The sequence below is a fragment of the Streptomyces sp. NPDC058773 genome, assembly GCF_042746015.1.
In the GTDB taxonomy this organism is placed as follows: domain Bacteria; phylum Actinomycetota; class Actinomycetes; order Streptomycetales; family Streptomycetaceae; genus Streptomyces.
The window spans coordinates 57,462-115,132 of sequence record NZ_JBHYPE010000010.1 but is presented as its reverse complement, the minus strand read 5'-3'; the positions used below and the strand labels follow the sequence as shown (position 1 = coordinate 115,132).

At 68.4% G+C, this 57,671-nt stretch carries 42 protein-coding genes and 1 pseudogene (2 of these 43 cut by a window edge); 10 read left to right on the top strand and 33 right to left on the bottom strand.

Going from position 1 to position 57,671, the window contains the following annotated elements:
• The 12 genes from pabB to ACFW5B_RS11950 all read right to left on the bottom strand — a co-directional run.
• Nucleotides 1-1,880: the 5' portion of an aminodeoxychorismate synthase component I gene (gene pabB / locus ACFW5B_RS12005; protein ID WP_386437296.1), read on the bottom strand. 241 nt of this gene lie to the left of the window's left edge; 1,880 of the gene's 2,121 nt are visible here — the first part of the coding sequence; the start codon lies at nucleotides 1,878-1,880; its stop codon lies off the left edge, out of view.
• A 91-nt stretch (nucleotides 1,881-1,971) separates the two neighbouring features.
• Nucleotides 1,972-2,994, bottom strand: a complete 1,023-nt coding sequence (locus tag ACFW5B_RS12000) for a diiron oxygenase (RefSeq protein ID WP_386437141.1) — start codon at nucleotides 2,992-2,994, stop codon at nucleotides 1,972-1,974.
• Between the two features lie 60 nt (nucleotides 2,995-3,054).
• Nucleotides 3,055-3,897, bottom strand: coding sequence for an arylamine N-acetyltransferase (locus tag ACFW5B_RS11995; RefSeq protein WP_386437138.1), 843 nt, complete (start codon nucleotides 3,895-3,897; stop codon nucleotides 3,055-3,057).
• A gap of 77 nt (nucleotides 3,898-3,974) precedes the next feature.
• Nucleotides 3,975-4,907, bottom strand: a complete 933-nt coding sequence (locus ACFW5B_RS11990) for a 4-hydroxybenzoate octaprenyltransferase (RefSeq protein WP_386437135.1) — start codon at nucleotides 4,905-4,907, stop codon at nucleotides 3,975-3,977.
• Nucleotides 4,901-6,070 carry a cytochrome P450 gene (locus ACFW5B_RS11985; RefSeq protein ID WP_386437132.1) on the bottom strand — a complete coding sequence of 390 codons (1,170 nt, stop codon included), beginning with the start codon at nucleotides 6,068-6,070 and terminating at the stop codon, nucleotides 4,901-4,903. Before ACFW5B_RS11985 ends, ACFW5B_RS11990 begins: the two co-directional genes overlap by 7 nt.
• A gap of 174 nt (nucleotides 6,071-6,244) precedes the next feature.
• The gene (locus ACFW5B_RS11980) at nucleotides 6,245-7,123 is read right to left on the bottom strand and encodes an SAM-dependent methyltransferase (protein ID WP_386437129.1); all 879 of its coding nucleotides are present in this window, start codon (nucleotides 7,121-7,123) and stop codon (nucleotides 6,245-6,247) included.
• A gap of 46 nt (nucleotides 7,124-7,169) precedes the next feature.
• Nucleotides 7,170-8,207, bottom strand: a complete 1,038-nt coding sequence (locus ACFW5B_RS11975) for a polyprenyl synthetase family protein (RefSeq protein WP_386437126.1) — start codon at nucleotides 8,205-8,207, stop codon at nucleotides 7,170-7,172.
• 349 nt (nucleotides 8,208-8,556) lie between these two features.
• Complete coding sequence (locus tag ACFW5B_RS11970) at nucleotides 8,557-9,861, bottom strand: 3-deoxy-7-phosphoheptulonate synthase (RefSeq protein WP_386437123.1); 1,305 nt, start codon at nucleotides 9,859-9,861, stop codon at nucleotides 8,557-8,559.
• Nucleotides 9,862-9,936: 75 nt separating this feature from the next.
• On the bottom strand, nucleotides 9,937-11,514 hold the full coding sequence (locus ACFW5B_RS11965) for a class I adenylate-forming enzyme family protein (protein ID WP_386437119.1): 1,578 nt from the start codon (nucleotides 11,512-11,514) through the stop codon (nucleotides 9,937-9,939).
• Between the two features lie 78 nt (nucleotides 11,515-11,592).
• Entirely contained in the window at nucleotides 11,593-12,351 is a 759-nt protein-coding gene (locus ACFW5B_RS11960) for an SDR family oxidoreductase (RefSeq protein ID WP_386437116.1), read from the bottom strand.
• Nucleotides 12,352-12,367: 16 nt separating this feature from the next.
• Complete coding sequence (locus ACFW5B_RS11955; protein WP_386437113.1) at nucleotides 12,368-16,672, bottom strand: amino acid adenylation domain-containing protein; 4,305 nt, start codon at nucleotides 16,670-16,672, stop codon at nucleotides 12,368-12,370.
• Between the two features lie 52 nt (nucleotides 16,673-16,724).
• Entirely contained in the window at nucleotides 16,725-17,534 is an 810-nt protein-coding gene (locus tag ACFW5B_RS11950; protein ID WP_386437110.1) for a 2OG-Fe(II) oxygenase, read from the bottom strand.
• A gap of 746 nt (nucleotides 17,535-18,280) precedes the next feature.
• Here ACFW5B_RS11950 and ACFW5B_RS11945 point away from each other — a divergent pair.
• The 3 genes from ACFW5B_RS11945 to ACFW5B_RS11935 all read left to right on the top strand — a co-directional run bounded on the left by ACFW5B_RS11945 (nucleotide 18,281) and on the right by ACFW5B_RS11935 (nucleotide 24,637).
• On the top strand, nucleotides 18,281-20,854 hold the full coding sequence (locus ACFW5B_RS11945; protein WP_386437108.1) for an AAA family ATPase: 2,574 nt from the start codon (nucleotides 18,281-18,283) through the stop codon (nucleotides 20,852-20,854).
• A gap of 3 nt (nucleotides 20,855-20,857) precedes the next feature.
• Nucleotides 20,858-23,638 carry an AAA family ATPase gene (locus ACFW5B_RS11940; protein ID WP_386437105.1) on the top strand — a complete coding sequence of 927 codons (2,781 nt, stop codon included), beginning with the start codon at nucleotides 20,858-20,860 and terminating at the stop codon, nucleotides 23,636-23,638.
• A gap of 312 nt (nucleotides 23,639-23,950) precedes the next feature.
• The gene (locus tag ACFW5B_RS11935; RefSeq protein WP_386437103.1) at nucleotides 23,951-24,637 is read left to right on the top strand and encodes a LuxR C-terminal-related transcriptional regulator; all 687 of its coding nucleotides are present in this window, start codon (nucleotides 23,951-23,953) and stop codon (nucleotides 24,635-24,637) included.
• Between the two features lie 157 nt (nucleotides 24,638-24,794).
• On the opposite strand, the gene ACFW5B_RS11930 is transcribed toward ACFW5B_RS11935, so the two are convergent.
• The 9 genes from ACFW5B_RS11930 to ACFW5B_RS11890 all read right to left on the bottom strand — a co-directional run bounded on the left by ACFW5B_RS11930 (nucleotide 24,795) and on the right by ACFW5B_RS11890 (nucleotide 37,680).
• Nucleotides 24,795-27,650, bottom strand: coding sequence for an ATP-binding protein (locus ACFW5B_RS11930; RefSeq protein WP_386437100.1), 2,856 nt, complete (start codon nucleotides 27,648-27,650; stop codon nucleotides 24,795-24,797).
• Between the two features lie 448 nt (nucleotides 27,651-28,098).
• Nucleotides 28,099-28,689 carry a hypothetical protein gene (locus ACFW5B_RS11925; protein WP_386437097.1) on the bottom strand — a complete coding sequence of 197 codons (591 nt, stop codon included), beginning with the start codon at nucleotides 28,687-28,689 and terminating at the stop codon, nucleotides 28,099-28,101.
• A 251-nt stretch (nucleotides 28,690-28,940) separates the two neighbouring features.
• Nucleotides 28,941-29,177 carry a hypothetical protein gene (locus ACFW5B_RS11920; protein ID WP_386437095.1) on the bottom strand — a complete coding sequence of 79 codons (237 nt, stop codon included), beginning with the start codon at nucleotides 29,175-29,177 and terminating at the stop codon, nucleotides 28,941-28,943.
• A 112-nt stretch (nucleotides 29,178-29,289) separates the two neighbouring features.
• Nucleotides 29,290-29,883 carry a LuxR C-terminal-related transcriptional regulator gene (locus ACFW5B_RS11915; protein WP_386437092.1) on the bottom strand — a complete coding sequence of 198 codons (594 nt, stop codon included), beginning with the start codon at nucleotides 29,881-29,883 and terminating at the stop codon, nucleotides 29,290-29,292.
• Between the two features lie 964 nt (nucleotides 29,884-30,847).
• The gene (locus ACFW5B_RS11910) at nucleotides 30,848-32,668 is read right to left on the bottom strand and encodes an ABC transporter ATP-binding protein (protein WP_386437089.1); all 1,821 of its coding nucleotides are present in this window, start codon (nucleotides 32,666-32,668) and stop codon (nucleotides 30,848-30,850) included.
• 62 nt (nucleotides 32,669-32,730) lie between these two features.
• On the bottom strand, nucleotides 32,731-33,174 hold the full coding sequence (locus ACFW5B_RS11905; protein ID WP_386437086.1) for a lasso peptide biosynthesis B2 protein: 444 nt from the start codon (nucleotides 33,172-33,174) through the stop codon (nucleotides 32,731-32,733).
• The gene (locus ACFW5B_RS11900; protein ID WP_386437083.1) at nucleotides 33,171-33,440 is read right to left on the bottom strand and encodes a lasso peptide biosynthesis PqqD family chaperone; all 270 of its coding nucleotides are present in this window, start codon (nucleotides 33,438-33,440) and stop codon (nucleotides 33,171-33,173) included. Before ACFW5B_RS11900 ends, ACFW5B_RS11905 begins: the two co-directional genes overlap by 4 nt.
• Nucleotides 33,440-35,266, bottom strand: coding sequence for an asparagine synthase-related protein (locus tag ACFW5B_RS11895; protein ID WP_386437080.1), 1,827 nt, complete (start codon nucleotides 35,264-35,266; stop codon nucleotides 33,440-33,442). Before ACFW5B_RS11895 ends, ACFW5B_RS11900 begins: the two co-directional genes overlap by 1 nt.
• A gap of 968 nt (nucleotides 35,267-36,234) precedes the next feature.
• Nucleotides 36,235-37,680, bottom strand: a complete 1,446-nt coding sequence (locus ACFW5B_RS11890; RefSeq protein ID WP_386437077.1) for a glyceraldehyde-3-phosphate dehydrogenase — start codon at nucleotides 37,678-37,680, stop codon at nucleotides 36,235-36,237.
• A gap of 633 nt (nucleotides 37,681-38,313) precedes the next feature.
• On the opposite strand from ACFW5B_RS11890, the gene ACFW5B_RS11885 reads away from it, so the two are divergent.
• The 4 genes from ACFW5B_RS11885 (at nucleotide 38,314) to ACFW5B_RS11870 (ending at nucleotide 42,047) form a co-directional block, all read left to right on the top strand.
• Complete coding sequence (locus tag ACFW5B_RS11885; RefSeq protein ID WP_386437074.1) at nucleotides 38,314-38,439, top strand: hypothetical protein; 126 nt, start codon at nucleotides 38,314-38,316, stop codon at nucleotides 38,437-38,439.
• Nucleotides 38,440-38,989: 550 nt separating this feature from the next.
• The gene (locus tag ACFW5B_RS11880; protein WP_386437071.1) at nucleotides 38,990-39,382 is read left to right on the top strand and encodes an ATP-binding protein; all 393 of its coding nucleotides are present in this window, start codon (nucleotides 38,990-38,992) and stop codon (nucleotides 39,380-39,382) included.
• 383 nt (nucleotides 39,383-39,765) lie between these two features.
• Complete coding sequence (locus ACFW5B_RS11875; protein WP_386437068.1) at nucleotides 39,766-40,125, top strand: ATP-binding protein; 360 nt, start codon at nucleotides 39,766-39,768, stop codon at nucleotides 40,123-40,125.
• Between the two features lie 314 nt (nucleotides 40,126-40,439).
• On the top strand, nucleotides 40,440-42,047 hold the full coding sequence (locus ACFW5B_RS11870; protein WP_386437065.1) for a PP2C family protein-serine/threonine phosphatase: 1,608 nt from the start codon (nucleotides 40,440-40,442) through the stop codon (nucleotides 42,045-42,047).
• A 1,357-nt stretch (nucleotides 42,048-43,404) separates the two neighbouring features.
• On the opposite strand, the gene ACFW5B_RS11865 is transcribed toward ACFW5B_RS11870, so the two are convergent.
• The gene (locus ACFW5B_RS11865; protein WP_386437063.1) at nucleotides 43,405-44,022 is read right to left on the bottom strand and encodes a CDP-alcohol phosphatidyltransferase family protein; all 618 of its coding nucleotides are present in this window, start codon (nucleotides 44,020-44,022) and stop codon (nucleotides 43,405-43,407) included.
• Between the two features lie 539 nt (nucleotides 44,023-44,561).
• Here ACFW5B_RS11865 and ACFW5B_RS11860 point away from each other — a divergent pair.
• Nucleotides 44,562-45,089, top strand: coding sequence for an RICIN domain-containing protein (locus ACFW5B_RS11860; RefSeq protein ID WP_386437060.1), 528 nt, complete (start codon nucleotides 44,562-44,564; stop codon nucleotides 45,087-45,089).
• A gap of 472 nt (nucleotides 45,090-45,561) precedes the next feature.
• Here ACFW5B_RS11860 and ACFW5B_RS11855 read toward each other — a convergent pair.
• The 8 genes and pseudogenes from ACFW5B_RS11855 to ACFW5B_RS11820 form a co-directional block, all read right to left on the bottom strand.
• A pseudogene (locus ACFW5B_RS11855) lies at nucleotides 45,562-46,127 on the bottom strand (nucleotidyl transferase AbiEii/AbiGii toxin family protein); the annotation flags it as partial.
• Nucleotides 46,124-46,492 (bottom strand): hypothetical protein, encoded by a 369-nt coding sequence (locus ACFW5B_RS11850; RefSeq protein WP_386437057.1) that lies wholly within the window; start codon nucleotides 46,490-46,492, stop codon nucleotides 46,124-46,126. The pseudogene ACFW5B_RS11855 and the gene ACFW5B_RS11850, both read right to left, overlap by 4 nt.
• Nucleotides 46,493-46,850: 358 nt before the next feature.
• Nucleotides 46,851-47,213, bottom strand: coding sequence for a hypothetical protein (locus tag ACFW5B_RS11845; protein WP_386437054.1), 363 nt, complete (start codon nucleotides 47,211-47,213; stop codon nucleotides 46,851-46,853).
• Between the two features lie 171 nt (nucleotides 47,214-47,384).
• A complete protein-coding gene (locus tag ACFW5B_RS11840; RefSeq protein ID WP_386437051.1) occupies nucleotides 47,385-48,215 on the bottom strand; it encodes a serine hydrolase domain-containing protein in 831 nt (276 codons plus the stop codon).
• A 44-nt stretch (nucleotides 48,216-48,259) separates the two neighbouring features.
• Complete coding sequence (locus ACFW5B_RS11835; protein WP_386437293.1) at nucleotides 48,260-48,646, bottom strand: thiol-disulfide oxidoreductase DCC family protein; 387 nt, start codon at nucleotides 48,644-48,646, stop codon at nucleotides 48,260-48,262.
• A gap of 96 nt (nucleotides 48,647-48,742) precedes the next feature.
• On the bottom strand, nucleotides 48,743-49,771 hold the full coding sequence (locus tag ACFW5B_RS11830; RefSeq protein ID WP_386437048.1) for a hypothetical protein: 1,029 nt from the start codon (nucleotides 49,769-49,771) through the stop codon (nucleotides 48,743-48,745).
• Nucleotides 49,768-50,376, bottom strand: coding sequence for a DUF5819 family protein (locus tag ACFW5B_RS11825; protein ID WP_386437045.1), 609 nt, complete (start codon nucleotides 50,374-50,376; stop codon nucleotides 49,768-49,770). Before ACFW5B_RS11825 ends, ACFW5B_RS11830 begins: the two co-directional genes overlap by 4 nt.
• A 23-nt stretch (nucleotides 50,377-50,399) precedes the next feature.
• The gene (locus ACFW5B_RS11820) at nucleotides 50,400-50,759 is read right to left on the bottom strand and encodes a hypothetical protein (protein WP_386437042.1); all 360 of its coding nucleotides are present in this window, start codon (nucleotides 50,757-50,759) and stop codon (nucleotides 50,400-50,402) included.
• Nucleotides 50,760-51,762: 1,003 nt separating this feature from the next.
• Between ACFW5B_RS11820 and ACFW5B_RS11815 the strand changes: the two genes are divergently transcribed.
• Nucleotides 51,763-52,248: a hypothetical protein gene (locus ACFW5B_RS11815; protein ID WP_386437039.1), complete on the top strand. Its 486-nt coding sequence runs from the start codon at nucleotides 51,763-51,765 to the stop codon at nucleotides 52,246-52,248.
• Between the two features lie 40 nt (nucleotides 52,249-52,288).
• Here the strand turns inward: ACFW5B_RS11815 and ACFW5B_RS11810 are convergent, their stop codons facing one another.
• A complete protein-coding gene (locus ACFW5B_RS11810; RefSeq protein ID WP_386437036.1) occupies nucleotides 52,289-53,662 on the bottom strand; it encodes a hypothetical protein in 1,374 nt (457 codons plus the stop codon).
• A 162-nt stretch (nucleotides 53,663-53,824) separates the two neighbouring features.
• Nucleotides 53,825-55,450: a UvrD-helicase domain-containing protein gene (locus tag ACFW5B_RS11805; RefSeq protein WP_386437290.1), complete on the bottom strand. Its 1,626-nt coding sequence runs from the start codon at nucleotides 55,448-55,450 to the stop codon at nucleotides 53,825-53,827.
• 1,010 nt (nucleotides 55,451-56,460) lie between these two features.
• Here ACFW5B_RS11805 and ACFW5B_RS11800 point away from each other — a divergent pair.
• Entirely contained in the window at nucleotides 56,461-56,979 is a 519-nt protein-coding gene (locus ACFW5B_RS11800) for a hypothetical protein (protein ID WP_386437033.1), read from the top strand.
• 53 nt (nucleotides 56,980-57,032) lie between these two features.
• Here ACFW5B_RS11800 and ACFW5B_RS11795 read toward each other — a convergent pair whose 3' ends face one another.
• Nucleotides 57,033-57,671, bottom strand: the 3' portion of a protein-coding gene (locus ACFW5B_RS11795) for a DUF6083 domain-containing protein (protein ID WP_386437288.1). The gene runs 189 nt beyond the window's last position; only the last 639 of its 828 coding nucleotides appear in the window; the start codon falls outside the window, past its right edge; its stop codon occupies nucleotides 57,033-57,035.

Sequence of the window (57,671 nt, the reverse complement as noted above, 5' to 3'; positions counted from 1 at the left end):
TCGATGATCTCCATCGTGCGGAGCTTCGGCGCTCCCGTCATGGATCCGCCGGGAAAGCATGCCCGTACCGCGTCCACGGCGGAGGTGTCCTCGCGCAGCGTCCCGGTGACCGTGGAGACCAACTGGTGCACGGTGGCGTACGACTCCGTCACCATGAGGGACGGGACGGTGACGCTGCCGATCTCGCAGATCCGGCCGAGGTCGTTGCGGAGCAGATCCACGATCATGAGATTCTCCGCGCGCGTCTTGGGATCCATCTGCAAGGAGCGCCGTCTCTCATCGTCGGTTCGCGGGTCCGGGTGGCGGGGCGCTGTTCCTTTGATCGGTTTGGTCTCCACTGTGCGAGCGGCGTCCACCTTGAGGAATCGCTCGGGCGAGGAGCTGAGGACGGTGACCTCGTCGAGGTGCAGAAGCGCGGCGTACGGAGCGGGGTTCAGCCGGCGCAGGCGCTGGTAGTAGGCGAAATCGTTCGCCGGCGCGGGCAGGCGGAGTTTGTTGGTGAGGCATATTTCGTAGCTCACCCCCTCCCGCAGGCGCCGGTCGCACTCACGGATGTCGGCCAGGTATTGGGTGCGCGAGCGGGCCAGCCATCTCGACGCGTCATGGTCTTCGGCGCGGGGTGGGCGTGGGGGAGACGCTTCAGGCTGTGGTGTGGGCAGGCCGGCCAGTGCGGTGACCACCGTGCTGATCCACTTCTGGGCGGCGTCCACGTCCTGCCGCTCGCACACGGCGACGGCATAGGTGCGGTTCTCGGCGTGGTCCACGGCGATGAAGCGGTCGGCCTGGAGCCACACGGCGTCCGGGGTCTGTGAGGGGTGGGCGCGACGGGCGCCGAGATCGGCCTTCAGCTCGTAACCGAAGTAACCGACGTAGCCGCCGGTGAAATCGAAGGGCAGCTGCTCGGCACCGGTGACCACGCGGCCGGTGCGGCGGTTGAGGGCGTCAAAGATGGTGCCGTCTTCCGTGCGAGACATACCTCCCGCAGGTTCCACGACGACATGCTCGTCCTCCACACGGTAGGTCAGCATCTCGGCTCCGGGCGCTTCCGCGGAGCCGAGGAAGGAGAAGCGGGCCAGGCCCGGCTCGACGTGCGAGCTGTCGAGCCAGAAGGAGCGTGCGCCGGCACCGTACAGGGCCAGGAATGCCGCCTCGGTGTCGACGGCTCTGTCCAGGATGCCGATCTGCGCTTGGAGTTGCGTGGGGTGCGGGTGCGGAGTCGAGGGTGCGACAGACGCGGACGTGCCCTGGGTACCGGTGCCGAGATGGCGGCCACGGATGCCGGCACCGCCCTGGCGTCCGCCCGAGGCGAGTGCCAGGTCACGGAAGTTCGCCACGAGGCGGGCACCGTGCTCCGTGCAGATCGACTCGGGGTGGAACTGAACCCCCCACCAGGGGCGATCGCGGTGGGCCAGGCCCATGACCACTCCGTCCTCGGCGCGCGCGGTGATCTGGAGGTGGGCGGGAGCGGGTTCGGCGATGCTCAGTGAGTGGTAGCGCACGGCCGTGAACTCCTGCGGGATGCCGGCGAAGAGCCGGTCACCGCTGTGCCGGACCGTGGAGAGGTATCCGTGTCGGGGCTGCGGGGCGGGGATGATCCGCGCGCCCGACAGGAGTCCCATGCCCTGGTGCCCGAGGCACACACCCAGGACCGGAAGCCGGGAGTGCTCCAGTACGTCGCGGGAACGGCCGAAGTCGCGAGGGATGCCCGGGTGCCCCGGGCCCGGCGAGATGACTGCGGCATCGAAGCCGTTCAGATCGAGGTGTTCCCAGGCTGCGGCGTCGTTGCGTACGACGACGGGCGTGATGCCGTACACCTTCGCCAGGAGCTGGTACAGGTTGTAGGTGTAGGAATCGTAGTTGTCGATCAGCAGGACGCGCATGGGCAGCACCAGGTGGTTGTCGGAAGCGGTCCATTGGATCGCCGCTTGGCGTAGTGGGCTCGGAGATCAGGGGCAGCGGGGGCGGTGGTGGTCAGGGGGCGTCGGTCGTCACCGTTGACCAGTCGAAGGGGAGGGAGTCGAGGACCTCCAGCTCTCGGCACAGTTGCCGTAATCCGCTGAAGTCCTGAAGGAGCCGGCCACCGCCGGAGGAGTTCTTGAGGTCCCGCAGCATCTGTTCGCCCCCCTCCACTCCGAGGAGTTCCATGATCCTCGCCCAGGTCGTGAAGTCGTGGGCGGCGAATGCCTCCATTCCGTCGGCCAGCGCGGTGAGGAAGTATGCGCGTTGTCCGGCAGTGAAACGCTGCCATGCCATCTGAGCGATCGTGTCCGCGATGGAGGCGTGGCAATATTCGTCACGGTTGTGCAGGACGGCCGTCATGCGGTTGACGGGCTGGATCTCGTGGTCCTCGGCTATGAGGTCCAGGTGGGCGTTCACCGATATTTCCGCGACCGTGGTGAAGGCGAGTGAGAGCAGGGCCTGATGCTCAGGTGATGCGGCGGTGGCGAGCCGGTGCGCGTGTTTGCGTGCCTTGTATCCGAGGGGGAGGGCGGACTCGGGCATGTGCCAGCCGCGTTGCCGACGGGTTACGGCGCTGGCGTTCAGGTGCATCAGCGTGTGGTACTGCTCATCAACCATGGCTTGTGTCACCGCGATGGCCATGGACTCGCCGCCCGTCCCGGTGTCGAAGGCGCCTTTGGCGACCAAGCTGAACCCCGGATTCACCACGCACTGCTCGATGTCCATGATGTTCTTGTTGAAAGCAACCCAGCCCCAGGCAAGGAGCTTGGCCTTGATCTCGTCGTCGAGACCGAGATATGTGGGGTGATTCCGGAAAGGCAGCAGGGCCACGGGGAAGTCCGGTCTGTCCGGCTCGAATACGTCGTCCAGAGTCTCCTCCCGCCGCTTGACCGTGGCACGCCGGTACCAGTTGTCGGCGAGCCTGTTGAGGATCGCGTTTTCCACTGCATCATGCGGATCGTGTTCCGGGAGCGACCGCAGCCGTTCCGCCACGGGCAATGCTCCGAATTCCGGTTCATCGAGCATCTCGTCCATATGGATCCTTATGATCTCGCCTGCTGCCGATGGACGGGCCGGGCGGACTCTCGGTCCAGGTCAGTGCCGACCGGCCCCCGCCGGGCCAGCGATGGTCTTGAGGGACTGGACATCGCGCGATTCCAACGTGATTCCGAAGATCTTCCCGGGAGCGGACAGCACCTCGTCCTCGTCGAGTTCCCGGTGTGTGGCCGGCTTTCCGGGCAGCATTTCCGTGAGAGTGCTGCCGATGAGGATGTGCCGCACGGTGGGCTGTGTGCGCTGAAGGATCAACCGGTGGTTGAACGGCGAGCGAGGGTGGGTCAGGCAGTAGTGGTTGAGGACCTCGAAGTCCGCCGGATAGCGCGCGTCCGTGGTGAAACCGTAGAGCTCCGCCGGTCCCTCGGCCCGCAGGAATCGCAGTACGTGTTCGCCATGCGGCTCCCGCACCATGTCAAAGGACCAGTCGCCCGCCAGCCGTGAGGTCTCGGCGAGGCGGATCGGCTCATGCAGCCCGTATCCGCCAAAACTCACATCGAAAAGCCAGCGCTCGTCCTCCAACTCCACACACAGAGCGATATGGACGGCGGGACCCACCTTTTTCCCGGTGCGGATCCGGGACCTGGCCGCGAACGCCGAGAAGGTGAACCCGATACGGTCCAGCACGGCTGCCATCAGGACGACCTGTTCCAGACACAGGCCGCCACGGCCACGTCGCACGATCTTCTCCTGGACACCGGCCAGGTCCAACGGCGCGGACCGCCCGAGCACCGCGTCGATGTTCTCGAAGGCGATCGCCTCGACGTGGGCGGCATGCAGGCCCCGCAGCGTGGCGAGATCCGGAGCCACATCGGCCAGGTATCCCACGCGGGACAGGTAAGCGTCCAAGTCGACGTCAGCGCCCTGCCACATCGAATCTGCCATGCGTATCCCATCCTTCCCTCTCCGGTGTATCCGGTCCCCGTGGCGTCGCGGTCGAGTGTCGTCCGGTTCCGGCGCCGTCATGTGAACCGTCCGGCGACCGCCGCCGCGAGAATGATCCAGCCGTAGTAGCGGTTGGCGACGAAAGCGTCCCAGCAGGATTTCGGATCATCCAGGTTTACCCGAACGACCTGATATGCCAACAGGATTCCCGCACACGCGACGAGCAAGTGAAATGCCCAACCCGTTCCCGCCTCGGCGCCGGCCCACAATGCGCCGGTGACACTCAGTACGATGAAGAGGGTCAGCCACGCCTTGCTGGAACTGCCGAACATCAGAGCAGAAGACCTGACACCGATGGTCCGGTCGTACTCCTTGTCCTGGTGGGAGTAGACGGTGTCGTGAAACAGGGTCCAGAAGAAATTGCATGCGTACAGGCCGAGCACAGCCGGTGGGAAGTCGAGGCTCCCGGTCACCGCCGTCCACCCGGCCGGCGCATAAACGCTGATCACCATGGCCAGCCATGCCGAGGGCCACGGAAATACCCGCTTCATGTAGGGGTACGCGACAAGCAACGGGTAAGAGGCACCGACGACCAGGGCTGTTTCCCCGTTCACCATCGCCAGAATCACCAGGGACGCCACGGCCTGTGCGGCGCCGAACACGAGCGCCTTCCGCACGCTGATCGTCCCCGCTGCGACCGGACGCGACGCCGTGCGGGCGACCCGGGCGTCGATGTCCTTGTCGACGACGTCGTTGACCGCGCAGCTTGCGCCGCGCACCAGTACGGCCGCGACGGCGAGACACACCACCGTCAGCAGGTCCGGTCGCCGTCCGGAGGCGAGGGAGACACTCCACAATCCTGGAAGAAGGTAGAGCAGGACACCCGTCGGTGCGTGCAGACGCATCAACACGAGATAGACGCGGATGGCATCGGGGCTCTTCTTGACCAGGCGCTCGGATATGCGCGGGGAACTGTCGCGGCCCGCTGCCGCCGGGACGCCGGTCACCACGTCACCGGAAGTTCAACCAGCCCGCCGAGCAGAGTGTCGTGACGTAGTTTCAGTTCCGCCACGTCGACCGCCGGACGCATGGTGGGAAAACGCGCCACCAGCCGGGCAAGCGCCACCTGCAGCTGCATCCGGGCCAGCGGCGCGCCGACACAGTGGTGTGTGCCGTGGCCGAAGGTGAGGCTGCCCGCGGTGTGGCGGGTGACATCGACCCGCTCGGGGTCGGTGAAGACCGTCCGGTCGTGGTTGGCCGCGATGATGTTCAGCAGTACGAGGTCGCCGGCTCGGACGGCGGTTCCATCGATCTCCAGGTCCGTGCGCGCATAACGAGGCATTCCGCCGTTGTGCGGGTTCGGCATCGACATCCGCAGGATTTCCTCCACCGCGCCCGGGACGAGGCCCGGGTCGTCCAGCAATGCCTTCCGTTGCCCGGGGTTGGCCAGCAGCAGCAAGGCACCCGTACCGATTCGGGCCACCGTGGTCTCATAACCACCGAACAGCAGCAACGCGGACAGCCCCACGACTTCTTTGTCGCTGATGCCTTCGGTCGCGCACAGCCTGGAGATCACGTCATCGCCAGGGTTTTTCCGCTTGTGCGCGACAAGTTGTCGGCAATAGCCGAACAACTCGGCCATCCCCTGCTTGGACCGGACCCGGTCCGCCACATTGGCGGCATCCTGGGTCCACCTGCTGAACCGGTCCTTGTCCTGATGGGGAACGCCGAGCCACTCGCACATCACCAGGATCGGAAGCGGTAGTGCCAGTGCCAGGCGTAGATCCACCGGTGGCGCCTGCCCGGCCAACTCGTCGAGCAACTGCTCGGTCAGTGTTTCCACGTGGGAGCGCAGCGGCCGCATGCGCTCGGGTGAGAAGTGCGGCTCCAGCAGCGAACGCAGCCGGGCGTGGTCGTTGGCGAAGCTGCCCAGCAGGCTGTCGAGAAGCGCGGAACCGCTGTCACGGGCCGCCCCCGGTTCGGGACGGGAGCGGCTGAGCCGGTCGTCGTCCAGCAACTGCCGTACCTGGGCGTGCCCGGTGACCAGCCACGCTTCGTCACCCTCGACAGTACGAACCCGATGGACCGTGCCCTGGGATTGGAGCGTGCGCAGCATCGGCGCGACGTGCAGCAGATGCGTCTGCTCGAAGGGCAACTGAGCCGGTGTGTTCACTGACAACCTCCATCGTTATGGCCCGTAAAACCTCCGTCGGAGCCGACGGGTGAGGGCGACCGGGCAGCCGCCCCTGCGGTACGGAACCCGGTCTTCTCGAGACGCCTCACCCGCCGCACTCACGATCCGCTCGGTGACCGCCGGAGGAATCCGGCCGGCTACCGTCCCTTGGCGCTACGCCGGCGGTGTGTATTCGGCGACCACGACTATGTAGTTGAGTTCGTTGCTCCTGTGGCCGTCGAGGAACGGCTGCTCCACACCGGTGCGCAGTCCCCACTGGGATCGCAACTCCCAGTGCGGGATGGCCTCGTGGGTCAGGTCCCAGACCTGCGAGGGCACGAGGTGGTTGTCAGCGAGTGCCTTGAAGTAGTCGCTGCGGTTGTTGATGTGGCAGTCGTAGTGGTCGTCGATGGCCTTCACCGCCTCGCTGGTGGTCGACACGGCGTCATTGGCGCACCAGGTGACGCAGACGTAGCGGCCTCCCGGGCGCAGCAGCCGGGCGAACTCCGCGAAGGCCTCCGCGGGGTTGACGTACATGGTGGTCTCGTTGGTGTATACGGCGTCGAACGAGTCGGCGGGCAGGCCGGTGTCGCACATGTTGGCGAACTTGAAGGAGACCTTGTCGTCGCAGCCGTGCTTTTCCTTGGCGAGGCGCTCGGCGAACTCGATGTGGTGGGCGCAGAAGTTGACCCCGACCACCTCGCACCCGAACCGTCGGTTGACGAGGAAGGACGTACCGCCGCGACCCGATCCGCCATCCATCACCCGGGCGTCGGGCGAGAGCGGGGCCAGCCCCCGCAGCACCAGTTCGACCTGTTCGTTCTCCATCCGGGCCATCTCCGCGAGGATCGCCGCATCCCGCTCCGGCTCGGGAACCTCCAGCACGGACTTGTCGTAGCCGCCGACGGCATAGTGGTGGTGGTACAGCCCGTCTTCCTCGCCCAGCAGCAGATTGATCGGGTCCTGGGTCTTGGTTTCGTAGTGGGCCTGCGCCCGGCGCTCGAATTCGGTGCGGACGACAAGGGGGGCCGGGTTGTCGTGGGTAGTGGTCATGACGGTGTACTCCCATTCATATGCCGCCCCTGTCGGGCGGAGCGAGTCATGCTGCGCGATTGACGATGCGGTCGAACAGGGTGGTCAGTTCGGTGGTCGCGGCCGGGGAAAGTCCGGCTCGTCCGAGGTGCTCCACAGCCGAGTCCAGATGCTGACGGGACAGCTGCTGGGCTGAATGGCGGCCACCGGCCTCGTCGATGAGGTCGGCCAACGACTGCAGATGCGTCTCCGTGGTGCTGTCGGCATGCCACAACCGGTTCAATCGGTTGCCGGCCGGGCCGTCGGCGGACAGGGCAACCAATACAGGGAAGGTCAGGTTGCGCCGCTTGAGGTCTCCCCGGAGGGGCTTGCCGGTCATTGCGGGATCGCCCCAGATGTCCTCCACGTCATTGGAGATCTGCAAAGCGATGCCCAAATGCCGGCCCGCGCCGCGCAGGGCGGTCAGGACATTCTCCGGTTTTTCCGCCCGCAGTGCCGGCGTCGCCAGTGAGAACTCCAGCAGTGCTGACGCTTTTTCCTTCACCATTTGCTCGTACGCCGCAGTGCCGGAGCCCGGACCCGGCCGGAGGGCGAGTTCGCGAGCCTGGCCCGCATGAACCAGACTGAGCGCCTCGGCGAAGGAGCGGGCGATTTTCTGGTGGCCGGGGCCGGAGTCGTCCACGACCATCTGCAGCCCGAGGGCCTGTAGCGCGTTCCCGGCGTGGATGGCCAGGCTGACGCCGAATACCTTCCACGCGGCCGCGCGGCCGCGACGCAGCTCGTCCGTGTCGGCGATGTCGTCGTGGAGCAGGGTCGCGTTGTGCAGCAACTCCACCGCTGCCGCCTGGGACTGCACGTCCTCCGGCCGCAGGCCGACTCCATCAGCCACCGCCATCATGAGGCCGGCGCGGGTCAGTTTGCCGTCCCCTCCACTGCTGGGGTCACCATGTTCGTCGATGAAGCCCAGGTGGTAACCGCAGATCCGGGCCAGGGTCGGCTCCAGCGCAGAAACCTGATGCCGAATAACCGGAACTACCGTGGATCGCACCACCCTCGGCGACAGGAGGGCTCGGGACCCGGTGGACGCGGCGACATGTGTACTCATCGCGATTCTCCTCCAGCCGCGCGGGTAAGGCACATGTCATTCGCGAATTGAGCCACTGAACACTCGTCAATGTGCTGAACGTGTCGCATATACATCCTCACGCCTCTTCGCCTCCTGCTCCACTTATCCGTGCAGTAGAAACTCGATTGGCGGTAACGGATTTGAGTCTGGGCGGTCTCTCCCAGCCGTGTCAACGAGGCGGCAATGGGGACTAGGGAAACCACTAGGGGGCGATGTATTTCGAGCCCAACACCCGGGCACCCGCTTCCTGTTCGAGGGCAGAGAACGCACACTGCTGACGACGGGGAAAATCCGCAGCCCCCTCAGCAGAATGATCCGGAAAACCGCCCTAGATCTGTTTGAGCCGCAATGTGGAGTGGATCAGGGTCTCGAACTCCTGATACTCCGGCTCCCCGGGCAGCGACCGTCCGCCCGGGAACGACTGCGCTTCGCGGTCCATGCGTACCCCGTCTCCCGACGCGGTGGACCGGGCGTCCCCGCCGGACCAGACGGAGACCAGCGCAACGGCCTGTTCCGGATTGAGCCGGGGGTCGCACAGGCTGGTGCGGCGGACGGCCTTCCCCTCGTACACGGAGAGGCCCGTGGCACATTCGAGGACGTCGTCCGGGGTGGTCTCCAGGTGCAGTCCGCCCGCCGTGCCGCCGGCGTCGGTCACGGCCCGGAGGAATCCCCGGATCTCCCGTGCCATGGCCTCCAACAGGCGGGTCTTGTGTCCGTCCGGGCCGGTCACGGTGTTCCCGTGCATGGGGTCGCTGAGCCAGATCACCGGGTGGCCGGCCACCCGGACCGCCTCCACGAGCGCGGGCAGCCGGCCGGCCACCCACTCGGCGCCCATCCGTGCGATGAGAGTGAGCCGGCCCGGTTCCCGCAGCGGATCGAGCCGTTCGCACAGGTCGGTGACCTCCTCCGGGGCGGTGGTCGGACCGACCTTCACGGCGACCGGGTTGACGAGCCCGGCGACGAGGTCCAGGTGGGCGCCGTCCAGCCGGCGGGTCCGCTCACCGATCCACGGCCAGTGCGTGGAGCCGAGCCATCGGCGCCCGTCACCCAGTTCACGGATCATGGGCACTTCGTAGTCGAGGACGAGGGCCTCATGGCTCGTCCACAACCGGGACTCGGCCAGGGGCCGGTGACCCGCGGCCGCGGGCCCGCGCCAGCCCAGGTGCTCCATGACATCGCAGGCCGTGAGGTACGACGTCAGCAGGCGCAGCGGATCGTGCCGACGGCTTTCCGGGTCGTGCTCCGGGCCGTTGACCATGTGACCCCGGTAGACCGGCAGTTCCAGCTCACCGATCCGTTCGAAGGGCCTGGACCGGGGCTTGGCGAACTGGCCCGCGATGCGTCCGACCCGTACGACCGGCTTGTGGGTGGCGGCCGTCAGCGTCGCGGCGAGCAGGTCGAGCACCCCGGATTTGCGCGCCACGTACGCGGCGTCGCACTCAGCCGGGTTCTCGGCGCAGTCCCCGGCCTGCACCACCAGGGCCTCACCCCGGGCCACCTGGGCCAGCAGCGTCCGCAGCACGCGCACGTCCTCCGCCCTGACCAGCGGCGGGCGTGCGGCCAGTACCTGCCGGATGCGCCGTACCTGCGACGGGTCGTCCCAGTCGGGTTGTTGCAGGGCCGGCTTACGCATGCCGGTCACGGCGTTTCGCGTCGACGAGCGAGTCCGCGTGCGCGGATTCGGCCGGTACGGGCGCGGCGGCCGGTGTCATGCCGCACCGCTGTGCCGTGCGGCCAGCGTCTGCTTGTCCGGCTTGCCGGCACCGGTGAGGGGCAGCGCGTCATGGAACGTCACCACGGCCGGTACGTGCTTCGGGGACAGTTCGGCAGCGACATGACCGATCAGCGTCGCGGAGTCGGCGGTGCTGCCCGGCCGCACCACGACGGCGGCGTGGAGGTGCTCCACGCGGCCGTCATCGACCACGCAGTACACCGCGGCCTGGGCGACCTCCGGATGCGTCAGCAGCGCGCTCTCCACATCCGTGGGATGGACCTTGATGCCGTTGGTCTTGATCACCTCGCCCATCCGGCCGTGCAGACGCAGCCAGCCGTTCGTGTCGAGAGAGCCGAGGTCGCCGGTGTGCACCCAGCCGTCGCGGAGGGTCACGGCGGTCAGCTCCGGTTCGCCCCAGTAGCCGAGCATGGTGGACGGGCTCCGCACACAGACCTCGCCGATCTCGCCGGGCGGGACGTCCCGTTCGTCGTCCAGGGCGCGGATGCGTATCTCCGCGGCCGGGCGCCCGACGGTCCGGCGGAGTTCCGGGTCGAGGTGGTCCGGCGGGGTCAGGATGCTGATGGGGCTGGTCTCCGTGGTCCCGTAGATCTGGACCAGCACCGGGCCGAACACCTCGATCGCCTCGGCCAGGCGGGCGGGGGCCGCGGGAGAGCCGACGTAGGTGATGTTCCTGATGCTCGACCGGTCGGTGGTGGCGAGGTCGGGGTGGTCGACCAGCATGTACAGCTGGGGCGGGGTGATCGTCAGCGTGGAGACGCGGTGCCGTGCCACGGCCCGCAGCACCGCGCCCGCCTCGAAGCCGTCGTGCAGGACGACCGTTCCGCCGGAGGCGAGCGCCAGGTCGACGACGGTGCCGCTGGAGTTGCTCACCGGAAGGGTCGACAGGTACACGAGGGGCTCCGGGGACCGGAAGCCCACCTTGAGGCCCACGTCGAGGTAGAGACTGCGGACGCGGTACGGCATCGTGACGGCCTTGGGGCTGCCGCTGGTACCGCTGGTACAGATCACCACGGCCGGCTGTTCGGGGTCGGCCTCGACGGCGTCGAGGCCGAAGGCGTCCGGGTCGCCCGACGAGAGGTCCAGCACATCGGGACCGAGGGCGCCGAGCGCGGCGAGACGCGGTGGTCCGGGCAGCCGGTCGCACAGTTCGCGGGCCGCGTCGAGGTTCTCCTCGTCGACGGCGAGGAAGCTCGCCCCGGTCCTGCTGAGGATCTTCTGCCGGGCGGCGGCGGCCATCTGATCGGTCGGATCCACCGCGTTCGTGGACTGCAGGTGGACCAGGGTGGCCCCGGCGAGGTTGGCCGCGTAGCGCAGGATGACGGTCGCCGGGCTGTTGGTGACGGTCAGCACCGCCACCACCGGATGCTTGGCTTCCGCAGTCGGAGCTCGGTACTCCGTGAAGTGATGGCGCAGGCGTTCCGCCGCCGTGAGAACCGCCGTGGAGAACTGGCCTGCGGTGAACTCCTCGCCTTCCCGCCACAGGGCGGTCCGGTCGGGATCGGACGCCAACGCCTCAAGCACCCGGCGGGCGTAATTCTCGTTCGGAGACATCGGGATTCTCTTTCGTCATCCGGTGGGCGGGGAGCCTGAGCCGTCCGCCGCGGGCGGAGGCCGGGCCGGGTCGGCCGGTCAGGCCCGCTGGCGAGTGGGGCGCAGACGAATGTCGTCGAGGTGGACATGCGCCGGGCGTCCGATCACGTACCCGACGACGTCGGCGACGTCCTCCGGGACCAGCAGCGGCCCGTTCTCCTCGGCGATCGCCTCGAACCACGCCGCGTCGTACCCTGCGGCCTCCTGGAACCCGGACCGCACAAAACCCGGTTCGATCAGCGTCACCCGGATGTTGTGCCGGCACACCTCCTGCCGCAGCGCCTCCACCAGCGAGTGCACCGCGAACTTGGTCGAGCCGTAGACCGGATTCGCTGCCGACACCTGCCGGCCGACGGTCGAGCCGACGACCACGATGTCCCGCACCTGCGCGCCGCCGTCGGCCTCCGCGCGCTTGCGGAACTCGGCACCCACCACGCGGAGTTGGCGCAGCATGGCGAGGTAGTTGACCTCCACCAGCTGCTGCCAGCGCTCCGGGTCGGAGCCCAGCACGGTGCCGGGCAGGCCCTGCCCGGCGGCAGCGACGAACACGTCGGCCGGTCCCCACTCCGGCTCGGCCGCGGCCAGCAGTTCCTCGGTATGGCCGGGCTGTGCGATGTCGCCGGCCACCGGTACCGTCCGGCCCGGCGCCGTACGCAGCTCCTGGGCCAGTTCCGTCAGTCGTTCGGCGCGCCGCCCGGCGGCCACCACGCAGGCGCCCTGATGGGCGAGGTGGCGGACGACGGCGCGCCCGATCCCCGACGAGGCCCCGGTCACGACTGCGATGCGTCGGTCTGTCATGTCGATTCCTTGTCATTCATCGATCGGCTGGCTCATGAGAGGGCAGACCCGGCCGGTGCGGCAGCTCGCCCTGGTCGATCAGGCCGGTCAACCAGACGTGCAGCCAGGAACGGTCCGGTGCGGGGAACGACACGTCCAGCCGGGCGAGCAGGCGACGGGTGCGACTGTGGTCGTAGCGCACATTGCGGTCCGGACGGCTCGCCCAGAAGTGCGCCAGAGCGATCTGTTCGTCGCCGCCGGCCAGATGGTCCGCGAACAGCGGCGCGAAGTCGGCGGCCGCGTCCGGCTCCAGGACGAACCCGAGCTCGCGCAGGGCGGCGAACAGGTCCGCGTAGCGCACCTCGTGGTGCGTGTCGACATGGAAGGTGCCGCCGGAGACCCGTTCGCTCCGCGAGATCGCCAGGATGCCCTCAGCCACCACATCCACCGGGCTGAGCGCCACCGTCCGCGCGCCGACCCCGGGCACCCGGCCGATCCGTACCGCGGCGCGCAGGAGCTGGACCAGCCGGCTGTCACCGCCGTTGCGCTGGAAGCGGCCGGTGACCGAGTGGCCGGTCACGTTTCCGGACCGGTAGACGAAACCCGCGCCGCCGGCCGCGGCGAACTCGTGGACGATCCGCTCCGCGTCGTACTTGCTGCGCTCGTACTCGTTGAGGAAGCGCTGGCCGATGGTGAGGCTTTCCTCGGAGAAGACCGCCGGTTCACCCTCCGGCCCGGTACCGCAGACCGCGAGAGTGGACACATAGTGCAGGTCCTTCGGCCGGCCGGTGGAGGCGAACGCGACGACCGCACGCACCGGTTCGGTGTTGAGGCGGGTGAAGCTCTCGCGGTCGCCGAACAAGCGGGTATCGGCGGCGAGGTGGTAGACGGCATCGACCTCGCGGACCAGCCGTTGGTACTCCTGATCAGGCAGGCCGAACGCGGGCTCGGCGAGGTCACCGGTCAGCACGGTGAGCCGGTCGGCATAACGGTCGACGTCACCATCGGGCAGGTACCAGGCGAGCGTCTCGCGCAGCCGCTCGGCGGCCGGGCGGCCGTCGCGGTCGCGGACCAGGCAGTGGATCGTGCCGCGGGTACGGGTGAGCAGCAGGTGCAGGAGGTGGGCACCGATGAAGCCGGTGGCCCCGGTGAGGAGGACGGTGCCGTACTCACGCACGCCGGTCCGTCCGAGGCCGCCGCCGGCCGGCGGTTCGCAGCGCAGCGTGCGCGGGACGTGGACGAGCAGACCCGTGGTGGAGCCGGGCTCCACCACGAACTGGCCTTCCTCCGGCGGCAGTCCGGCCGCCTCCAGCAGATGTGCCCGGGTACCGCGTGCCAGGTCGGTGAACTGCCCGGAGTCGTGCGGGCGCGCGGGGTGGGACAAGTCGGCGACCAACTGGCCGTCGTGCAGGCGCGCGGTGAGCTTGAGGGCGTAACCGCGGTCGTTCTCCGGTCCACGGACCGGTCCCTGCCGGAACCGTGAGGGCGACAGCCGCAGCTCGTCGTCCTGAGGGAGGGCAAGCGTGCCCAGGTAGTTGAAGCACACGTCGGCGCGCTGTGGCTGACCGTGGAGCCCGTAGGCGACGCCGAGCCGGGGCACCTCCGCCAGCGCGGCCTCAGCGGCCTTGACCGTAGCCGTCATGTCGTCGGCGACGGCAGCGATGCGGAGCGGAAAGGTGGAGGTGAACCAGCCCACCACGCGGGAGACGTCGAGGGCCTCGTCAAGGGGGAGTCGTCCATGGCTCTCGATATCCACCACGACCTCGTCGGTGCCGCGCGCGGTGGCCAGTGCTTGGGCGAAAGCGCCGAGCAGGAGGGCATGAGGGGGCAGACCGGTGTGATGCAGCGCCTCGGTCTGGGCGCGGGACAGGCGGAACCAGATCGTCTCGGCCTCGCCCTCGCGGTTGTGGCCGATGGCGGCAGGGGCTGGGGGCGAGGTGGCGACGTCGCCCCAGAATTCGAGGTCGTCGGCCAGGACGGGGGCCTGGGCACGCAGGTGGGCCGCCCAGTCGCCGAAGTCGGTGGGTGCGGGAGCGAGCGACGGGGCTCCGCCGCGCAGCCGTTCGGCGTAGCAGTGGGCCAGGTCGCTGGTCACGATGCGCCAGGAGACGGCGTCGACGCACAGGTGGTGGGCCACCAGTAACAGGTGGCTCCGTTCCGTGCCGAGGAACAGATGGGCCTGCAACAGGGTGCCGTCCGCGATCCGGATCCTCTGCTGGCAGGCGGTGGCGGTCTCCTCGATGTGCCGTTCCGCCTCCCCGGCGGCGGTCGGCAGGGTGGAGCTGGTGAACGGAGTGCCGGGCTCGGTGAGCACGCGGCGGACACCGTTCGGTCCGGGGCGGAAAGCGGTGCGGAGCAACGGATGCAGTCGCACCACGTCGGCCACCGCGGCGGCCATGATCTCCGGCCGGACGGGCGGGTCGGCGTCCAGCAGCAACGCCTGGTTCCACTGGTCGGGCTGGGGGAAGTGCTGCCGGAAGAACCACTCCTGGGCGGGGGACAGCGCGGTGTCCCCGGCCGGGACGGGGACCACCGGGCGGTCCGTGGCCTCGGGGCCCTCGCCCGCGGCGCCCGCCCGTAGACGGGCGGCCAGGGCCGCTGCTGTGGGTTCGGCCAGGAAGCCGGCGGCGGATACCCGATGGCCGCGGGACTGCAGGTCCGCGATCACCTGGATGGCGTCGATGGAGTTGCCGCCGGCCGACGAGAAGTCGTCGTGCGGGGTGAAGTCATCGTGACCGAGTTGGCGCCGCCAAGCCGTCAACACCTCATCGAGGAGCGGATCCTCCGAGGCAGGGGTGCTTCGGCGCTCGGTGGGGCCGTCCTCGGCCAGCTGACGCAGCGCCGCGAGGTCGGTCTTGCCGTTTCCGGTCCGTGGGAAGGCGCTGAGCACGTCGATCCGGTCCGGGACCATGTACGAAGGCAGCACTTCCCGGGCCCGGGCCCGGAGAGACGCCGAACTCCCGTGGGTACCAGGCGCGCTGACCACGGCAACCAGCCGGTCCTGCGCGCCGGGCAGCAGCATCGCGAGGGCGTCGGTGACGCCGGGCATCCGTCGCAACTCCGCTTCGACGTGGCCGAGTTCCACGCGGTGGCCGCGCACCTTGACCTGACGGTCGCCGCGGCCGAGGAACTCCAGCACACCGTGGGAGTCGGCCCGGACCCGGTCGCCGGTGCGATAGGCCACGCCGACACCGGGATGCCGCACGGCCACGTCCTCGGTGAACGCCGCCGCAGTGGCCTCCGGGGCGCCGCGATAGCCGAGTGCGACCGAAGCGCCGACGACGTACAGCTCGCCGGTCGCCTCGCGCTCATGGAAGGCTCCGTCCGGTGTGCGGACGAAGAGCCGGTTCGCACCGAGCGGGCGGCCGATCGGTACCGACGCCGCGTCGCCCAGGGCGTCGAGGTCGGCCGTGGAAGTGAGGAGGTGGACGGAGACGCCGACCGTCGCCTCGGTCGGGCCGTAATGGTTGACCAGTGTGGCGGTGATGCCGGAAGCGATGACTCTGCGGGCCAGCGGCAGGGTCAGGAGCTCGCCGCCGAGCAACAGATGCCGGAGCCTTGGCCGGGTGGCGTCGTCGAGCCCGTGAGCCTGGAACAGGACGCTCCAGTGCGAGGGCGTGGTCTTGAGGACGTCGATGCCTTCCGCCTGCAGATAGCGGAGCAGACCCGCGGGGTCGCGCCGGGTGGCGTCGTCCACCAGATGCAGGGTGCCGCCGGTCCACAGGGCGAGGAAGACGCAGGTGTTGCCGAGGTCGGCGGCGAGCGTGGTGACGTGGGCGTACCGGAGCGGCTCGGAGATGCCGAGGCGTTCGAGCAAGGACTCGGTGTAGTGCCTGACGTTGGCGTGCGTGACCATGACGCCCTTGGGCACCCCGGTCGAGCCGGACGTGTGCAGCACATACGCGGTGTCCTGCGCTGCTGGGCTGGTCAGGTCCCCCTCAGGGGGATCGCCGGCATCCTCCCCGGGGGTGTGCTCATGGACGTCGACGACGTCGAGACCGTGTCGACGTAGTTCGTCGAGGTACGGTGCCGCACCGAATACCAGGTCGGGGCGGGCCGCGGCGAGACGGCCCGCCCCCTCGGAGATTGGATCGGCCAGGTCGACCACGGTGTATGCCGCACCGGCGGAGAGCGCAGCCAGGAGCGCGGCGACGGCCGCAGGCGTACGGTCCAGGTGTACGCCGACGAGGTGTCCGCGGCCGATGCCTCGGTGGCGCAGACGGCGGGCCAGCCGGGAGACCCAGACGTCGAGCTGTGCGTAGGTCAGACGATCGTGACCCATGGCAACAGCCGTGCGGTTCGGGTGAGCCTTCGCGTGCGCTCGGACCTGAGCCGGGAGCATCTACTGCCGTCCTCTGTGTGTCGACTCGTGGCCGGGTGGCTGGTGGTGGGCGTCAGCTCCAGAACAGGAGCGGTTCCTGCGGGCCCTTGGTGACGATGAAGGCGCTGGCACCGACCCGGTGTCCGTCCTTGGCCGGCGTCACCGCATGCAACTGACGGGGGCTGATGAGAATGAGGTCCCCGGCCTCCGGGTGGATCTGCAGCACCGGCTTCTCGATGGAGTCCGGCTCCAGGCCCTCGACCTCAAGGATCCGCTCCTTCTCGTCCGGAGTGGGCTCACGCAACCAGAGCTGGAGATCGCCGCCCTCCTCCGCGGACTCCAAGTAGATGTTGGCAACGAGTTGGTTGAGCACACCCTCGATCTCGGGGGCGTCGGTCTCCTGATCGATCTGGTCGCTGTGCGGCCAGAACTCCGAGGTGTTCGGCTGGAAGACGCGGAGGGCACCGACGAAGCAGGTCCGGCCCCGCAGGCGCAGCAGGTTGGCGCCCGCCGGCCACAACTCCTGCAGCTCCAGCCGGATGCGGTCCACCGGCGCCATGTAGGGATGGAACATCGAGCGGACGTCTTCGATCGCCGGGAGTGCCTGCTCGTGGTATTTCTTCGTCAGCCCCTCGTCCCACTTGGTATCGATGTGGGGCATGTAGACACGGCCGACGCTGCTGGTGTGCTGCTTGTGGTAATGGCCGAGTTCCTGGTGATGGATCGCCTTTTTGGCGACCTCGGCCGCGACCTCGGCCGGGTAATAGCCGCGCACGTGGATCACGGCGATCTCGCGGTTGGCCAGCTGGAGCAGCGTTTCCGTGGTGAGTTCGTGCGCGACCGTGCTTGTCGCGGACCGTATGACATCGGGATGAGTGGTCACGGATGGCTTCCTCTCGGTGGATGGGAAAGGGCTGGCGCGAAGGCGTGACCGTGCTCGGAACTCGATTTCGCGCTCATCCGGGCCGGTATTGATGGCGAGATAAGTACGGATCGGAATGAACGGAATTCGCCGGCCGCAACGGCACGGTCGGTCGGCGAACGGCGAGGTGGACCGCTTGAATGAACCACTGAACACTCGTCAATGCGGTGAAGCTGTTGCGGATGCGTCATCACATCTCTTCGCCTCCTGCTCCACTTCGCCGTGCAGTGAAATCTCTGGAATCCAGTGGCGGTACGGGATTTGAGTCTGGGTGACCTCTCCCGGCCGTGTCAACGATGTGGCAAGGGGGACTAGGGAAACCACTAGGGAGCGATGCATTGCGTTTCAGGTAATTCCCCATTCGAATTCTCCTCATGGGGCGTGGGGCACGGCGCATGGGCAAGCGTTGCCCGTCCGCTCACTTCTGGAGGGCTACGGCTTCGCCCTCGCGGCGGACGGCTCCTCCCGTCAGCCGCCGCCCCGGGTTGGAGACACATGTTGATTCCTCAGTAACCTCAAGAAAAGCTCAGAGATCCCTCCCGGAACGCGCAACGGCGGTTGGAGGCTCTACTCTCCGGATCGAAGGAAGAGCAGGTCACCCCGCCTGCGTCAGACGAGAGGTGCGCATGCGAAACCGTCCGCGGCTCGCCGATCCACCCCCCACCGCCCCCCACGGTGTGCGTGCCACGACCCCCCCAGGGCCGCTCATGACCACCAGGCCCGCCACCGTCCCCGCTCAACTCGTCGGCCGGCAGGCCGTAATGGACACCCTCGACGGACTCGTCAGCCGGCTGCACGACGGCGTCCCGGGCATCGCCGTCGTCACCGGCCCCGTGGGCTCCGGCCGCAGCGCCGTCCTCGACCGGGTCGTGGACCGGGCCCGTGCCTCCGGTCTCGCCGTCGGTGTCGCCCGCTGCTCACCGCGCGAGTCCCAGCTCCCCTACGGCGCCATCACCCAACTGCTGGGCACCCTGTGCCGCCCGTCCCGGATCGGTGCCCTCGCCTCCGGTATCGGCCCCACCCTCCGGCCCACGGACACCGTTGCCCGTATGTGCGACACCCTCCTGGCGCGGTGGAGGGGACGGCCCGTGCTGCTGGCCGTTGACGACCTGCACCTCGCCGACCCCCACTCCCTGCGGCGGCTCGTCGACCTCATCCACCGTGCCCGTCAGGGCGCTGTCCTCGCCGTCGTCACCTCCCCCGTGCCCGTCCGACAGGTCCTCCGAGCGGCCGGGGCGCAGCCGGCGGGTCCCTGCACGGTGCACACCCTGCGCCTCGCCCCGCTCACCGCCACCGAGGCGCGAGGGCTGGTCGAGTCCCGCATCGGCCACCCCGTGGAGCGGTTCGTGCTCACGGTGGCCGACGTCGCCGGCTGGTCCCCCGCCGTCCTGCACGCCGTGGCCGACCGGATCGTTGCCCTCGGCCGCCCCCTGGATGCCGATGCAGTGCCGCAGCTCATCGCCGCCGCCCGCACCACCTGGGCCGGCCGCGCCCTGACCGCCGTGCACGGATTGCCCGGGAACGGCGTCGCCCTGCTGCGCGCCACCGCCGTCAGCGGCCACCGGGCGGAGTCCGCCCGGCTCGCGTCCCTGGCCGGTCTCGACGTCACCGCCTTCACCGACGCCGTGGACGCCCTTCGGTCCTGCGGACTCCTCGCCGACACCGACACCCCCCGGCTGCGTCACCCCTGGTTCGCCGACGAGGTGGTGGCGGGCATGACCGGACCCGAGCGGGACCGTCTGCACCGTCGTGCCGCCCTGCTGCAGGGGCAGGAGGGCGACCGCGTCGGAACCGGCGCCGGGTTACCCGGCGACGTCACCGCGCTCGTGCGCCTGTGGAACGCCTCGGACATCGCCGCCGCCCCGCCCCTGCGGCACGCCGCCGACCTCGTCACCGCGACCCTCAGGCACGCACTGTCCGAGCCGGTGACCGAGACCGAGCGGGCCCGGCGCCTCCTCCGGCTGGCCGCCGCCGAGGCCGTCACCGCCCCCCAGGCCTCGGACGGCCGACTGCGCCAGGTGATGCTGCGCCACCTCAGCCGCGCGACCTGGCCGCACGTGCTCAGCGCCGCCGATCTGCTGCTCAGCCGCGGCGACGCCGAGACCGCCCGCTGGGTGATCGCCGACGTGCACCAGCGGGCCCTCACCAAGATCCCCGACGACGACCTGCACCGCCTGCGCGCCCTCGGCCGGCTCGCCCACAAGGAGAAGGGCGGCCTGCCGCTCGTCGCCCCGCCGCCCGTGCACTTCGACCGCCCCGGACACCCGGCCCAGTCCGCCGTGCACGCCTGGACCCTCGCCACCCGCGGCGAAGACCGGGCCCAGGCTGTCGACCTCGCCCGCGCGGCGCTGGACGCGCCCGCGTCCGTACCGCTCATGTGCCGCACGGCAGCGGTCCGGGCCCTGCTGTGCGCGGACGACGTGCCCACCGCCCTCGACCGCCTCGACGCCGTCGTCGCGGACGCCCGCCGCGACAACGCCCTCGCGGCGGTCGCCCAAGCGCTGCTCTGTCGCGCCGAAGCGGAGGTGCGCCTCGGCCGCGGCGAGGAGGCGCTGCGCCATCTGACCGCCGCCACGCGGGCCCTCCCGCCCGCCTCGTGGCACAGCCTCCTGGCACCTCGGCTCGCCGCCGCCGAGATCCTCGTCCTCATCCGCTGCGGCCGCGTGGCGGAGGCCCGGCGCACCTCGGAACGCGCCCCGAGCCGGTCCGAGGGCCACAGCGTCACCACGGCGTTCCTGCTGTACGCGCGCGCCGAACTCGCCCTCATCGACGGGGAGACCGCCCGGGCCCTGCTGTTGCTCGAGGAATGCGGCCGCATGCTGCGCGCCGAGCGCTGGCGCAACCCGATGCTCTTCCCATGGCGCGGAGTCGCGGCCGTCGCCCACCATCTCCTCGGCGCCCCCGGCACGGCGGCCGAACTCCTCGCCAACGAGCGTGCCGCCGCGGAGCGTTGGGGAACGGCGAACGCCTTCACGACGCTGCGTGCCCGCACGTACGAGGCGCTGGCGGTGCAGGGCGTCGAGATCCCCTGGACGCAGGACGGTGAAAGACCCCCTACGGCGTCCGACGGGACCGGCCCGGAGCCGGACCTTCTCACGCCCTCCGAGCGGGATGTGGCCGCCCTCGTCGTCGAGGGGCTGGCCAACCGTGAGATCTCCCGGCGGCTTGGCCTGGCCACCCGCACCGTCGAGTTACGGCTCACGCACGTCTACCGCAAGCTCGGCGTCAAGGGGCGCGTCGCCCTCGTCGCCCACCTGCGAGCCCGGCAGCAGGACGGCTGATCCGTGCTGCTGGAGCGCGAGAAGGAACTCGCCGTCCTGGACGAGGCGATGGCCCACGCCCGGTCGGGCACCGGAGCCCTCGTCCTTGTCGAGGGCGGCGCCGGCACCGGCACCACGGCGCTGCTCAACCAACTGGCCGACCGGGCGACGGCGGCCGGTGACCTGGTACTGCGCTCCACCGGCACCTCTGGCGAACGCGCCGTCTCCTTCGGTGTGCTGCGCCATCTCGTGCTCCCGCTGGTCGCCGGACGCGACCTGCCCGCCGCGCCGCCGGCCGCCCCGCCGCCCGTCGCCGCCGGCCCGGGCCCCTCGGGGCCGGGCGTCGAGAGCGGCGCCGCCGTCCGCGCCGACACGCTCCACTGGGTGCACCTCCTGTTCGCCGGCCTGAGCGCCGAGCGCACCGTGGTGCTCACCGTCGACGACCTGGGCTGGGTCGACGACGCCTCGCTGGAGGCGCTCGCCCACCTCGCCGCCCGCCTCGACGGACTGCGCCTGCTGCTGGCCGTGGTCCGCAAGGACGGCCCCGGCGCGCGGAGTCCGCTCGTCGGCGAGATCGCCGCCGCCGCCACCCACCGGGTCCGGGCCCGCGGTCTGTCGCGCCGGGCCACGGCAGAGCTGGTGGCCCGCCACTTCGGGCCGGGCTGCCCGGACGAGTTCGCCCGGACCTGTCACGACGTCACCGGGGGCCGGCCCAAGGACCTGAGGACGCTGTGCGGCCGGGCCCGGCTCAGACGGCTGGGCGCACCCCACTGGGACACACCGCGGCTGCGCGCGCTCGGCGAGTCCCTGCGCCGTGAGCGGCTGCGGTCGCTGCTGCGCCGCGAACCCGTCCTGGACTCCTTCCTGAAGGCCGTGGCCGTGCTCCCCGACCACGTCGGCGACGATCTCGTCGCGCGGCTCGCGGGGCTGAGCCCGGTGCAGTGCGAGCAGGCCCGCGAGGCCCTCGCCCACGCGTGGCCGCGGTCGGACGATGAGGGTGAGGCCGCCCACGCGCGCGCGGCCCGCGCCGTCGTCCTGCAGGCCATGGGGGACGAGGAGAGCTCGCGCCGCCACCGGGAGGCCTCCGCCGTGCTCGACGCGTGTGGTGCCGGACCGGAGGAGGTCGCCCTGCCGCTGTTGCACGTCGACCGGCTGGACGACCTGTGGGAGATCCACCAGTTGCGCGCCGCGGCGGCGGCCGCCCGGCGCCGGGGCGCGCCCGGGGCCGCCGTGCGCTACCTCAGCCGTGCCCTGGCCGAGGTGTCCGCCGCCGGCCATGTCCGCGCCGAGTTGCTCTACGAACTCGGGGTCACCGAGCTGGACCTTGGGTCCCCGGTCGCGGGCCGTTGTTTCGTGCAGGCCGCGCGGCTCATGCCCCGGCTGCGGCGGCGCGCCGAGGTCGTCTCCAGCACGCCGATGGACATCGTGCGCAGCGATCCCGAGGTCGCCGCCCTCGTCCGGGAGACGGCCGCCCGTTTCGGCACGCCGCGGGAGACCGACCGGCAGGGCGGGTACCTCGCGATGCGGCTGGAGGCCAGGGCCCGGTACGCCGGCCTCGAAGACCCCGGTCTGGTGGCGTCGGCGGCGCGCCGACTGCACGAACTCGGCGCGCGGCACCACGGCGCCTCGTCGGCCGAACGTGAACTGCGCACCGTCCTCGTGTTCACGGCGGCCATGGGCGGACAGACCGACCACGGCACCGTGGCCGGCACGGCCCGGCAGCTCCTGGAGGAGGAGCCCGCGCACACCGCGCTGTCCGGCCTGGTGCTCGAACTGCTGCCCCCGGTGCTCTCCAGCGCGGACAGCCCGCACCTCGCCGCGTCCTGGCTGGACGCCGCGCACCTGCACACCGCGCAGGAGGGCAACCGCGCGATGCTGTCCCGGATCGAGGCGATGCGCAGTCTGACCCAGGCGGCGCGAGGCGAGGCCGGTCTGGCCCGGGAGTGCGGCGGCCGCGCACTCGCGCTGGGTGAGGGCACGCCGGCCGGGGACAGGGTGCACGCCGCCGTCCCCCTGGGCTTCGTCGCGCTCGAACTGGGCGACGGCGAACTCGCCGGCCAGCTGCTCGACCTCGCCGAACCCCCCACCGACCTGCGGCTGTTCACCCTGCACGGGGCGCTCAACGGCATGCTGGCGGAGGCGCGGGGAGATCTGCCGGTGGCGCTGGCGCACTATCTGGACTGCGGACGCGTCCTGGAACGCGCCGGCTGGGTGAATCCCGCGTTCGCCCACTGGCAGGTGCGGGCCGCGCTGGTCCAGCACCGGATGGGCCGTTCCGCGCAGGCCCTCGCGGTGGCGCGGAGCCATCACGAACGCGCCGTTCGCTGGGGAGCGCCGACCGCTCTGAGCCGCGCTCTGCGGCTGCTCGGCGTCGTCACCGACGGCGCGCCGGGCGTCGCGTTGCTGCGGCAGGCCGTCGACACGGTCGAAACCCAGGGCAGCCGACTGGAGTTGGCCCATGCCCTCACCGAATTGGGCAGGCGCCTGCAACGGGAGTCGGTCCCGGAGGGCGACCGGATACTCAGGCGTGGGCGCCGAATGGCCGCCGAATTACTGAATGCGCCGGCTGCTACGGGGCACGGCGCCACGACCCGCCCGGCGCGGGCGCTCGCGGCCGGACTCACCCCGGCCGAGACGAGAGTGGCGGAACGCGCGGCGCGCGGTCTCAGCAACCGGGAGATCGCCATGGACCTCGAAACGAGTCTACGGGCCGTGGAAAGACACCTCACCAACTCCTACCGCAAATTCTCTATTGCCGGCCGGGAACAACTGGCGGGGGCCATGGGAATGGACGGAACCCTTTAAAGCTTCCCGTCCGCATACTCCGGCAGTCCGCTCCGGGGCCGGGCACTCGGAACCCGAAGGTGAACATTCGTAAGTTACCGGTGAACATTTGTAGGCTACCGAACGGTACCCGGAAAGCCCCAGCATACGGGACCGCAATGCGCACCGAACCACCGCACCTGGGCACCGCAGTCTTAGCCGAGAACAGGACCCGGTGAACCTTGCATGCCTTGACATGCTTTTTCATGCGATGGCAATGTCACGGGAAAGGAACACTCCCCCTTGCGGGATGCACCACTGGTCATGAGTGCTCAGAGAGAGTGGCCCACCCCCATGAACAACGCCGGCCTGAAATCCCCAGAGATCCTCCCCGAAGCGTCGCGCAACTTGTCTGCGGATGTCGACAGCGAGTTAGCGCTTTTCGAACGGTCCCTCGTCTGCACGGCGAACCTTGATCTGGAATTCCGGATAGTGGCGGCCAACCGACCCTTCGCCCGCCAATTCGACTGGCACCCCGGGCACGGTACGGGAAAGGACTTCTGTGAACTCCTGCACCCCAGCGTGCAAAGCAATCTGAGGAACGAGCTGAACCGGCTGGCGGACGGCAAGAATCCTCGGTTCGTCGCCCACTTGGTGGCGGTGGGCGCGCAGGACGCCGTGTTCCGCGGTGAGATGACCGGAATCGCCGTACGCAATGGGGCCGGCCGGGTCGATCGCATCCTGGTGCTGGTCGACCCGGAGGAATCCGCGAACGGTCCGCAACTCGCCGGCGCACGGCGCAATCTGTTCAGTCCCATGCACGCCCGCATCCTGGAAGGTGTGGCATCGGGTGAGTCGACGGGCCAGCTGGCCACGAAACTCTTTCTCAGCCGCGGCGGAGTGGAGTACCACGTCTCCTCGCTGCTGCGGAAGATGAAGGTGACCAACCGGCCGGCGCTGATATCGAAGAGCTACTCCCTGGGGGTCTTCGCCCTCGGTCAGTGGCCCCCGCGGGTGCGCCCGGAGTTCGTGTCCGACTGACCATGGTCACCGAACCCCTCGAAGGGCCCTGCCGCCCCCCGCGGTGGGGCCTTCCGCGTGGCGCGTCGAACCTCCCGGCCTTCCAGGCCCGGCCGGGAGGGCGGCTTCGCACTCCGCGTCGCTCTCGGCGTCCACCTTGTACCGACGCCGAACTCCTTCAGCGCAGCGCCGTCCAGCGGCGGAGTCCCGCCGAGGCGGTGTCATCGGCGAGAACCGCGGCCAGTTCGCGGCGCCCTCGGATACCGAGCTTCCGGTACACGCTCGTGAGGTGGAACTCCACAGTGCGCTGGGTGAGGAACAGGGCCTCGGCGATCTCCCGGTTGGTGGCTCCGGCGACGGCCCGCTCGGCGACCTGGCGTTCGCTTCCGCTCAGGGCGTCGGTGGGTGACTCGGTACCGCGGCGCAGCCGTCCGCCCGCCGCGCCGAGGGCGGGCACGGCCTGGTCGAGGAGCAGCCGGTCGCCGCACAGTACGCCGATGTCGATGCAGCGGCGCAGCCGTTCGCGCGCGCTCTCGGCGGCACCGCGCTCCAGCAGCCGCCGGCCGAGCAGGTACTCGGCGCGGGCGTGCGCCAGGCGCCCCGGGCTGCCGTCGAGGAGCCGGGCGGCCTCGGCGAGTTCGTCGATGCCGGCGTCGCCGGGGGTGAGGACCCCGCGGGCGAGGGCCAGCATGCCCCGAGCCCGGGAGGTGCCCCAGCGCTCCACCGCAGGCGCGACGCGGTCGATGAGGTCGCGTCCCTCGCTGTGCCGGCCCAGTTCGGCGAGCAGTGGCGCGGCGTCGTACCACCAGGGGGCCAGGACGGGGTTGCTGACGCCCGCCTCGGTGAGGCTGTCGCCGCACCGCACGAGGTGGCCGAGGGCTCCCTCCGGGTCACCGAGCGCGGCACGGGTACGGGCCCGGCTCATCAGGTAGGTGTGCGACTCCAGCGTGAACTGGTCCAGGCGAGGCCGCCGGATCAGGTCGAGCACCTCCTCGGCGCGGCGGGCGTCGCCACGGTGGACGAGGACGTCCGCCAGGGTGCAGTGCGGTCCGACGGCGCTCTTCACATGCAGGTCGCGGTGGACGAGGTCGAAGGCGAACTGCGCGTCCGCCAGCGCCAGTGAGATGTTGCCGGTCCACATGTGCACCTGGGCCCGGGTGGTGGAGGCGAGGGCGCTGTTCCAGGCCTGGCCGCGTTTCCGGGCGTGCTCCAGCAGGGCGGTGAGCGCGCCCTCGACGGGCTTGACCTCGTCGGCGAGATACAAGGTGAGGCTGGCGCCCAGGGCGCCCCAGCCGCCCAGCGAGACGTCCCCGACCCGCAGGACCCGCTCGGCCATCGGGACCAGCTCGGCGGCGGGGCGGCCCTCCAGGGTGCCGAGCGCGCACAGCATGCCGAGCAGCAGGCGCTCCTCTGCGGTCTCGCCCGGCGGCGCCACACGGTCGCGGAACCGCTCGCTGACGCGGCGCACGGTGGACTTCTCGTCGAGACCGGAGACCAGCGCCATCGCCTCGACGAGAGCGCGCAGCGCCTGTTCTTCCGGGGAGTCGCCGAGGCCGGACTCGACCATGGGCAGCGTTTCGCCCACCAACTCGAAGGCGCGCAGCGAGTTCTGGGCGCCGAGAGAGGTGATGACGTACTGCAGGACGAGGCGGCAGCGCAGACGCGGGTCGGTGGCGAGGGACAGTGCGTGTTCCAGCCGGCTGAGCGCGGTGGGGTGGTCGGTGTGGGCGAGGACCCGGGCCGAGGCGGACAGCAGCTCGATGTCGTCGAGGTCGTGCCCCAGGGCGCGGGAGAGGTACCGGCCGGCGGTGGCGGGGGCGCCGCGCTGCTCGGCGCCGAGGGCGGCGGAGCGCAGGACGGTGACCATCCAGGGCTCGGGCACCTCGGGCAGGTGCATCAGCTGGACGGCGACCTGGTCGCTGGGGCGTCCGGAGTCGTTGAGCAGGCGGGCGGCGCGCTCGCGCAGCGCGAGACGTTCCTCGGCGGGGGTGCCGTCGAGGACGGCCTGGCGGATGAGGTCGTGGCGGTAGGCGAGGGAGTCGGGGTGCAGCAGCCCGGCGGCGCGCAGGGCGTCGACGGCGCCGGCGGCGGGGCCGGGGGTGGTGCCGGCGAGCGCGGCGGCGGCTTCGATGTCGTCGGACTCCAGAACGGCGAGGGCCTTCGCCATGGCAAGCCGTTCGGGAGTGAGCCGGTCGAGGTGGAAGCGCGCCACCGCACCGTGCCCGAGGACGTCTCCGAGCGCGGCCGCGCCGAGTCCGGTGACCGGCGCGGACTCCCTCAGCTCGTGCACCACGAGCTGGACCAGGAACGGCGTGCCGCCGGTGAGCTCCATACAGCGTTCGACGAGGGCCGGATCGGGCGTGATGGCGAGGGCCCCGGCGAGCATGTCGCGTACGGCGTCGTCCGTGAGCGGCTCGACGTCGACGGTGAGGCAGGAGGCGACGTCCGCCATCTCGTCCAGCATGTCGGGACGCGCGTGCTCGACCTCGGAGCGCAGCGTGAGGAGCAGGGCGACCGGCAGCCCCTCGGCCCGGCGCAGCAGGAAGCCGAGCCAGCGCAGCGATGCCTCGTCGCACCACTGCAGGTCGTCGACGGCGAGGACCAGGGGCCGTTCGGCGGCGAGCGAGGCGGTGAGCCAGTACAGGCCGTGCATGACGCCGTACATATCGGCCGGTTGGCCATCTGGGGCACCACCCGCCGTGAGAGCCGGGAGGGCGAGCGCGGCACTGCCGGCGAGCAGGGGGTGGCTCGCGCCGCCGCCGGTGAGGCCGAGCGGGGCGAACAGTTCACGCAGCGCCTCGTAGGCGGCGCCACCGCTCTCCTGACACTTGACGGTGAGGACGCGAGCACCGACGCCCAGTTCGGCGAGCGCGGCAGACATCAGCCGGGTCTTCCCGACACCGGCGACTCCGCGCAGCAACACCGCCCGCCCCTCGCCCGCCCCGCACAGATGCTCACGAATCAGGGCGAGTTCCAGCTCTCGCCCGACGAGCGAAGCCCCGCCCTCCGCCTTCCGCCCGGGAGTTACGGCCACCGCTCCTCCTGTTACTGCCCCGCCACACAGAGGCCTCGGCGGAAGGCATGAATCGAACAAGTCGCTCTTGTCCGATCATACGCATCAACGGGGGCGTTCCTCGATCGCGCGCGATCTCGCCGGGAGCGCTTCGGGGCGGCCTGGAGGTGGTCCCGATCGCCGGCACGTGACTGGCTTCCGCACGCCTCGCCGGCGGTCGGTGGGCACACTCCGGCAACCCGGCCCGGTGCGGTCGGTGTCCGCCGCGGAGAAGGCGGAGAGCGCTCCTCTGGATCCGGACGCGGCACACTCGCAAAGACGGTTTGCCGGGCCACGCCGAACTCTCGGGAACGGAAGGGTGGTCCACAGGGAGGTCGCGTCGCGCCGAAGCACGGCCCGCCGCCCCGGCGGGCTGTACCGCCGGCCGCCGGCGCATGACCGTGCCGAGTGTCGTTCGAACGAGCCTCGACTACGCCCGGACGAGATCGGGCAGCCAGCCTATGTGGCGCAGTGTGGGTGCGATACGGCTCAAGATGAAGAACATGACTGGCGTCTCAGCATCGTGCCGCGGGAAGTAGAGAGCATGCTGAAGGGAATCTGTGTCCTGAGGTCTTTCCAGATCGATCAGGAGTGGCTCCGGCCGGCTAAACGCTGCGTCCAGGGTTACCCCGGGACGCGTGATCAGGTGGCGCAGGTCGTCGAGGCCGCATACGTCGGCCAACGTGGCCGTGGTGAACGCCTTCTTGAAACGGGGACGATCGCCGGGGACGGCGACCCAGCCCATGATCCGCAGCTCTCTCCCTGGGGTTGGCTGGATGCCGGCCCGCCGCCGATTGTGAAGATTGGACAGTGGCGCCGGCATCTCGGGCACGACGGCGGGCTGGTACAGGACGAGATCGCGCTCTCCGTTGTCCCACCGAGTGTCGTGGATCGTCAGCAGAGGGCGCCCGGGCAGTCGAACCTGCCACACGTCCGCCGTACCCGCGGACTGCACACCTGAGCATGTGCCGGCGCAGTCCTTCCGTGCCGTTCCTTCTCGTTGCAGCCTGAGCTGATCCATGATTCTCATGGCGCCGGCGCCCCTCCACCCGTGGGACGCACTCGTCGTAGCGCTCCCCTGAATGGATCGTATTCCTTTAACTGCATTGATGAGTTGGGTTGTTGAGATTGGTGGCTATGTGAGTGGTGTCCGGTATCGAGGAGCGCAGGCGCGAGGGTGCCGACGGTGAGCGGCACCGTGGGCGCGTGCGTCCTGGGTGGAACGGTCCTGGACGTCCCTCGGCACCGCGCCGCCGTCCGCACCTCGTGACGTCAGATCTGCGGATCCACGGAACGCAGCAGTTCGAGGAGCCCCTGCGCCGGAAGCAACTGGTCATCGGTGACGGGGTCGGGGCTGAAGTGCATCAGGCCGTTGCGGAATCGGCGGCAGTCCTCAAGTGCCGTCAGGAAGTGCTGCTGGTCGATGGCCCACCCCAGGGCAGCCCAGTTCTCGGGCGTCTTGAGCAGGTGCCCGTAGGCCTCGAAGGTCGGATTGGCGGCGGAGTTCACCTGCGCGGCGCGGCCCCGGGGGAAGACCGACGTTCTCAGGCACGCTGTTGAAGCGGCCCGCCGCCTGCCTCGTCGCAAGAGCGGCCGTCGCCGCCTTTGGTCTCATCGGCCCTCAGGATGCATCGTCAAGCAGTCTCCATCGGGCTGCCGTGGCAATGGCCTCGCTGCGGTTGCTGGCGCCGAGCTTGAAATAGATTTCCCGTGCCAACCGGTACATCTGCCTCTCCGAGTAGCCCAGGTCGGCGGCGATATCGGCAACGGGTCGTCCAGACGCGAGCTGGCGTACCAGGTCGGTCTCCGACTGGCTGAGGGTCAGTCCGTTCGGGGCGACAGGTGAAGTGTCGACCAGCGTCCGCAGTAAGGCGAGGGGTACGCGCATCTCTCCCCACTGCGCAAGACGAAGGGCCTCGACGATGTCGTCGAAGTCGGCATCGTGCGGGGCGACTCCATTCGCCCCCGCGCGGATCGCATCCCGGCAGTTGTCGACGGTGAGACTGTCCACCAGCGCGATGACCAGGCCTTCCCCGGCCTGCCGTACTTGGGCGAGGGGGGAGGTGTCGTCGGCGGGGATGTGCAGCAGGCAGACATCCCATTCGGCTTGCTCCGCAGCTTTGACTGTTTCTCCTTCGCTGGCATCGATCCCCAGTTCTTTCAGTCCGTGCACCAGGCCGTAGCGATAGGCCGGTGCGCTATGAATGACCAGCACGGAAGCACTCAAAGGGGCAGCTCTCCCGGATGAGACGGAGACCGGGCCCACGAATGAGGGGACCGCTCCCTGGGCGTGAACGACCGAACTCGCATTCGGTCAGGACGCCAGGAGGGCCCGGCCATACACGTTGCGGCAGAAGGCTTCAGGAAAAGCAGGGGGCAGGGGCGCCATGACTGCTCAGGAATGACGGTGGCCGCTTCGGGGCCCAGGCCGTTGGGCTGTCTGCGAGGTCGGCTTCACGACTCAACCGGGCGCGGTGCACGAGCTGGTCCACAGCTCCCTGGCCTCGCCGGCAAACCCGGCGACCCGTCGCCGGGGAAGTGAGGTGACGCCGGCGAGAGACCGGGGCAGGCGGATTCTCGATCAAATGGTCCACCCACACTGAGCTCGGTGGCGGTGAAGTCCGGGGGGTGCGCAGCTGCCCTGTTCTGTTCAGCGGTGAGCGGCATGAGTTCATGATTGCCGCTGATGGCTGCGGATGGTCCGCCGATGGTGGCCGGCCCTGTGGGCCGAAGGGGGCCGGGTGCCCCCCGGTCGCACACAGACGCTTCGTCGATAATTCGGTCTCGTCCACGGTCAACGCCCCGTTCTGGTCACCGGTGAAGGTGACCACTACTCGCGCACATCATCACGCAGCCCTTCACGCCCCAGCGGGCCCGCCACTGCGGACCCGCTGGGACATCGGCCCATGTTGTATCGCTGATAGGTCCATTCTTGCCAGCGGCTTGCGGCTGGAGCGTCCGGGACATTGTCCAGACGCACGGCCGGCGCCGGTTCGGCTTTTTGGAACAGAGTTCGGCTACTCTTGTGCACATTTTGCTACTGCATGGTAATTGCAGTAGTGGTCCATGTCGAACTGCTGGCCGCCTGTTCTGCGCCATCCTCACGCCCGTGGGCACCGGGGTGCACAGGAGACCGTCCTGTCTCATGTCCGGTGGTATCGGGGACTTTCGCGGACAGGTCAGTCGCGCGCGAGAATGTGTTCTGCACCGATCTCGTCGGGTGTCCCGGTGGCGGTGACGTGGCCGTTGTCGAGGGTGATGACGGTGTCGGCGGCGCGGATGGTGGAGGGCCGGTGCGCGATCACCAGGAGTGTGCACTCGCGTGAGATCTGCGCGATGGTGCGGGTGAGGGCCGCCTCGTTGGCGGCATCGAGCTGTGACGTCGGCTCGTCGAGCAGCAGCAGACTCGGCTCCGGTAACAGTGCGCGGGCAATCGCGACGCGCTGTCGTTCACCGCCTGACAACATGTCACCGTGCTCTCCGACAGCGGTGTCCAGCCCTTGCGGAAGCCGCTGCACCAGGTCGTTGAGGCTGGCGAGTTCGACGACGCGCTGGATCTGCTCGTCCGTGGCTCCGGGACGGGCGTAGGTGATGTTGTCGCGGAGTGTGCCGTGCATGACGGGGGCGGTCTGCTCGACCAGACTCATCTTCGAGCGGCACTCGTCGAGGGTCATCTGGCTGGTGATGTCGGTGCCGTCGAGCAGGATGTGCCCCTGGTCGACGTCGTAGAACCGGGCGAGCAACGCGAACACGGTGGATTTTCCCGCCCCGGACGGGCCGACGAGTGCCACGTGGGCGTTGCGCGGAGCGGTGAACGACACCTGCCGCAGTACGGGCCGGCCCTCGTCGTAGCTGAAGGTGACATCGCGGAACTCCACGGCCGGTGTGGTTCCGCTCGCCGATGGCACCGCGGCCTTCACAGGTTCGGCCGACGCAGTGGCGGCCGGCGCGCGGTCTGCTTCGCCGGGCTGCTGGGTGACTTCTTCGATGCGCTGCAAGGCGGCGAGCCCCCGTTGCAGGGTTGCCATGACATCGAACATGTTGGCGACCGGCGCGGAGATGTAGGTGATGTAGAGCAGGAACCCGACGAGGCCGGCCAGGGACGCTTCTCCGCTGGCGACGCGGATTCCGCCGATGACCAGGACCACCATCATGGAGCCGTGCATCGCCAGTGTCATCATCGGCCCGATGACGGCGTCGCGCTTGGCGGCCTGGAGGTTCTGCTGATAGGCCTGCCGCGCGAGTTGGCCGATCCGTTCCTTCTCCCGGTCCTCGGCGCGCATGACGCGGACGGTGCGGATCGCCGACAGGGCTCGTTCCAGGTCGGCCGACATGCCACCAAGGCTGTCCTGGGCGTCTTCGACCGCCTTGCGGATCCCGGCGAGCAGCAGCATCGTGAGCCCGCCGATCACACCGACGATGACCAGCACGATGAGGAACAGGGCCGCGTCCAGCCAGAGCATCATGGCGACGCCGCCGACGACGACGAACAGGCCGACGACGACCTCCGACAGGTCGTAGGCCAGCGAGTCCCGCAGCATGGTGGTGTCGCTGGTGGTGCGGGACAGCGAGTCCCCGAGCCGCTGGGATTCGTAGCGCCGCATCGGCAGCCTCAGCAGCTTGTCGATGATTCGCAGCCGCAGCCCCAGCACCAGCCCCTCGCTGGACCGTTCGAGGGAGTAGGAGGCGATCCCGGCAACGACGGCCTCGACGATGAACAGCACACCCAGCAGCACCGCCAGGATCAGATAGGGGCGGCCACCGGAGAACTCCTGGATCGTCTTGGTCGCCAGCATCGGCTGTGCCAGGCCCAGCCCTGAGGCGATCAGTGAGAACCCCAGGGCGACGACGATCGGTTTGCGGTGTCCGCGGGTGACGCGTAACAGGTCGCGCAGACCGACCCGCAACGGCTCTTCCGCCTCGTCCTCCGGCTCGTTGTCCAGGGCGTCGTCGGAGTCCAGGGCATCGCTTCTGCGGGCTGGTCGCAAGCTGGTGAACACGGAAAGCTATCTCCTCGGCGGGCATCTTCGGCCTGGCGCATATCTGGGCTCGGCCGGGGCCTTCAGCGGAACGTACTCGAGTGGGCGTGCAGGCGGGGTTCTACGGTCATCAATGGCCGGAACCCGGTGATGTTGTCGCCTTCTGCGACGGGGCGGCCCTCCGCCTCCACCCAGGCGTGCGCGCCGAACGGGGACGTACGTGCTCCGACCCGCCACACCGGCCAGTGCCCGCCCAGCCGGCACAGCAGAGCCGTGGCGATCGACCGGGCCAGGCAACCCTGCCCGGCGCAGATCATGCTGACCGCGACAACAGCCTGACGTGCGGCCCGAGTCTGATCGTAGCTGGACGGTCGGGCGCCGCCCCGCACCACGACCAGTACGCGTCGAATACGGCGGGGCGACAGGCGCGCCAGTGCCAGAGCCACGGCAACAGTGCACCGCGCGGCCAGACGGCTGCGGAGCGGGACCGGTTCGCTGATCTCAAAGAGGGTTTCGGGGGTGCTCACGCGGTCACCACCAGCTCCGCCGCGGTCAACTGCGCCAGGAGTTCCCGGATATCGGTGACCGCGGCCTCCAGACCGATCTCACCGGGTGGCAGTTCAGCGATCAGTGCCTGCGCGGCTTCCTCCGCGCTGGCGCCGTCCAGCAGTTTCCGCAGTGCCTCCGCCCCGCTCTGGTTCATCTCCCAGTACTCGCCGGTGCGCTCGTCCAAGAGCACCCCGCCGTCGTCGGTGTGGGTCACCGACACATGATCGGGCAGCTGAAGAGACATCAGGAAGCCTCCACGGGGGTGGTGGTTTCAAGGTCGCGCAGCCAGCGTTCGCAGCTGAAGGTCATCGACATCGCATACGGGGTGAACGGGCGCATCTGCAAGGTGGTGCAGACCGCGCGGAGCTTGTCGGCGTCGATCAGACCCATGGCGGCCAGGCGCGAGTCCTCGCACAGCGCCGCGAGCTTGGCCACGTTCGTGCGGATCCCGGCATGTTCCAGCGGGGACCCTTCCGCTTTGGTGGTGCGGGCGAGCGACTGGTCAGGGACGATGCCGCGCATCGCATCAGCCAGCAGAGGCTTGTACTCCCAGGGGGTGCGGCGCTCGTGCGCCTGCGCGGACATGCACGCCTCGATGACCGCATCGTCCATGTAGGGGGAGGTGAGCCGCACCCCTTCGGCGGCGTACAGCGGGATGGTGCGGCGCGCCAGGCCGGCGCACAGCCGGATCCCCCAAATGGTGTGATGTGCGGTCCAGTTGTGCCCGTGTTGACGGGCACGCCGGGCCTCGTCGGCGAGCAGGTCCCGCATCGCGGCAACCGCATCCGCGGTCGCCCACGGCGGCATCTGGATGAGGGGGGAACTCTCGTCGTCGAGGTGGTGGGTGGTGACGCGCTGGGCACGGGCGGCCAGCCACGCCGGGTACGGGTGCCGCTGATCGAAAGCCATGCGGGCCACATCGGACCAGGTCCAGTGGTACAGGGCCCGGTAGCCGCGCAGGTAGGCCAGGGCGACGCGCGGCCGGGTGCGGAACATGTCGAACACCCCCGCTGAGCCACCCTGGACGACCTCATCGCCGCCTTCGCCGGTGAGGTGGGCCTGGGAGCCCTCCGCACCGAGCAGCGCCGCGATCCGCCGGTAGATCGGCCGGTCCTCGATGCCGGGAAACGGTTCTTCGCCGGCTCCGGGGAGCCTGACCCCGTCGAGGACGTCTTCATAATGCGTCGGTAGGTCGGCGAAGGTGAGCATCAGCCGTTTGATCCCGGGCAGCTTCTCCGCAGCCAGGTCAGCCCACATCGGGTCGTCATCGCCGGGCGCGGCCGCTCCCTGGGTGAGAGTGGTCAGCGGCCGGTCGTAGGTCTGGGCGAGCAGGAACGACAGCGAGGTGGAGTCGAGCCCGCCGGAGAGGTCACAGGTCACGTTGAGCCCGGAGTCGACACGGGCCTGGACGGCGTCCCCAAGCGCCTGCCGCAACCGCTCCGCCGCCGGCTTCCGCGGCAGCCTGTCCAGCGGTGGGGTCCACCGCCGGGTCACCGTGGAACGGCCCGTGCGGTGCAAGGTGATACTGCTGTCCTCATCGACCAGTTGCACCCCGCGCCATACCGGCGTGTTGACGGTGTGCAGGACGGCCTCGGCGACGAGCAGCCGCATCAGCAGCCGCTCCTCGTCGACGTCGGCGCCGGTCAGTGCCGCGAGCACGTCGGCCCGGGTCGCCGCGACGGTCACGTCTCCCGCTCGCGCGTACACGAGTTTGCGCAGACCTGACAGGGTCCCGTACGCGTGCGTGGCCCCATCGACGGTGGCGAGCAAGTGGAAGCAGCCCGGAAGCTTGGTGCCGAGGCTGTCGAGGTCGGTGACGCGCTGGGTGCGGGCAGCGAGCTGTGCCAGCCGCTGTGGGCCGGCGGAACTGAACCCGAGGGTCGCTATCTTGGTGGTGCCCGCCTCACCGATGCGGAAGTCGGCCGACTCCCAGGAACCGATCAGCCACGGTCGGCCGGAGGGATGATGCACACGCTGCGGCGCGGGTTCCAGCTTGTCGGCGAGGACGATTGACGCCACGTGGTCGGGGAGGACGACGAGCCATTCACCCGCACGGTCAAACTGATCCATAAAAGAATTCCCCGTCCAGATTTGTTTACTGACGCCTAGTGGGTTCCTTGATATCAGGGGCCCCACGGGGCGAAGCAGAGCACTCCTTGAGATTGCAGGCCGGGTGGCGCGAGCGAATACTTCACTCGCGCCACCTTCACACCTCAGTTTTAGAGGAAAATCCCCTTGGGGCGCCGGCGGTGCCCCTTGTCCTTCCGGCGGGGACGGCTGTGCATGGTGAGCTTGGAGAACTCACCGATCTTCACCACGTTGGGCTTCGAGTACATGGTGTTCACCTCCTGTGCTCGGATTCTGTGCGGGATCTGATGACCTCGCACATGACTGAGGTTACGGCGAATGCAGCCGCGAAAGATATGACATTCCAGCGGAATTCCGTGCCGTAAGCATGAGCTTCCCTCGCCATCACCGTGTCACTCTCCGGCCATCCGGCAGGGCACTCTCCTGACATGAGCGATGTCAGGGTTCTGACTCTTCTTCCGGGGCTTACGAGACGTTTCGGGGAGGGGCTGTGTCACTGTCGCAGACCTGGGGCTGGGGACCGGGGACCGGGGGCCGCGGACCGGCAGGACAGGGGGTACTTCACGGCGCGCGGGCGGCGGCTCTCGACGCCGGCCCGGGTAGGTAGCAGCCGGACATCTTCTGTCCAATGCCCAATGCCCAAGGGCCGTACAGCCGCCGGACTTTGCCGCTTATGGAACGGGCCTGTCCGGGAGTCCGCTACAGGCGTGGGGTGCGCGCCTCGATCCGGTGGTCGAAAGGGGCGGCGACGCAACGCGGGCGGGGGCCCGATCGGCCGGACCGGAAGGTGCAGTTCGACGCCGAACGGCGAAAGGCCCCGTCGCCTTCATGCAGCGAAAGGGCCCGTCGCGCGTGCGCGTCGAGTGAAGGCGGGACGACGACCGGGGATCGGTTCCCGCCCCACCGCCGCCCACCCACCGGGCCGGGCGACGGCGGAGACAGCTCCGAGATCAGACCGCCGGAGCCGGGTACGTCGGGTACTCCACCCCGGAGACGTGCTGGACGACGCGGATGACCTGGCAGGAGTAGCCGAACTCGTTGTCGTACCAGAGGTAGAGGATGGCGTTGTCGCCCTCGACCTTGGTGGGGCCGGCGTCGACGATCGAGGCGTGGCGGGAGCCGATGAAGTCGCTGGAGACCGCGTCGGGGGCCGTGGTGAAGTCGATCTGGCGCTTGAGCGGCGAGGTCAGCGAGACGTCGCGGAGGTAGTCGAGGACCTCCTGGCGGTTGGTCTCGCGGCCGAGCTGCAGGCTGAGGATCGCGATCGAGACGTCCGGCACGGGGACGCGGATCGAGCTGCCGGTGATCGTCGCGTTGAGGTCGGGCAGTGCCTTCGCGACGGCGGAGGCGGCACCGGTCTCGGTGATGACCATGTTGAGCGGCGCCGAGCGACCGCGGCGGTCGGAGTTGTGGTAGTTGTCCAGCAGGTTCTGGTCGTTCGTGAACGAGTGGATGGTCTCCACGTGACCGCGCAGGACGCCGTACTCGTCCGCCATCGCCTTCAGCGGCGGGACGATCGCGTTCGTGGTGCAGGAGGCGCAGGACAGGATCGTCTCGTCCGGCTTGATCGTGTCGTGGTTGACCCCGTGCACGACGTTGGGGACGTCGCCCTTGCCCGGTGCGGTCAGGACGACCTTGGCGATGCCGGGGCGGAGGTGCTTCGACAGGCCCGCGCGGTCGCGCCACTTGCCGGTGTTGTCGATGAGGATGGCGTCGTTGATGCCGTACGCCGTGTAGTCCACCGACGTCGGGTCGTCGGAGTAGATCATCTTGATCTCGTTGCCGTTGGCGATGATCTTGCTGTTCGCCTCGTCAACGGTGATCGTGCCCTGGAACTGGCCATGGATGGAGTCGCGGCGCAGCAGCGAGGCGCGCTTGACGATGTCCTGGTCGCCGCCGCCGCGGACGACGATGGCGCGCAGTCGCAGGCCGTTGCCGGAACCGGCCTTCTCGATGAGCAGGCGGGCGACGAGGCGGCCGATGCGGCCGAAGCCGTAGAGCACGACGTCGCGCGGCGCGCGGCGCTCGATCTTGTTGTCACCCGTGGCGCCGGCGACGGCCTCAGCGGTGAACTCCTCCACCGAGAGACCGCGGTCGTCGGTCCGGTACGCCTCGGCGAGCAGGGCGATGTCGATCTGGGACGGGCCGAGGTCGAGCGAGGTGAGGGCCTGCAGGAACGGCATCGTCTCGGTGACCGAGAGTTCCGCACCGGCGATCTGCCGGGCGAATCGGTGGGTCTTGAGGATGCTGACCACCGACTTGTTCACCAGGGAGCGGCTGTGCAGCAGGACCGTGACATCCCGCTCGCGGTGCAGCTTCCCGATGATCGGGATCATCGACTCCGCGATCTCCTCACGGGTCTTCCAGTTGGTGAACGAGTCGTCATTGACAGTCACAGGCTTATCTTTCGAGCTAGGCGGTGCTCATATGCTAGCGCCCCGCCACTTTAATCATTCAAAGGGTCCCGGCCTGAGCGGGATGCGCTGGTCGGGCGCGACCGGGGCGTCGGTGCAGGGCAGGGGGGTGCGGCGTGGGGTCCCGGCTCCGAGCTTTTGACGGTATGGGGCAATTGTCCCGCTCGGTGTGATTCTCGTGACAGGGGGCGGTGTCGCCCCTGCCTCTGCACGCGCCCGTGCCTGTGTCCGTTCCCGTGCCTGCGTCCGTGCCGGTCGGGGGCGGGGCGGGGTGGCCGAGTGTTGGTGTGCGGGCCGCCACGCCGCCTTCACTCGTGGTGACGGTTCGGGCGGCGAGTGGTGGGGCGGACCGGCGGCCGGTCGGTCGGGGTGGTGCGCGGGATGGGTGGGAGGCGTGGCGCCCCGGGGAGAGTGCTGCGGCGGCAACGCCGCGAGCGGGAGTGGGCGTCGCTGATGCTCTTCGTGCTGAGGGGGCCGGGAGGTACTCGGCCTCTTCGGGGATCGCGGTGCTCGCTTCGGTGGGTGGCGGTGTGGTGCCGGCTCCGCCATTGGCGTGGATGGGTGGGTACGGTCCGTGCGGGGTTCGGCGTCGAAGCTGTCGACGGGAGTATCGGCATGGTCGACAAGCATTCTGACGAGGTGGATTCCGCGCACCTTGTCGTCGATACCGGCCCGTGGATTCTCGGACGGCGCGTCGTGCTGCCGGCCGGCATCGTGACCGGCATCGACCAGCAGGAGTAGAAGGTCTATGCAGGGCGCACCAAGGATGAGATCAAGGGGTCGCCCGACTTCGAGAGCGCCGGGCAGGAGGCCGGCGCCGACCACCTGCATCAGGTCGGGGTCTATTTCGGCGGATTTCCCCTGGTGTGAGGGAGGTTGTGGCCGCTGCCTGGTGCAGTGGTGCACCGGTCCAGTGGCGCGGTGATGTGGCGTTGAGGGGGCGGCTGGCCCGGAGAGGTCGCGGCCCGTTCCGTGTCTGGTTGAGCCGTGGCGCAGGTGGTGTGTGGCCGGTGCGGGCATGGGGCTTCCGTGGTGCGGCCCCTGTGGCGTCCTTCCTGTGATGTCTTTCACGGGAGGCGTGGTGTGACCGGCTCTCCGCTGCACGTCGTTGGTGGGGAGGTTGAGGCTGAGCCGCTGTCGTGATGCTGGATCGTGGCGAGTGTTGCGTGAAGTTCGCGGTCCGGGGAAGCCGTCAAAGAACCTTCTCGTCGAAGTAGCCTTTTGCGTGGCCCTCGCAGGGGGCGGCGGGTGAGCTCCAGCGTTGTGGTCGATCGGGCGTGAGGTGAGAGGTGTGACGGGCACGCAGCAGACCCCGGTGAACAAGGCGGCGGAGGCGCGGGACCGCGTGCAGGAGCTGCTCAACGCGCACCGCCCGCGGGTCGGTGAACTCGCCATGATCGACGCACTGCTGGTCACCTCGGAATTGGTGACCAATGCCCAGCGCCATGGCGAGGGTCTTGCTGCATTCTCCGCCCGGATCGCGTCCGGTCTTCTGGAAGTGACCGTTGCCGATCACAGCCCCCGTCACCCTGCTACGGCCATCGGACCCGAGAAATACGGGGTCGGCGGATATGGGTGGCCGATGATCCAGAAACTCACGTCCTGTGTGGTGATTGTCCCCGCTGCGGATGGTAAGGCCATTACCGTTACCGTCCCTCTCAGGTTTGACGGCGAGGCCGAGTGAGGGTGCCGCGGGTGCGGTATTCGCCGGTGCGCAGGCGCAGAGGTTCGCGCGTTGTGGGTTCGCGGGTTCGTGGGTTCGCCGGTTTCGGCTCCCTTTTTGCGGAGTTTCCGGTTCCCCGTGGCGTTGAGCAGGTGCTGTCGTCGGGCTGATTGCGGTCAACTCCCTCACGGGTGGTGCGCCGATGAGGGGCAGGGGCGCCCGCTGCCTCCGCTCGGCCCGGTGCGTTGAGCGTTCACCCGCTGTGGCGCCCGTGATGAGGCCTGAGAGTATTGCCGTCCTGCCGTGCGAGAAGGAAGTGCCCCGGTCGGGCCGTGCCCGCCAGGAGGGTGGGCGACGACGCAGCGTCGCTCGGGTGGTTCGGGGGCATCGAGGTGAAATGTGTGATGCGGGGAGTACCGGTAAGGGCGGCCGAGGCGCGCAACTTTGTTCACGACTTGCTGCACAAGATAGGCAGCCCGGTCGATGACCTGGCCCTCGTCGATGCCCTCTTGGTGACCACGGAGCTGGTCACCAATGCCCAGCGGCACGCGGGCGGCCTCACCGGGTTCACCGCGCGGATCGTCGAGGGGTATCTGGAAGTGGCGGTCGAGGACGGCAGCGCGCACTGCCCCACCGCCGCCTCCCGACGAGATCCCGATGTCTCCGGTGGATACGGCTGGCCCCTGATACAGCGACTGGCCCGCACCGTCGAGGTCACCGTGACCGTGACCGGCAAGACCATTCGTGTGACCTTGCCCCTTTGACCGGTATCCGATCCGGCCGTCCCGTTGGGGAGCCCGCCCGGCCCTGTTCCTCTGGATGCCCCGGGCGACGATTGCCATCCGTGGTGTCCGTGCGGGAGGGTTGACGAAGGGGAATGGTCGCTGCCGTTTTTGTCACGTGATGGGGTGTACTCGGTGAGCTTGGCGTGGTGAGGAGTTCCGATGTGCCTACGACCGCGTCGGCCGTGACGCAGCCCGCTGCGACGGCATCTGCCGCAACCGCGCCCGCCATGTCTGCGCCCGCCCCGTCTGCGCCGGTCACACCCGCGCCGGTCGCGACCGCATCCTCTGCCCTCGTGCCCGCCACGCCCGCGCCCGCTCCGACCACACCAACAGCGGCCCCGTCTGCTGCGACCGCGACCGCACCCGCCATCGCCCTCGATGCCGACGCCGATGCCGACCTCACCGCCGCCCCGCAACCCTGGCGCTCCGTACCCCACCCCGTACTCGTCCTCAGCCCCTCCGGTCTGGTGCGCGCGCTCAACGACGCCGCGGTGCCGCTGTTCCCGGAACTCAGGACGGGGGCACCGTGCGGCGACGGCCTGGCCGGCTGGCTCGTCGACGCGCATCGGCGCTTCACCGACACCCTGCGGCCCGATGACGACGATCCGGTGCGCGGCCCCATAGGGGACCGGAGCTTCGAGGCGCGGCCGAGCCGTGCGGAGAACGGTGACGTGGTGTGGTGGCTGGTCGATGACACCGCCCGCCGGTCGGCGGAGGACGCCTTGCGTGCGGAGCGTGCGCGGACCGCGTTCCTCGCCCAGGCGTCGACGGAACTTCTCGCCTCCTTGAATGTCGACCGGTGCATGGAAGTCACGGCCCGGCTCGCCGCGCAGCATCTGGCGGACGCCGCCGTCGTCGTCACCCCGCCCTCCGGACGCCGGCTGGCGCTGAGCTTCTGCGGTCCGGGCCGGCAGGTGGTGCGCGACAACGTCGCCGCCGATCCCGCCCTCGTGCCCGGACTGGTCGAGGCCCTGCAGGGGTTTCCGCCCGTGCCCTCGCGCTGGATAGATCCGGCGGCCGTGCCGGACTGGGTGAGGCCGTCCGCGCTGGAGGACATCGGCTCGGTGGCGGTCACCCCGCTCCCCGGGCACGGGGTGGCGGCCGGGGCGCTGATCCTCATGAGGCGTTCCGATCACGCCGCGTTCAGTGAGAGCGAGGAGACCTTCGCCCGGCTGTTCGCCGCCCGCGCCGGAGCGGCCATGTCCGCCGCGCGGCTCTACGCGGAACAGTCCGCCATCACCAGGACGCTGATGCGGGAACTGCTGCCGCCCCCGCTGCAACAGGTGAGCGGCGTGGAGCTGGCCGGCGGTTACCGCGCCTCGAACGACACCGATCGCGTGGGCGGCGACTTCTATGACGTGCACGCGGGGGCCGGGCCCGACGAGGAGTCGCTCATCGTCCTCGGGGATGTGTGCGGCAAAGGCCTGGAGGCCGCCGTACAGACCGGCAAGATCCGCAACACCCTGCACGCCCTGCTGCCGCTGGCGACCGATCATCAGCGGGTGCTGCGGCTGCTCAACGGCGCGCTGCTCGATTCCGACCACACCCGCTTCGCCACTCTGGTGCTGGCCTCGGTGGTGAAGCGGGGCGGCACCGTCCGGCTCCGGGTCACCAGTGCCGGGCACCCCGCGCCGCTGGTAGTGCCGGGCGTGGACGAGCTGCAGCGGGCCGTCAGACATCAGGTCTCCTCTATGAACGTGCGGGTGTGCTGGAGCCATTCGGCGGCGGCCGGCTCGTACGGCGCGGCGGCCGCGACGCGTCGGCGGAAGGCGCTGAGCAGGGTGCGGATGCGGGCGGAGGCCAGAGCGGGCCCGGTCAGCCGCAGCGCCTGCTTGGCGCTCGCGCAGCCGCCGGCGAGGTTGTGCTGGGCGGCCTGGACCAGGGCGAGCTGGGTGAGGTAGTAGGCCCGGTTTCGTACCAGGTCGGGGTGGAGCTGGGCCAGGGCGTGGCGGGCGCGATCCTCCGCCGTCTCGTGCTGGCCAAGGCGGGCGTGGACGACCGCGGCCAGGCCGTGGAGCTCGGCTCCGTCGTAGAAGCGCAGCCACGCCGGCCGCCACACATCCTCGTCGGCGCGGGCCAGGGCCTGCTCGGCGTAGCCGAGGGAGCGCATCACGGCCTGGCGGTCGGGGGTACGTGCGTGGCAGCAGGCGGTGCGGGCGTGGGCGAGGGAGGCGTAGAGCGGGTCGCGGCGGGCGGCCCGGGAGGAGCGGGCGACCTCAGCGGCCGCCAGAGCATCAGCGTTCCGGTTCCCCTGGGTGGCCAGCATGCTGACGTTGTGCCAGGCGCGCAGTTCGGCGTCCGGATCGCGGGACATGCCGGCCAGCGCGAGCGCCCGGTCCAGGTGCGCGGCCGCTCGGCGCTAGCCGTGGGTGTCGATCGCGGCCCAGGCCGCCGTGGTGGTCGCATCCGCCGCCAGCGCGTACAGCGCGCCTCGGCCCCGGGCCGAGGCCACCGGGCGCTCCAGCAGCTGCCGTGCCTTCCCCGCGCAGCGCACCCGGCGCCGCAACAAGCGCCGGGCCGCGCTGTCCGGTCTCCGTGCGGCCGGACAGCGCGGGCGGTTCCCAGCCGCGGCTGGCGTAGTTTTCGCTCCGCCTCCTCCAGCACCACCTCGGCCAGGACGCGCGGCTCGGCGCGCGGTGGCAGGCCCTCGCACAGATGCCGGAGTTCGGCTGCCACCACCCGACCGTGCCCGGTGAGCTGGAGGGCGATCTGCTCGAAGTCGCGAGGCTGGAGGGCCGGGACTGGGCCGGGGCCAGCCCAGCCGATGACGGCTTGCACCAACCGTGCGTGCGCCGCGCGGTCCTGGGGCAGGCCGAGTTCCGCGTCGAGCCAGCCGTCCGGGTCGTACACGACGGTCATCGCCCCGCCCCCGCCCTCGAGGTGGCTCTGTGGGACGGCCAGATGCGCGAAGCGCGCGTTCTGCGATGCACCTCGCCAACCGGCCTGATGCGGGAGGCGGACACAGGGCCGCCGGCCGACGGGACGGCGGGCGCAGCACGCGCGGCGCCCGCCGCGATCACCCCAGCTCCCGGGCAGATGGTGCGGGCACCTCCACGTACTCGGTGCCCCGCTCCTTCAGGCCTGCAAGCATTCGTCTCAGGAGTCGACCTTGCGCAGATCGTCGTCACCTGCCTCGACCGGTCCCCACACGCTCCCATCGTGGCCCGTCAGTTTGATCGACAGTCGGGCGCCTCCAGCCGTCCAGGATCTTGGTGACCACCCCGGCCTTGAGGCTTCTCCTGGTGGCGCCTCGTGCTGCTACTTCACCGCAGGAGTGATCCGCTCCTTCCTGAGCCTGTGCACCTGAACTGAGTAAAGGGCGGCAGCCCACCAGTACAACGCGGCGCCCCAGATTGCTAGTGCCCAGCCAAAGATGCACGCAATATCGGCAACAGAACCGTTCCCCGCGGTTAGCAGCAGGAGAGGGAATGCGTACATCAAGTTAAATGTGGCTGCCTTGCCTATGAAATTGACTTGGAGCGGCCCGTAGCCAATTCTGCGCAGAGCAACGATATTGCCAGCCATGAATACGTCACGCGCGACGAGTAGAACGACAAACCACCACGGGATGACCCCTCGAAGGAGTAGGGCGGCCAGCGTGGAAATCGTATAAAGCCTGTCGGCTGCCGGATCGAGCACTCTCCCTAGCCGGCTGGTCTGATTCCATAGGCGTGCCAATTTCCCGTCGAGATAGTCAGTGATCCCACTCAGGACGAGCAGACCAATAGCCCAAAAGTCGAGACTCGAATTTCCGAAGTACGGCTGTAATACCAGCCAAAGGAACAGAGGGACTCCGGCGATGCGCAGAGCACTCAATGCATTAGGGATAGTCCAGATTTTATCTAGGCCCTGATCCTCTATTTCCCTGTGTTGCATCAAGCACTCCCCAGTTTACCCGGACCGATTCAAAATCTCGGGAATCCTATCAGGGCGCTGATCTTCCCGGTTGACCGCTAACGCCCAGCTCTTCGGTTTATGGGGCCGTGAGGATGACTCCGAAGTGGATGAGGTGCCGGCTGGCCAGGCCGAGGTGGATACCACCCTGGCCGGGTCAGGTCCCCGAAAGGCGGCACCGACTTGGCGTCAGCCGACGAGGACCACGCCCCCTCCCCCGCAGGCCGAAAGTGACGGCGTTCGCAAGCCGCGTGCGGCCTGGAGAGTGGCGTTGGCCGCCCTTGAGCTCCAGCATCTCCATATGCGGACAGAGTGCGCGTTTTAGTGCGATAGGCGTGGTAGATAAGTTCACTTGTGAAGCAATTAGATAGATTACTTGCGTAGATCATCAAGTGTTGATAGATTGCGACCGTTACGGGCAATTTGCGCCCGTGAGTCACTGTCGTGCGCATTGCGCTTCGCACTCTGCTGACCATAGGTGCGAGTGTCGCAATTCGCAGGATCAATGGGGGGATTTGGATATGCAGAAGAAGCGGACGGCAGCGTTATTCGCGACAGCCGCAACGCTCCCGCTCCTTGTTGTCGGGATCGCCGGCAGCGCGTCGGCGGCCAACGAGCCGACTAGTGCGACCGCCGAACAGTCGGCCAGTCCGGCTCCGAACGGTGACCCGCAGGTTGCTCTCTCCGGCTGGGATCGGACCGTCTCGTGGAAGAATAAGGGGACGGGGCGCTGGCTCTCGTATGGGATGGGCAAAGTCGTGACCGCAAATGACGATCGCGCCATCAGCTGGTGGGAAAAGAAGAACGCAGACGGCACATTCACGCTCGCCTTTAAGGGCTTCGGCGGTGGGTGCCTGGACGCCAATACCAAGGGTGACGTGTACGCCATTGACTGCAATGGCGGAAATAACCAGAAGTGGTACGAGACCAAAACTTCGACCGGGTGGCGTCTTAAGAACAAGGCGACCGGACAGATTCTGGACAGCACTCGTGCGGGCGGCGTGTACACGAACCCTGACTATGGGAACGCAACCCAGAGGTGGTCCTAGTCTTATTGGGGGCTACCGCGTCGCGTACTAAATATTTAGTCGTGACGCCTTCAAGGTCTCAGTAAGATCGTTTACTCCTTGAGATGTTCCACTGGGCATCAACTGCCGCCACCGCGGGCCATGCGTCCGAGGTGGCGGCATTCCCGTTCTGTGGAGCCATGTGTGGGACTGGTCGACAGCAACTTGCCGCTGGCTGACGCCTGCCGCCTCTGAGGCATCTCCCAACCGGGGGGCCCGCGGTGAGTGATCGCATCAGTGACCCTGCGATCCTGGTACGCGGGCGCCTAACTGCTGGACGCCTGCGTGGAGTGGTACGCCCCGGGGGCGTGGCCCAGCGGGCGGCCGCCACCACTCGAGCGCCCTACGCGCAGGGCGCACACACTCGAAAATGGCAGGTTCGCCGCGCGCGAGAGCCCACGGGCTCCCGGGCCTGGCCGCAGTCGGGCGCACGTCGAACAAGGCAGGAGCAGCTGATGGCGTCCTCGGTGAGGCCGTAGGCGACGAATTCCTCGTCGTCGTACCACTCGGCGCCGGCCAGACGGTCGTGCAGGTCACGAGGCGGAAGGCGTCGCGTCCGTGGCGTTAGTCGAGGTGTTCGAGTTGCGGGCGGGTGTGGTGTTCGGCGGCGGCGTGGACGTCGATGAGGTCCCGGGCAGCGCCGCGATCGGCCAGGGCTCGGAGTTTGGTGCCGATGACGTCATCCGCGCGCCGTACTCTGTGTCGCGCGGCGGCGACCACAAGTTTCCTTTGAGGATGTCGACTTCGCATGCCGCGCCGTCGGCGTCGGTGGCCACGAGGCGGGCGGAGAGCGGGGCGGTGCTGATCACCGTTACGCGCCAGCCCCGCTCGGCCAGGCCCTGCTGGAGTATGGGCGATGCAGGCCATGGGTGCGGGGTTCTCGGTGGCGACGTCGAGGCTGAGGCGGTTGACCAGGCCGTGGGCCTGGACGGCGTTGCCGCCGGTGATGACCAGGGGGTAGGGGCCGCCGAGGGCGAGAACGTCGGCCAGGAGCCAGCGGTGGGGTGCGCTGATGTTCACGCGGCTGCGGACGTCCCGCCGGCCAGAGCAGGGAAGGTGGCTTCCCACACCTCGCGGATGCGCCGGCTGGCCAGGGTGCGCAGCACGGGCCACTGCGAGGCCAGCAAGTCTCCGTCAAGCAGTGCGGCCAGGTCGTCGAGCTGTCCCTCGGCCAGGACGGTGCGGTAGTAACTCATGCGCTGGCGTGGCCGGTGCAGGTTGTAGGTGCGCAGACCCGACCACGCGATGTGCAGCGGTAGCTCCACCTCGCCATCAGTGTGTCCGGCGAGGTCGTGGAGGGAAGTCGGCAGTCGTTGGGCGTACCGCTGGCGCAACACGTCGACGGTGGACGGTGTGTCGGCGGTGGGTGAGGACTGCGAGGCCATGCGGCGATTATCCCCGACCGGCGTGCTGGCGGATAGCGCCCTGCCCGCTCGGGAGCCGATGTCTTGCCGGTGGCCCAGGTGCAGGCTGCGGCTTCGGTGAAGAACAGCGCTTGTGTCTTGTACGCGGCACCGCGTACTTCGAAAACGACACAAACGCTGTTCTCGCGGCGCCAGCCGAGGGCGCCCCTTCTCTTCACCGAAGCCGCGGAGCGCTCGCATCGAGGTGGCTCTGCCGCACGGCCGTGGCTACGGATACACCAGCCCCGGTTGCTGTGATTCAGCCGCGTCTTGAACGGGAGAGCATGCCGATCCGAGCTGACATCACGCGATCAAGACCACTAGCTGAACTCGAAACGGCCTACTTCTTGACGTACAGGTACTCTGCGGTCACCCAAACATCGGCGATCTTCACCATCGCCTCGTGGCAGACATACCGTTGCCACTTTCCTTTAGCTATTCCTTGGTCGCCCTTCTTCCGGCAGTACGCATTGGTGGTCATGGTGAACGTATCCTCGAGGACGTAGCCAGCCGGGGGATGCCAATCAGTCTGGGCTAAGTGCGAGCCCTCTGTTTCTCCTGTCAGGGCAATTTTCTGGATGGGTGCCTTAAGTGCGGAGGATGGCGGGGTCGATGCTGCCTGCGCGCTGCCCTGAGTGGAGATGGTGAACACGGCGCCCGCTGCGACAACGCCCACAGCTGCGGTAATCCTCTTGATTTTCATGATCCCTCTTTCCCTTTCCTTGTTGAAAACTACTGCCCTTGTTGTGTGCGGTGCGTGGCCAGATACCAGCGCACCGAGCTACCTCAGGCAGATGAACGTGAGGCTCGGCACAACACTCGGCAGCTCACGTCGTATCCCGCTTGACGCCGCTCCTGGCAAACGACCGGAACTTCACGCCTTGAGCTTTTGCAGGGCCAGGCGCTCGGTGCGGCGTGGGTTTCCGTGGAGACGGTGCAGGAAGATCCATCGGCCGTCTTCGTGGGCCGCGGTGAACGCGGATGCATTTCGCGTTGCGCCGTTGTGCCAGTGAACGCGTCCGCTGCGGAACCATGTGGGAGCAGGTTCACCGAGCACACGGTCCACTACGAGACCGGTCACCAGGCGTGCTGCTGTGCGCGGGGTGGCCCATAATCCGCCGGCCGGCAGGATCGGTCCCGTCAGGCTCCAATGGCGGCGGGGTCGGCCGAGCAAGCCCTGGGCTACGAGTCGCCGTTCAGGTGGTGGTGAAGCGGTTACGGCCCCTGGCGGCAGGCCCAGTGGAGTGAGCACGTGCTCGTCGGTGAGCTGCTGAAAGGTGCAGCCAGTTGCTGTGGTGAGGGCGTGACCGAGGACGGCGTATCCGAGGTTGGAGTACTCCTGTGTTCCCACAGGACCGGTTGCTGTCGTGTGCCACTTCCTCAGCACCTCACGCAGAGCGGTCTCTGTGAAGCAGGCGTAGGGATCGGCGCCGGAGGTACCGGCATGGGGAGGGAGACGAGGCAGTCCGGAGGTGTGCTCAGCCAGGTGCCGCAGAGTGACACCGGTGCCCTGCGGAACGTCCGCGAGGCGGAGCTCCAGCGGGTCATCGAGGTTGAGTACTCGCGCGGTTGCGAGCTGAGTCAGGATCGTGCCGGTCACGACTTTGGTGAGCGAACCCAATTCGACGAAGTGGTTGAAAGAGTGACCGTGCGATACGTGGTCCTGGATTCCTCTGCCGCCCAGGACGCAGGTGGGCACCGGCATTGTTTCTCCTGTCCGGTCTCGCCTGACGAGCTGGCGAGGCCGTCTCATGGATGTGGTGGTGTCAGGCGGCATGAAAGCGTCCCGCCGGGCATCCGGTGGCGGTTTCGAGCCACCCATCGGTAGACGGTATGAGCGCACTGGAGCATGCCGGGGAGGCTGATTGCCGCGCCGGCGATCCGGCACCTGCGGCGTGGGGAGCGACGCAGGTAGGCAGCCAGGGCGTCGGCGCCGCCAGCCAGGACACGGCCATCTCGCAACAGCAGGACCTCGCGGTCGAGCCGCTCGCTGTGAGGCCGCGTTGTCTCTTCTGGAAGAACCTGCCAGGGCACTGCGTCCACGGCCGGGCGCCCCAAGGCGGATATGCGGTTGATGACGTTCTGACAAAACCCGCAGTCTCCGTCGAAGACCAGCAGCGGCTCCGAACGGGTCATCGGTGAAGTCACGGAACCTTCCTCATGGTCTGGCCGCTTGCTGAACACGGTCCGCGAGAGGCAGCTGACAGCGGTTCAATCGGTACAGCGGTCAGCTCATCCATCGGAGGAGACGGTCGCGGGGCGTGGTTGCGACTGCGTCGCGCCGGCCGGCGGGGAGACGGGAACGACGACGGATTGCCGCACGCGGGCATCAGAAGATCGCAGGCGGCGGAACAAGGAGCTGCACCGTTTCAATGCCGTGTCGAGAGCCCCGCTCAGAAAGATGAGATCGCACGCCATCATGGTCAACGCAAAGCTCGTGAGACCCATGAAGACCCCAATGGCCAGGTGGAAGCTCATGGAGGCGAGCGCAGCCCACGGACGCAGCCGCGGAACGAGGATTCCCAGTGGGAAGTACACCAGAAATATCGTTGTGGAGTACGTTCCCAGGAAGACGAGGAATTCGTTCTGGTAGACGAGTTCGGAAACTCCCGGAAGTTCAAACTCGGAGAGCCGAAGGACGTAGAAGAGGGCTGTCCCGTCCTGCCACACCTTACCCTGCACCTTGTACAGGCCGCTCACCACGTACACCAAACATATCTGAGCAGCAATGGCTAGGATGCCGAGGTTGTGTAAGGGGTGCGAGAGTGCTATCACGATGCTGGGCATGCGCCGCGAAACTTTACGTGCAACGCCGGTGGAAAATGATAGGCGTCCGTAGCAGCGTGTGAGCAGCAGCATGGGGATAACTACGTAGGCCAGGTTGTCTCCACCGTCCAGGAGGACGGGCTGGCGCTGATAGATCGACCACAGGAACACCCAGTGAAGGGCCAGTACCAGCCTTCCACCGACGCCGCAGGTCACAGCCAAGGCAGTCAGCATTCCCAGATGAAAGACGATCTGGAACCAAGCTTCGGAGTTGCTGACCGCATACAGGCTGAAGGTCCCGTTGTCCTGCAGCTGGGAGACAAATTCTCGCCAGGGAAGCACACTCTCGGGGCCGAAAAGGTAAGAGCGGTCCCCATACTGGCTCGCGTAGTACATGAATCCTACGAATCCGAGCAGTGCCCGTGTCCCGCTGACGCCGAGGATACTGAAAGACTGAGTACTGGCCGTGTCCAAGAAGCGGGATATCTTTTTCACTGCGACCCCACCTTCACCCAGTCCATGTCCTGTACCTCCGTCTGACTCTTAGCCTTCGGGTCATTCCGCTTGGACCAAGGCGGCATTTTCTCCACGTAGGCGCGAACCTGCACTTTTTCAGGCCTACCGCCGCACACCGAAGGCATCTGAGTGACTGAGTAGTTGGAAAGGAACGCCACCGTTTCCTTGCGAGTTTCCTTCTCCAGAGGAGTAGCCGGCAGCGGTCGCTTATGCAACGCCTTTTGCTGCTCTCTGAGCTCATCCAGCACCGGATCTCCACCACTTAGCTGGAGAACGTTCCCCGTCACCAGCCTCGACATGCGGGAAGGGAAGAACCTGCTGCTCTGAGCCGCGTCGATGTACCTGCGCGTCACATCATAAAAGCTAGTGACCTTGCCGTTCGCACATCGACCACGAGCCAGAATCCCGCGGTTCTCGGATAACGGATCCGGGGCAAAGAGCTTCCAGTTCTGTGCCTGGTACGGCTCCAGATAATTGTTCACGAAGCTCATGAAGCGAAGCTTCACCGGAGTCAACGGCATCTGCGAGAAGCTGGCCACACAGAAATGAAGGCCCAGAAGGGCGGCGCCAACCAGCAGCGCCACCCTCCTGGTTATAGAGTGATCCTTCACTTGTCGAAAACCATCTCGACGGAAGAACCGTTCGGGACGGACGAAGACGGAGCGGAGCCAAAGGCTTTGGTGGCGTCGCCGACCAACTGTCCAGCCGACTTCCCAGCCAGCTGAGCGGCTGCCTTGCCGTGCACGTACGCCCTCTGCGCCGCACGAGTAGCCGCCTTGCCAGCCTTGGCAGCCAGCTTGCCCAGACCGCCGATGACCTGTGGAGAGTTGCCCGGCTCCTGCGCCTTCACAGTCGCCGCAGAAACGGCCGGCGCCTTCGCCTCAGCAGCCTGCGCCGATCCCTGAGTCGCCACAATCAGGGCGGCACTCGCAAGGACGACGCCAGCCCCGGCAGCTATCTTCTTCATAATCTTCCCTTTCCTTTAAAGCCTGCCTCACAGCAGGCAGGAGGTACGCCAGCCGCAGGCACGACTGACGGCATGACGGGTAAACGAACCTCAGGATGAATGCGCTCAGCGCATGAACAGGATGCTTGCGCCCATCGATATATCAACCAAGGCGACTCTTCCGGAAAGGAGAGAATCAGGCGCAACTAAGCACCGGCGCACAGCACTTTCCCTGAATCTGCTAGGGAAGTTGCGCAAGGCAACAGAATGAATCCCCGTAATACATGCAGTCCTACCCCCGTTTACCCCCGACCCTCCGATTTCGAAGGGCTCTGCAATGCGCAATGAATACTTCCATACGCCTGCGGCGCCGTCCACGAGAAAAGAAGAGAAGAGCCCGATCCGACATGTCCTGAAACTGTGCGTGTCAGAGATGCCTCACAGCCTGCCAGACATCAAGGAACCGGAGTAAAATGCTCCCATTCGTCGACTGCCTGCTTGCATTACTCTGCGAAGTTGAAAGTCGCAAAGGAAACATTCCAGTAAGTCTTGAGCTGGCGACGGGTTCAGGTCAGCGAGCGAGTGACGCTTTCTCGTGCGAGCGTGATCAAGCTGGCTCGAAACTACGTTTCATTGCACCCTGATCAAGCTGCACTGGCTGGAACGCCCCCCTTCAGTCGCAGACGTCAGCGCGAGATTGCTCAGCTCAACATCGCCGTACAGGAGCCCAGAGGGCCAGCATCACGTGGCGCGAATCGTGACCGGCACAGGAGGCGGGCTGCTCGGAGCACGACTGGCTCAACGGCCAGCCCGACTCCCGGGTACCGCATCACTAGTCCTGGTCGGGGCTAACAGCAGCCGCTCTATGCCAGTAGGACAATGGCGAGTTCCCTTGCAAGATCGAAAAGGAAGGTGGTTGCTGTGTCCGACCCCAACACCCCTGACTTCTCCGCGCTGGAGGGAGGTGAAGAGCAGCAGGCGTTCGATGCCGTCCGTGCGGTGGTGAACTGGTACACCGCCCAGCTTGTCGCCGAACACCGGGCGCCGTTGCCCCGACTGCAGCGTCGACACCCTCCGCGCACGGCGATGCCGGCACTGCGACGTCTACCTCGAAGAACGCCACCACGAGCAGACCGGCACGACCCGCTGGGTCGACGCCCACAACAACATCGGCTGCCCCCACGCCCCTGACCCTGCCCTGCCGGCGCCCGAACCCGAGGCAGAGGACGACATCTACCCGGAGGAGCGCTGGCGCGAGTTCCTTTCGGTATGGGCGAGCGGACGTCGCGGCAAGCCCGTGACCGTGCAACAACTGGTGGAAGACGGCACGCTCGTGAGCATCCTGCCGCGCACCCGATACGGCGAAGTCCACCCAGTCCATCTCGATCGATGGCTCGCCGCCCGCGCCGGCCGAAACGAACACGGCGTCATCATCCGCCACGTCATCCAGCAAGGCGGCGATGGCGCACGACTGTGGGAGGCATCCACCACCACGTCTCCTACCCCCTGATTCGCGACCGACGTGCCAACAGGAGCCGGGGCCAAGACCTCTACGTTGCGGCATCCCGTGGCTTCGTCCGCCGGGCTTCGACCTGAGCGCGGCACCCGGGACACAACGGGTTTCCGCCCACGCCGTATCGCTGGACCAGGTCCTGACACGACGCACACGGACCCACCTGCTCGACCAGGCACCCCAGTCGGGCAGCCACAGCTGCGCGGTCGGCCCGCGGGCGGGACGGCCGGCGTGCATCCAGCAGGGTGTCGCCTAGAGGCGAGGGAGGCGTCAAGCGGGGCGAGGCCGAGCCTGGGGCGCTCGCTTGCTGAGGGATGACCGGCGCATTGCGGGAGCCTGCTGTCGGCGACGCCTGTAACGGCGCTCGGCGTGACCGAGGTGCCCGCGGTTCGGGGACGGTGATGCCGGCCGGCACAATCGCGCCGGTATCACGGGGGACACTCCCACGGAGTTCCTTGTCGTCAAGCCGCTGCTGGTAGGAGCACTCACGGGGCAGAGGCCGATTCTCCGGCCGGGCGGGAGCGTGATCATCCACGGTGCCCGGCTCAGGACCGGCAGCCACATCATCGCTGGTGGCGTCGAGGTAGCGGTCGCGGTCCTGCGTGGCGACCCACATGTGCGACGCCCGACTGCGGCGGCCCGCCTGCGCGGGCAGATAGAGAGAGACGTACTCGCCGGCGGCAGCTACCGCGACGAGCCGGTCGAGGTGCATACCCAGGGTGGGCGCCCAGGTGCCGTGCCATTGGTTGCAGCGCCCATAACCGCGGTCCGGACAGGGCAGAGGATTCCTGCTGTCGCACTTCTTGAGCTTCAGTTCCTTGACGCCGCCGCGGACCAGAAGGGGATTGCCGCCGGAGAAGGCCTCCAGCGGAAGCCGGTCGATGCGCGCCCAGGGTGTCCGTTCAATGAGCGGCGCCCCTGTGTCATCGGTGGTCCACAGCGGACTGATCCCGTCGGAACGGGCAATGTCGCTGCGCTTGGCCACGGCCGGCGCTGTGGCCCAGGACAGCTGAATCTCGCACCCGAGTTGCAGCCCCTGCTCGCCGTGGACGAGAACATCGGTACGTCGCCGCCCGTCGGGCGCGCGCGCTTCGAGTTCCGCGGAGTATCCCGCGCTTTCGGCGGCCTGGGCGATGCGGTCTTTGAGAGCCCGGTGCCGAGGGCTCTCTGGTGCTGTGGGGTGTCGTCGGCCCGTGCTGTAGTGGACAGCGACGGGCCGGCCCTTCCACAGCCGCAGGAACATCCATTGTGGGCAGCCCGGATCCTGCTCTCGGCATTCCAGACACTCCAGGTCGCCTTTGACGGTCTTGCCGTAGAGCGACTCCCACAGGAGCCGGTCTTCCCGGACATCGAGATCCAGCTCGGAGAGGTTGATCGCCCCGAGCACCTTGTGGAACACACCGTGCGCCATACGAGTTACGCTACGGCGAGCCACTGGCAATTGACACAGTGTGATGCCCTCCGTATGCCCTGGGCGTGCAAACGCCCGGGGAGGCCAGCAGCGCATTTCTGTGCCGCGCGGCAGTGGCCCCGGGACATAAGGTGTGCTCATCCCACGAGCTGCACGCTGGGATCAGATGCCTTCGGCAGCCGGTGGCGGACCGAGACGATCCCATGGTGTGGCCTGCCCATCGGAGGAGCCTGGATCGCTACGACGGGGCAGGTGCGGGTTCAAGCCGGGAGCCGCTGGCAGGCCGTACGTCGGAGGGTTCTTGGGGTGGTCGTTGATCCAGGCCAGCCCGCCGAGGTCGAGCCGTTGGCGTGCCCGGGTCACGGCGACGTATGACAGGCGCGCTTCGGGGATGTTGAGGTCCCCGGGGACCGGTTTTCCGTGTGCGTCGAACGTGTCGCTCGGGGCGGGCTCGAAGTCGCGGGCGATCTGGACTGTCGGCCACTCCCGGCCCTTGGCCTTGTGGGCCGTGGACACCGCCACGTCCGCCTGGGCCTCATCGTCGAGACGGCTGACGGCGTCGAGGATGACGTCGGCGCCGTACTCATCAATGACGTCTACGAGCGGGGCCAGATCGTGGCCGGCCGGGTCGTAGGTGACGTACTCCTGCAGATCGGCCCAGTTCTTGAACAACACCAGTTCCGGGTGACTGGTACGGCGCCCCTCTTTGAGGTCGCTGGCTGCCTTGGCCAGGGCGGCCAGCGCACCACCGCCGCCCACGAACGCCACGCGACGCTTCGCCTCCAGCAGGTGGAGAATCGCTTCGATGGCGCCCCCGTTGGTGCGGCACAAGATCGCGTCCGGGTCCTTGAGCGGCCCGATGTCGGTGACGAGCTCAGGGGAGCCCTGCAGCCGGATCGGCGCATCCACGATGGTCAGCCAGCGATTCGCTTCGTGAGCGAGGCCGGGGCCGAAGCGGAACGACTGCGACAGTGACAGCTGATGTCCTTCGAAGCCGGTCATGACATCTCGCGCCCCGCGCCAGCCGTAGATCGCCTGTGCCGAGTCCCCGACCATCACCAACTGGGCGTGGTCGCGTTGCGCTGTGAAGACTTCCTCCACGACCGGGTTGGTGTCCTGGGCCTCGTCCAGGAGCAGGAAGTCGGCACGGATCACAGGTTTCTGCAGAGCCCAGAGCTTCAAGTAGTGATCATGTGTGAAGCGGACGACGCCCTCCTTGGGGTTCTGGAGGTCCTCCCAGGCGCGCCGCGCAAACGGCAGTGCCAGATCAACCAGCTGCCCGTGCAGCAGGGCGTCATCTAACCCGCGCAGCCCGGGGACGTGACGGCGCCCGAGTTCGGCGTCGGCGGAGTAGCAGAACCGCTTGACGGTTTCGAACACCAGGTAGGACAGCGCACGGTTGGTGACACGCCGCTCACCGAGGCGCACCACCATCGTGGGGGCGATGCCCAGGGCCTGACCCATCACCCAGCCCGGCTGGCGAGGCGAGTCCAGCCGGTCCTGGTAGCGCCTGCCCACGGCCTCATGCGCGAGGGAATGCGCTGTCCGGCACGCCACGTTGACCGGAAACTTGGCCGCGGCGTCCATGGCCACGGGCTTGTTGAACGCGATGTACCGGCCGCGCTTGCGCACACTGCGAGCCAGCATGGTCAGCGTGGTCGTCTTCCCCGTCCCCGCCCCGGCCTGCAAGACCAGATGCTCCCCGCCGGCGAATACCTCAACAGCGCGGTCCTGCTCAGCCGTGGGTTTCGGCCCTGGAGCCCGACGAACAACTGGCGCCCTTCCCACGCTGACCGGTTCCGGTGCCTCATAGTTACGCTCGGGGCCTTCCAGCTCTTGCAGCCACTCCCGCGCGACGTTCACGGCCCGCTGGAGGAGTGCCTCGTCGGCTCCGGCCCGCGTGGGCACGCCGAGTTTGGCATTCAGGCGCTGATTGACCCCGCCGAAGGTCAGCCCTGTAACGCGGGTGAGCGTGGACACCAGCTGCCGCAGCTCGCCCTGGAGCAAACGCGGTGCCGCGGCACGCGGCACCGCGCGGTCCGTCGACGGTGCGCCGCAGGACCGCTCGCTATGGGCGGACTGCCCAGAGGTGGGTACGGTTCCCGGATCCGTTCGCTTTGCCAGCGGTCCGCGTGCAGAAGGACCGGCCGCGCGCGCGGCCTGGATCCCCGTGTCACAGGCGGTGGACGCATTCTCTGCGGGCGCAGACCTGCGCGGTGCAGGTGCTCCGACGGCAGGGCGGCGCCGAGTGTGTTCGGCCAGGGCGCTCCGCCAGTCGTATGCGCTGTCTTGCGACAGCCTGCTGCGCAGCCACACGATGGCAGCGTGCCGGTCGACGCCCGCCGAGCGGGGAATGAGCCGTGCGGCGCGCGCCAATGGCGGTCGCGGTGCGATCGTGCCGTGCAGCGATGACGTCGACACCGAGTCCCTCACGGATCTCTGCGATGAGGTCGGCGCACTCGTCCTCGGTCCAGGCCCGACCCTGCCGCTGGGGACGAGCGTCGTCCGCCATAGTCTCCTGCTCTCCCACCTGTGCCGGTCTCCCGTCCTCACCGGCGAGCGGGTCATCTCGCCTGCCCATGCCTTCACCTTCGCTCACCTGCGGTCTGTACGCAGGCATTCAGTGGATATTGAGCAGGGAGCGCCGGTCGCTGAAGGTGGGTGTGGCCCGTGCCCCAACCCGCGCCGCCAGCAGGCACGGCAAGCGCCATCTGATGCGGAGGGCGGGTGACAGAGTCAGCCGACGGTAGACGTGAGAGATGGCACGAAATGGCGGCGCGCGTGGAAGCATGACCCGCATGAACGAAGTAGGGACGGAATCCCCTTTAGCTGCACCACCGTTGACGCACCCAGACGACATCGTCCCGGCCAACGACCCACGTCTGTCGCTGCTTCCCGATGAGCTGGAGACGGTCAAGGAGATCGTTCAGAAGCACCTGCCGGGCGTTGTAGCCGTGATCTGCCAAGACATGGCGTGGAGGTTGGCGGATCTCGCGCCGATCCCAGTGGAGGGGGCTGCGCATGCTGCGTGGGTGCGAGAGCTCGACGCGGAGCGGCGTTCTGCGTGGATCAACCTAACTGCCGAGCGGAAACTGTACGTGGACCTGTCCACGGCGTACGGAGCAGGCAAGTGGAAGACGCTGCTGCTCCTCCTCACCCGGCCGCCATGGGAGGCACCAGCCTCGGGGTACCTTCCCAAGGCTGACTACGACAAGTTGCAAGCGATCCGGAACGCATACCAGGATCGAATGGACGCCACGGCGCGAGAGTTCGTGCTCCTACGTGAGGCACACCAGAAGCCATCGACCCGCGCATAGTCAGCGTCCGCACGCCCCAGGTTGGCAGGGAAGCCAGCCCATTGCCAGGTGCATCACGCGGAGCCGCCGGCCCATGCTGCGATCCGCTCCGCGTGCGGCCGTTTGCGGGGCGACCGGTACCCTTCGGACCGGCGGCATGGGACGCCGGGCGGCGCCCCACACACCGGGCAGGCAACCTCGCGGATCACGACCTGGCGGTCCACACGGGCAAGAACGGGGACGGCCGCGATCGGCGACGGTTCCGCTGGCTCCTCCGGAACGCCCGGGGTGAAGTCACGAGGCCGGCCGGTGAGCATGAGCAAGCCCGTGCGGGCCTCACCGGACGCCAGACAGGTCTCCGAGTGGGCGATGCGCACTGCGTGGGCTGCCGCAGGCGTCAATGCAGCCACCCCCTCTTCATCAACGCTCCAGCGCAAATTCCCAGGAACGACCGCCCCGGGCAACTCGGCAGCATTGAGTACGACCCAGCCCCGGCCCGCAAGCGGGTACTGCTGGACGAGGACCTGGCAGTCGGGGCACCGAGCAGCCCGTCCACGCTCCGGCGGCCAGTGAGCGGCGCGCGGGGCCGGCTGTTCGTCGGGAGCCTCCGGCTGCGCCTCGGATAACGCAAGCTGACGGCCGAGACGGGTCCTTGAGCTGGAGGCGGCCGGTGGCGGGGGAGGGGGCTTGTGCCATTGCTGGGCGATGTCGCG

Excerpts from the sequence above, each read along its gene's own strand:
- ACFW5B_RS12000 (WP_386437141.1), bottom strand. The coding sequence starts at position 2,994 with ATGGACGAGATGCTCGATGAACCGGAATTCGGAGCATTGCCCGTGGCG.
- ACFW5B_RS11995 (WP_386437138.1), bottom strand. The coding sequence starts at position 3,897 with ATGGCAGATTCGATGTGGCAGGGCGCTGACGTCGACTTGGACGCTTAC.
- ACFW5B_RS11980 (WP_386437129.1), bottom strand. The coding sequence starts at position 7,123 with ATGACCACTACCCACGACAACCCGGCCCCCCTTGTCGTCCGCACCGAA.
- ACFW5B_RS11975 (WP_386437126.1), bottom strand. The coding sequence starts at position 8,207 with ATGAGTACACATGTCGCCGCGTCCACCGGGTCCCGAGCCCTCCTGTCG.
- ACFW5B_RS11970 (WP_386437123.1), bottom strand. The coding sequence starts at position 9,861 with ATGCGTAAGCCGGCCCTGCAACAACCCGACTGGGACGACCCGTCGCAG.
- ACFW5B_RS11965 (WP_386437119.1), bottom strand. The coding sequence starts at position 11,514 with ATGTCTCCGAACGAGAATTACGCCCGCCGGGTGCTTGAGGCGTTGGCG.
- ACFW5B_RS11960 (WP_386437116.1), bottom strand. The coding sequence starts at position 12,351 with ATGACAGACCGACGCATCGCAGTCGTGACCGGGGCCTCGTCGGGGATC.
- ACFW5B_RS11955 (WP_386437113.1), bottom strand. The coding sequence starts at position 16,672 with ATGCTCCCGGCTCAGGTCCGAGCGCACGCGAAGGCTCACCCGAACCGC.
- ACFW5B_RS11945 (WP_386437108.1), top strand. The coding sequence starts at position 18,281 with ATGACCACCAGGCCCGCCACCGTCCCCGCTCAACTCGTCGGCCGGCAG.
- ACFW5B_RS11935 (WP_386437103.1), top strand. The coding sequence starts at position 23,951 with ATGAACAACGCCGGCCTGAAATCCCCAGAGATCCTCCCCGAAGCGTCG.
- ACFW5B_RS11925 (WP_386437097.1), bottom strand. The coding sequence starts at position 28,689 with ATGGATCAGCTCAGGCTGCAACGAGAAGGAACGGCACGGAAGGACTGC.
- ACFW5B_RS11900 (WP_386437083.1), bottom strand. The coding sequence starts at position 33,440 with ATGTCTCTTCAGCTGCCCGATCATGTGTCGGTGACCCACACCGACGAC.
- ACFW5B_RS11895 (WP_386437080.1), bottom strand. The coding sequence starts at position 35,266 with ATGGATCAGTTTGACCGTGCGGGTGAATGGCTCGTCGTCCTCCCCGAC.
- ACFW5B_RS11885 (WP_386437074.1), top strand. The coding sequence starts at position 38,314 with ATGGTCGACAAGCATTCTGACGAGGTGGATTCCGCGCACCTTGTCGTC.
- ACFW5B_RS11875 (WP_386437068.1), top strand. The coding sequence starts at position 39,766 with ATGCGGGGAGTACCGGTAAGGGCGGCCGAGGCGCGCAACTTTGTTCAC.
- ACFW5B_RS11865 (WP_386437063.1), bottom strand. The coding sequence starts at position 44,022 with ATGCAACACAGGGAAATAGAGGATCAGGGCCTAGATAAAATCTGGACT.
- ACFW5B_RS11860 (WP_386437060.1), top strand. The coding sequence starts at position 44,562 with ATGCAGAAGAAGCGGACGGCAGCGTTATTCGCGACAGCCGCAACGCTC.
- ACFW5B_RS11850 (WP_386437057.1), bottom strand. The coding sequence starts at position 46,492 with ATGGCCTCGCAGTCCTCACCCACCGCCGACACACCGTCCACCGTCGAC.
- ACFW5B_RS11845 (WP_386437054.1), bottom strand. The coding sequence starts at position 47,213 with ATGAAAATCAAGAGGATTACCGCAGCTGTGGGCGTTGTCGCAGCGGGC.
- ACFW5B_RS11840 (WP_386437051.1), bottom strand. The coding sequence starts at position 48,215 with ATGCCGGTGCCCACCTGCGTCCTGGGCGGCAGAGGAATCCAGGACCAC.
- ACFW5B_RS11835 (WP_386437293.1), bottom strand. The coding sequence starts at position 48,646 with ATGACCCGTTCGGAGCCGCTGCTGGTCTTCGACGGAGACTGCGGGTTT.
- ACFW5B_RS11820 (WP_386437042.1), bottom strand. The coding sequence starts at position 50,759 with ATGAAGAAGATAGCTGCCGGGGCTGGCGTCGTCCTTGCGAGTGCCGCC.
- ACFW5B_RS11810 (WP_386437036.1), bottom strand. The coding sequence starts at position 53,662 with ATGGCGCACGGTGTGTTCCACAAGGTGCTCGGGGCGATCAACCTCTCC.
- ACFW5B_RS11800 (WP_386437033.1), top strand. The coding sequence starts at position 56,461 with ATGAACGAAGTAGGGACGGAATCCCCTTTAGCTGCACCACCGTTGACG.